This is a genomic window from Nocardia sp. AB354 (assembly GCF_049538315.1).
Taxonomy (GTDB): Bacteria; Actinomycetota; Actinomycetes; order Mycobacteriales; family Mycobacteriaceae; genus Nocardia; species Nocardia nova.
This window is the reverse complement of the sequence record NZ_JBMVFU010000017.1, coordinates 55,762-112,324: the sequence shown is the minus strand read 5'-3', so window position 1 is coordinate 112,324 and position 56,563 is coordinate 55,762. Positions and strand designations below refer to the sequence as shown.

The 56,563-nt window shown below is 68.2% G+C and carries 55 protein-coding genes and 1 riboswitch (2 of these 56 running past the window's edge); of the genes, 24 read left to right on the top strand and 31 right to left on the bottom strand.

Going from position 1 to position 56,563, the window contains the following annotated elements:
- Positions 1-743 carry the 3' portion of a hypothetical protein gene (locus ACPCUW_RS23735; protein ID WP_423427172.1) on the top strand. 700 nt of this gene lie to the left of the window's left edge, so 743 of the gene's 1,443 nt are visible here — the last part of the coding sequence; its start codon lies off the left edge, out of view; the stop codon is at positions 741-743.
- Here the strand turns inward: ACPCUW_RS23735 and ACPCUW_RS23730 are convergent.
- Positions 683-1,765 (bottom strand): substrate-binding domain-containing protein, encoded by a 1,083-nt coding sequence (locus ACPCUW_RS23730; RefSeq protein WP_423427170.1) that lies wholly within the window; start codon positions 1,763-1,765, stop codon positions 683-685. The two genes, ACPCUW_RS23735 and ACPCUW_RS23730, sit on opposite strands and share 61 nt — an antisense overlap.
- Positions 1,766-1,951: 186 nt before the next feature.
- Between ACPCUW_RS23730 and ACPCUW_RS23725 the strand changes: the two genes are divergently transcribed.
- Positions 1,952-4,285 carry a heavy metal translocating P-type ATPase gene (locus tag ACPCUW_RS23725; protein WP_423427169.1) on the top strand — a complete coding sequence of 778 codons (2,334 nt, stop codon included), beginning with the start codon at positions 1,952-1,954 and terminating at the stop codon, positions 4,283-4,285.
- Positions 4,286-4,329: 44 nt separating this feature from the next.
- On the opposite strand, the gene ACPCUW_RS23720 is transcribed toward ACPCUW_RS23725, so the two are convergent.
- Both ACPCUW_RS23720 and ACPCUW_RS23715 read right to left on the bottom strand, forming a co-directional pair.
- Positions 4,330-5,568 (bottom strand): serine hydrolase, encoded by a 1,239-nt coding sequence (locus tag ACPCUW_RS23720; RefSeq protein ID WP_423427167.1) that lies wholly within the window; start codon positions 5,566-5,568, stop codon positions 4,330-4,332.
- 41 nt (positions 5,569-5,609) lie between these two features.
- Entirely contained in the window at positions 5,610-6,320 is a 711-nt protein-coding gene (locus tag ACPCUW_RS23715) for an MgtC/SapB family protein (protein ID WP_062963286.1), read from the bottom strand.
- Between the two features lie 282 nt (positions 6,321-6,602).
- A riboswitch (M-box (ykoK) riboswitch) is annotated at positions 6,603-6,774 on the top strand.
- A 258-nt stretch (positions 6,775-7,032) separates the two neighbouring features.
- Here ACPCUW_RS23715 and ACPCUW_RS23710 point away from each other — a divergent pair.
- The 5 genes from ACPCUW_RS23710 (at position 7,033) to ACPCUW_RS23690 (ending at position 12,901) form a co-directional block, all read left to right on the top strand.
- Entirely contained in the window at positions 7,033-7,179 is a 147-nt protein-coding gene (locus ACPCUW_RS23710) for a hypothetical protein (protein ID WP_423427165.1), read from the top strand.
- Between the two features lie 54 nt (positions 7,180-7,233).
- The gene (locus tag ACPCUW_RS23705) at positions 7,234-8,940 is read left to right on the top strand and encodes an NRAMP family divalent metal transporter (protein ID WP_423427207.1); all 1,707 of its coding nucleotides are present in this window, start codon (positions 7,234-7,236) and stop codon (positions 8,938-8,940) included.
- A gap of 114 nt (positions 8,941-9,054) precedes the next feature.
- Positions 9,055-9,378 (top strand): hypothetical protein, encoded by a 324-nt coding sequence (locus ACPCUW_RS23700; RefSeq protein ID WP_227462835.1) that lies wholly within the window; start codon positions 9,055-9,057, stop codon positions 9,376-9,378.
- A 73-nt stretch (positions 9,379-9,451) separates the two neighbouring features.
- Entirely contained in the window at positions 9,452-10,981 is a 1,530-nt protein-coding gene (locus tag ACPCUW_RS23695; RefSeq protein WP_423427163.1) for a catalase, read from the top strand.
- Positions 10,982-11,083: 102 nt separating this feature from the next.
- Positions 11,084-12,901, top strand: coding sequence for a glycoside hydrolase family 15 protein (locus tag ACPCUW_RS23690; RefSeq protein WP_423427162.1), 1,818 nt, complete (start codon positions 11,084-11,086; stop codon positions 12,899-12,901).
- On the opposite strand, the gene ACPCUW_RS23685 is transcribed toward ACPCUW_RS23690, so the two are convergent.
- Together ACPCUW_RS23685 and ACPCUW_RS23680 are read right to left on the bottom strand one after the other, a co-directional pair.
- Positions 12,894-14,594 (bottom strand): FAD-dependent oxidoreductase, encoded by a 1,701-nt coding sequence (locus ACPCUW_RS23685; RefSeq protein WP_104363758.1) that lies wholly within the window; start codon positions 14,592-14,594, stop codon positions 12,894-12,896. The genes ACPCUW_RS23690 and ACPCUW_RS23685 overlap by 8 nt on opposite strands.
- 85 nt (positions 14,595-14,679) lie before the next feature.
- Complete coding sequence (locus ACPCUW_RS23680) at positions 14,680-15,735, bottom strand: AraC family transcriptional regulator (RefSeq protein ID WP_423427160.1); 1,056 nt, start codon at positions 15,733-15,735, stop codon at positions 14,680-14,682.
- Positions 15,736-15,797: 62 nt separating this feature from the next.
- Between ACPCUW_RS23680 and ACPCUW_RS23675 the strand changes: the two genes are divergently transcribed.
- Both ACPCUW_RS23675 and ACPCUW_RS23670 read left to right on the top strand, forming a co-directional pair.
- Entirely contained in the window at positions 15,798-16,322 is a 525-nt protein-coding gene (locus ACPCUW_RS23675; protein ID WP_423427158.1) for a DUF6328 family protein, read from the top strand.
- 105 nt (positions 16,323-16,427) lie between these two features.
- Positions 16,428-16,682, top strand: a complete 255-nt coding sequence (locus ACPCUW_RS23670) for a hypothetical protein (RefSeq protein WP_030515620.1) — start codon at positions 16,428-16,430, stop codon at positions 16,680-16,682.
- Between the two features lie 126 nt (positions 16,683-16,808).
- Here the strand turns inward: ACPCUW_RS23670 and ACPCUW_RS23665 are convergent, their stop codons facing one another.
- The 5 genes from ACPCUW_RS23665 to ACPCUW_RS23645 form a co-directional block, all read right to left on the bottom strand.
- Entirely contained in the window at positions 16,809-17,132 is a 324-nt protein-coding gene (locus ACPCUW_RS23665; protein ID WP_063019676.1) for a hypothetical protein, read from the bottom strand.
- Between the two features lie 39 nt (positions 17,133-17,171).
- Complete coding sequence (locus tag ACPCUW_RS23660; RefSeq protein WP_305779969.1) at positions 17,172-17,984, bottom strand: RNA polymerase sigma factor SigF; 813 nt, start codon at positions 17,982-17,984, stop codon at positions 17,172-17,174.
- 166 nt (positions 17,985-18,150) lie between these two features.
- On the bottom strand, positions 18,151-18,984 hold the full coding sequence (locus ACPCUW_RS23655; RefSeq protein ID WP_423427157.1) for an SDR family oxidoreductase: 834 nt from the start codon (positions 18,982-18,984) through the stop codon (positions 18,151-18,153).
- Positions 18,981-20,336 carry a cytochrome P450 gene (locus tag ACPCUW_RS23650; RefSeq protein ID WP_064905072.1) on the bottom strand — a complete coding sequence of 452 codons (1,356 nt, stop codon included), beginning with the start codon at positions 20,334-20,336 and terminating at the stop codon, positions 18,981-18,983. Before ACPCUW_RS23650 ends, ACPCUW_RS23655 begins: the two co-directional genes overlap by 4 nt.
- A gap of 141 nt (positions 20,337-20,477) precedes the next feature.
- A complete protein-coding gene (locus ACPCUW_RS23645) occupies positions 20,478-21,140 on the bottom strand; it encodes a TetR/AcrR family transcriptional regulator (RefSeq protein WP_063023158.1) in 663 nt (220 codons plus the stop codon).
- Positions 21,141-21,259: 119 nt separating this feature from the next.
- Here ACPCUW_RS23645 and ACPCUW_RS23640 point away from each other — a divergent pair, with 119 nt between their 5' ends.
- From ACPCUW_RS23640 to ACPCUW_RS23610, 7 genes are all read left to right on the top strand, one after another.
- Entirely contained in the window at positions 21,260-22,135 is an 876-nt protein-coding gene (locus ACPCUW_RS23640; RefSeq protein ID WP_030515626.1) for a metal-dependent hydrolase, read from the top strand.
- Entirely contained in the window at positions 22,132-23,223 is a 1,092-nt protein-coding gene (locus ACPCUW_RS23635) for a PDR/VanB family oxidoreductase (protein ID WP_308248215.1), read from the top strand. The genes ACPCUW_RS23640 and ACPCUW_RS23635 overlap by 4 nt, the downstream gene beginning before the upstream one ends.
- Before the next feature lie 53 nt (positions 23,224-23,276).
- Positions 23,277-24,794 (top strand): flavin-containing monooxygenase, encoded by a 1,518-nt coding sequence (locus tag ACPCUW_RS23630; protein ID WP_423427154.1) that lies wholly within the window; start codon positions 23,277-23,279, stop codon positions 24,792-24,794.
- Positions 24,791-25,702 (top strand): short-chain dehydrogenase/reductase, encoded by a 912-nt coding sequence (locus ACPCUW_RS23625; protein ID WP_423427153.1) that lies wholly within the window; start codon positions 24,791-24,793, stop codon positions 25,700-25,702. Before ACPCUW_RS23630 ends, ACPCUW_RS23625 begins: the two co-directional genes overlap by 4 nt.
- Positions 25,703-25,806: 104 nt before the next feature.
- Positions 25,807-26,157 carry a hypothetical protein gene (locus ACPCUW_RS23620; protein ID WP_423427152.1) on the top strand — a complete coding sequence of 117 codons (351 nt, stop codon included), beginning with the start codon at positions 25,807-25,809 and terminating at the stop codon, positions 26,155-26,157.
- A gap of 632 nt (positions 26,158-26,789) precedes the next feature.
- Entirely contained in the window at positions 26,790-27,992 is a 1,203-nt protein-coding gene (locus ACPCUW_RS23615) for a hypothetical protein (protein ID WP_423427150.1), read from the top strand.
- A gap of 212 nt (positions 27,993-28,204) precedes the next feature.
- Positions 28,205-29,248 carry an MCE family protein gene (locus ACPCUW_RS23610; RefSeq protein WP_423427149.1) on the top strand — a complete coding sequence of 348 codons (1,044 nt, stop codon included), beginning with the start codon at positions 28,205-28,207 and terminating at the stop codon, positions 29,246-29,248.
- Between the two features lie 56 nt (positions 29,249-29,304).
- Here ACPCUW_RS23610 and ACPCUW_RS23605 read toward each other — a convergent pair whose 3' ends face one another.
- Both ACPCUW_RS23605 and ACPCUW_RS23600 read right to left on the bottom strand, forming a co-directional pair.
- On the bottom strand, positions 29,305-29,568 hold the full coding sequence (locus ACPCUW_RS23605; protein ID WP_036505761.1) for a GlsB/YeaQ/YmgE family stress response membrane protein: 264 nt from the start codon (positions 29,566-29,568) through the stop codon (positions 29,305-29,307).
- Positions 29,569-29,776: 208 nt separating this feature from the next.
- Positions 29,777-30,367 carry an HdeD family acid-resistance protein gene (locus tag ACPCUW_RS23600; RefSeq protein WP_030515634.1) on the bottom strand — a complete coding sequence of 197 codons (591 nt, stop codon included), beginning with the start codon at positions 30,365-30,367 and terminating at the stop codon, positions 29,777-29,779.
- A 208-nt stretch (positions 30,368-30,575) separates the two neighbouring features.
- Here ACPCUW_RS23600 and ACPCUW_RS23595 point away from each other — a divergent pair, with 208 nt between their 5' ends.
- Positions 30,576-31,439, top strand: a complete 864-nt coding sequence (locus ACPCUW_RS23595; protein ID WP_423427148.1) for an LLM class F420-dependent oxidoreductase — start codon at positions 30,576-30,578, stop codon at positions 31,437-31,439.
- On the opposite strand, the gene ACPCUW_RS23590 is transcribed toward ACPCUW_RS23595, so the two are convergent.
- Positions 31,431-32,093 (bottom strand): TetR/AcrR family transcriptional regulator, encoded by a 663-nt coding sequence (locus tag ACPCUW_RS23590; protein ID WP_423427147.1) that lies wholly within the window; start codon positions 32,091-32,093, stop codon positions 31,431-31,433. The genes ACPCUW_RS23595 and ACPCUW_RS23590 overlap by 9 nt on opposite strands.
- A 177-nt stretch (positions 32,094-32,270) precedes the next feature.
- On the opposite strand from ACPCUW_RS23590, the gene ACPCUW_RS23585 reads away from it, so the two are divergent.
- Positions 32,271-33,203 (top strand): quinone oxidoreductase family protein, encoded by a 933-nt coding sequence (locus ACPCUW_RS23585; protein WP_423427145.1) that lies wholly within the window; start codon positions 32,271-32,273, stop codon positions 33,201-33,203.
- A 12-nt stretch (positions 33,204-33,215) separates the two neighbouring features.
- Here the strand turns inward: ACPCUW_RS23585 and ACPCUW_RS23580 are convergent, their stop codons facing one another.
- From ACPCUW_RS23580 to ACPCUW_RS23525, 12 genes are all read right to left on the bottom strand, one after another.
- Positions 33,216-33,617 carry a PaaI family thioesterase gene (locus tag ACPCUW_RS23580; RefSeq protein WP_030515638.1) on the bottom strand — a complete coding sequence of 134 codons (402 nt, stop codon included), beginning with the start codon at positions 33,615-33,617 and terminating at the stop codon, positions 33,216-33,218.
- Positions 33,614-35,758: an MMPL family transporter gene (locus ACPCUW_RS23575; RefSeq protein WP_423427143.1), complete on the bottom strand. Its 2,145-nt coding sequence runs from the start codon at positions 35,756-35,758 to the stop codon at positions 33,614-33,616. Before ACPCUW_RS23575 ends, ACPCUW_RS23580 begins: the two co-directional genes overlap by 4 nt.
- Positions 35,755-36,948, bottom strand: a complete 1,194-nt coding sequence (locus ACPCUW_RS23570) for a peptide synthetase (RefSeq protein WP_423427141.1) — start codon at positions 36,946-36,948, stop codon at positions 35,755-35,757. The genes ACPCUW_RS23575 and ACPCUW_RS23570 overlap by 4 nt, the downstream gene beginning before the upstream one ends.
- Before the next feature lie 20 nt (positions 36,949-36,968).
- The gene (locus ACPCUW_RS23565) at positions 36,969-38,009 is read right to left on the bottom strand and encodes an NAD-dependent epimerase/dehydratase family protein (protein ID WP_423427140.1); all 1,041 of its coding nucleotides are present in this window, start codon (positions 38,007-38,009) and stop codon (positions 36,969-36,971) included.
- A complete protein-coding gene (locus ACPCUW_RS23560) occupies positions 38,006-38,299 on the bottom strand; it encodes a hypothetical protein (RefSeq protein ID WP_423427138.1) in 294 nt (97 codons plus the stop codon). Before ACPCUW_RS23560 ends, ACPCUW_RS23565 begins: the two co-directional genes overlap by 4 nt.
- On the bottom strand, positions 38,296-39,966 hold the full coding sequence (locus tag ACPCUW_RS23555) for a fatty acid CoA ligase family protein (protein ID WP_423427137.1): 1,671 nt from the start codon (positions 39,964-39,966) through the stop codon (positions 38,296-38,298). Before ACPCUW_RS23555 ends, ACPCUW_RS23560 begins: the two co-directional genes overlap by 4 nt.
- The gene (locus tag ACPCUW_RS23550) at positions 39,963-40,868 is read right to left on the bottom strand and encodes a hypothetical protein (protein WP_423427135.1); all 906 of its coding nucleotides are present in this window, start codon (positions 40,866-40,868) and stop codon (positions 39,963-39,965) included. Before ACPCUW_RS23550 ends, ACPCUW_RS23555 begins: the two co-directional genes overlap by 4 nt.
- Positions 40,869-40,878: 10 nt before the next feature.
- Positions 40,879-41,928: a 3-oxoacyl-ACP synthase III family protein gene (locus ACPCUW_RS23545; RefSeq protein ID WP_423427133.1), complete on the bottom strand. Its 1,050-nt coding sequence runs from the start codon at positions 41,926-41,928 to the stop codon at positions 40,879-40,881.
- Between the two features lie 328 nt (positions 41,929-42,256).
- Entirely contained in the window at positions 42,257-43,006 is a 750-nt protein-coding gene (locus ACPCUW_RS23540; protein WP_305779958.1) for an SDR family oxidoreductase, read from the bottom strand.
- A gap of 33 nt (positions 43,007-43,039) precedes the next feature.
- The gene (gene galK, locus ACPCUW_RS23535) at positions 43,040-44,146 is read right to left on the bottom strand and encodes a galactokinase (protein WP_423427131.1); all 1,107 of its coding nucleotides are present in this window, start codon (positions 44,144-44,146) and stop codon (positions 43,040-43,042) included.
- Positions 44,143-45,204 (bottom strand): galactose-1-phosphate uridylyltransferase, encoded by a 1,062-nt coding sequence (galT, locus tag ACPCUW_RS23530; protein ID WP_423427205.1) that lies wholly within the window; start codon positions 45,202-45,204, stop codon positions 44,143-44,145. Before galT ends, galK begins: the two co-directional genes overlap by 4 nt.
- A gap of 149 nt (positions 45,205-45,353) precedes the next feature.
- Positions 45,354-45,758: a hypothetical protein gene (locus tag ACPCUW_RS23525; protein WP_063015672.1), complete on the bottom strand. Its 405-nt coding sequence runs from the start codon at positions 45,756-45,758 to the stop codon at positions 45,354-45,356.
- Between the two features lie 726 nt (positions 45,759-46,484).
- Between ACPCUW_RS23525 and ACPCUW_RS23520 the strand changes: the two genes are divergently transcribed.
- Both ACPCUW_RS23520 and ACPCUW_RS23515 read left to right on the top strand, forming a co-directional pair.
- Positions 46,485-47,927: an N-acetylmuramoyl-L-alanine amidase gene (locus ACPCUW_RS23520; RefSeq protein ID WP_423427129.1), complete on the top strand. Its 1,443-nt coding sequence runs from the start codon at positions 46,485-46,487 to the stop codon at positions 47,925-47,927.
- Between the two features lie 76 nt (positions 47,928-48,003).
- Positions 48,004-49,053: a CobW family GTP-binding protein gene (locus tag ACPCUW_RS23515; protein ID WP_423427128.1), complete on the top strand. Its 1,050-nt coding sequence runs from the start codon at positions 48,004-48,006 to the stop codon at positions 49,051-49,053.
- Here ACPCUW_RS23515 and ACPCUW_RS23510 read toward each other — a convergent pair.
- A complete protein-coding gene (locus ACPCUW_RS23510; RefSeq protein WP_423427127.1) occupies positions 49,041-50,036 on the bottom strand; it encodes an LLM class F420-dependent oxidoreductase in 996 nt (331 codons plus the stop codon). The genes ACPCUW_RS23515 and ACPCUW_RS23510 overlap by 13 nt on opposite strands.
- Positions 50,037-50,039: 3 nt before the next feature.
- Here ACPCUW_RS23510 and ACPCUW_RS23505 point away from each other — a divergent pair, with 3 nt between their 5' ends.
- Entirely contained in the window at positions 50,040-50,501 is a 462-nt protein-coding gene (locus tag ACPCUW_RS23505; RefSeq protein ID WP_064905596.1) for a MarR family winged helix-turn-helix transcriptional regulator, read from the top strand.
- Positions 50,502-50,510: 9 nt separating this feature from the next.
- Here ACPCUW_RS23505 and ACPCUW_RS23500 read toward each other — a convergent pair whose 3' ends face one another.
- The 3 genes from ACPCUW_RS23500 to glp all read right to left on the bottom strand — a co-directional run bounded on the left by ACPCUW_RS23500 (position 50,511) and on the right by glp (position 53,252).
- On the bottom strand, positions 50,511-50,936 hold the full coding sequence (locus ACPCUW_RS23500; protein WP_063015668.1) for a molybdenum cofactor biosynthesis protein MoaE: 426 nt from the start codon (positions 50,934-50,936) through the stop codon (positions 50,511-50,513).
- Positions 50,929-51,945, bottom strand: coding sequence for a bifunctional molybdenum cofactor biosynthesis protein MoaC/MoaB (gene moaCB / locus ACPCUW_RS23495; RefSeq protein ID WP_423427203.1), 1,017 nt, complete (start codon positions 51,943-51,945; stop codon positions 50,929-50,931). Before moaCB ends, ACPCUW_RS23500 begins: the two co-directional genes overlap by 8 nt.
- Before the next feature lie 104 nt (positions 51,946-52,049).
- Entirely contained in the window at positions 52,050-53,252 is a 1,203-nt protein-coding gene (glp, locus tag ACPCUW_RS23490) for a gephyrin-like molybdotransferase Glp (RefSeq protein WP_104391584.1), read from the bottom strand.
- Positions 53,253-53,510: 258 nt separating this feature from the next.
- Between glp and moaA the strand changes: the two genes are divergently transcribed.
- Positions 53,511-54,569, top strand: a complete 1,059-nt coding sequence (moaA, locus tag ACPCUW_RS23485; protein WP_423427125.1) for a GTP 3',8-cyclase MoaA — start codon at positions 53,511-53,513, stop codon at positions 54,567-54,569.
- Positions 54,562-54,804: a MoaD/ThiS family protein gene (locus tag ACPCUW_RS23480; protein WP_063015665.1), complete on the top strand. Its 243-nt coding sequence runs from the start codon at positions 54,562-54,564 to the stop codon at positions 54,802-54,804. The genes moaA and ACPCUW_RS23480 overlap by 8 nt, the downstream gene beginning before the upstream one ends.
- A gap of 35 nt (positions 54,805-54,839) precedes the next feature.
- Here ACPCUW_RS23480 and nadE read toward each other — a convergent pair whose 3' ends face one another.
- Positions 54,840-55,682 carry an ammonia-dependent NAD(+) synthetase gene (nadE, locus tag ACPCUW_RS23475; protein ID WP_423427123.1) on the bottom strand — a complete coding sequence of 281 codons (843 nt, stop codon included), beginning with the start codon at positions 55,680-55,682 and terminating at the stop codon, positions 54,840-54,842.
- Between the two features lie 10 nt (positions 55,683-55,692).
- Positions 55,693-56,310, bottom strand: coding sequence for a TetR/AcrR family transcriptional regulator (locus tag ACPCUW_RS23470; RefSeq protein WP_227462829.1), 618 nt, complete (start codon positions 56,308-56,310; stop codon positions 55,693-55,695).
- A gap of 218 nt (positions 56,311-56,528) precedes the next feature.
- Between ACPCUW_RS23470 and ACPCUW_RS23465 the strand changes: the two genes are divergently transcribed.
- A protein-coding gene (locus ACPCUW_RS23465) for an NAD(P)H-dependent oxidoreductase (protein WP_195075168.1) crosses the window boundary here: on the top strand, positions 56,529-56,563 show its start. 529 nt of this gene lie beyond the right edge of the window; 35 of the gene's 564 nt are visible here — the first part of the coding sequence; it begins with the start codon at positions 56,529-56,531; the stop codon falls past the right edge of the window.

Genomic DNA, 56,563 nt, shown 5'->3' with positions numbered 1-56,563 from the left:
TTGTCTCGGCGACGCTGGGGACCTCCGTCTGGATGGCCCGCGGCGGCGCGCTGGTATCGATTCTGGTGGGCGGGGCGCTTCTGCTGCTTGCGACCGCGGTGGCGGCGCTGCTGCTTCCCGGACGCGACGGAATGCTGGTGGTGGTGATGGTGGCCTTCGCCTCGGCGGGGTCGGCCCTGCTCACCGTTCCGCGGCCGGCCTGGTCGACCGTGCTGGTGGTCGCGGCCGCGGGCGCCGGCCTCTACGCCGGATGGCGCATTCGCCTGCCGTTGCAGGCTGTCGCCGGATCCGTCGCGCTGTCCATCGCCGCTGCGGTGAGCTCGTCGCTGGTGGACGTCCCGACCGCGGCGGTAACAGTGCCGAGCTGTATCGCACTGGCTGTGGTCGCCGGATATGCGCTGGGATGTGCCATCGGCCCGCGAGCGACCAGTGCGGTCGTCGGCATCGTCATCCTGTTCGTGCCGTCCGCGGGGGTGGCTCTGCAGGGTCGCGACCTCGGCCGGATCGAATATTCGCATACCTGGTTCCGCAGTGCGGAGGCCGCGGTCACCGCGGTGCCGGGACTCGTCGCGGCCGGAATCGGCATCGGGTGCGCCGCCATCGCGCTGCTCATCGGGCGGCTGCGGCCGGGTGATCCCTTCGGCCGGCACGCCGCCGACAGCGAGGAGAAGCCGAATCCGGCTCAGGCGCGACGCAATTCGCTCACCACCGCGAAGTCGACGCCGTCGGCATCGGCGAGGTAGACCGGCTGGGTGGTGTGCGCGCCGCGCACCTTCACCTCACCGCGCGGGCCGCCGTAGCGAACCCGGGCGGCATGGCGTTCGATGGCGCGCACGTCGAGGCTGCGCGCCGCCTCCGCCAGCGAGGCGAACAGCAGCAAGCCCTCGTAACAGGATTCGCCGATATTGTTCAGCGCGGGTGCGAAGGTGCCGTACCGAGCCGTGTAGCGGCTGCCGAAATCCATCGACTCGGGCGAGACCACACTCTCGAAATAGCCTGAGGCGGTGAATAATCCGCGGGTGCTGTCCGGGCCAGCCGCGAACAGGACGTCCTCGCCGATCATCATGCTCAGCCGTAACCGGTGCTCGTCGAGACCCGCGCGGGCGAAGGCCCGATTGAACGCCGCGCAGTCGGCGCCGACCAGCAACAGCAGCACCCCCTGCGCCGAGGAGTGGCGAATCAGGTCGAGGGCCGGACCGAAGGCGCGGCTGCCGAGCGGGACGAATGCCTCGCCGACGATGTCGATGTCGCCGAATGCCGCCGCCTCGCGGGTGACCCGGGCGGTTTCGCGCGGCCACACGTAATCGTTGCCGACGATGCACCAGCGGCGGATGCCCTGCTCCGCGCGCAGCCAGCGCAGCGCGGGAAAGAGCTGATGATCGGGCGTCTCGCCCACCATGTACACGCCGTCGGAATTCTCGCCGCCCTCGTAGAACGTGGTGTAGACGTACGGGACCCGCCCCGCCGTGCGGGGCGTCAGCACCCGGCGGGCATTGGACAGGTGCCAGCCCACCACGCCGTCGACGGCGCCGGTGCCAATCATGCGATCGATACGTTCGGCCAGCAGTGGCAGCGGTGCGCCCGAATCGACCGTGTGCAATCGCACCGGCCGCTCGAGAATTCCGCCCGCGCGGTTGATGTCCTCCACCGCCAGCGCGGCGCACGCCTCACAGGAGGGGCCGAACAGGCCCGCCGGTCCGCTACCGGGCACCACCAGCGCGATATCGACGGTGTCGCGCCCGCCGCGGGAGTTCGAAATCCTCACCGGAACCTCCGCCGCCCGAAACATCCATCGCCGAATAGTCGCCCCCGAGCCGACCATGTTAACGACGGCCCGTGTGGGTGGCGAGCGGCGACCTTCCAGGGCTGGTGAAGGGGCCTCGTTTGGCATATACCCCCTGTGGGTATATGGTCGTGGTAATCGCTCGGCCTGTCGAGAGGAGTCGTGCACATGGACGGCAACGGCCATGAAACCGTGGTACTGGATCTGAACGGCCTGCACTGGGCGAGCCGGCGGCAGGTCGCCACCCGGGTCCTGCAACGGCGCCCCGGCGTGCTCGAGGCCACGGTCAATCCCGCCGCCCAGACCGCGACGGTCAGCTTCGACCCGGGCCGGACCTCGGTCCACGACATGCGGGAGTGGTTGCGCGACTGCGGGATCCACTGCTCCGGCCGATCGGTTCCCCGGCACGTCTGCGATCCGCTGGCCGAGCCGTCCGGTCCGTCTCGTCCCGACGGCGGGCACCGGCACGAACCCGCGGAGCCCAGGCACGATCACCACGGCACCCACGACCACCACGACATGTCGATGGCCGCGATGGCCGCCGACATGCGCAACCGATTCCTGGTCGCGCTGGTGTTCTCGGTGCTGGTCATGGTGTGGTCACCGATGGCGACGGACATGTTCGGCATCGACCTGCCGGTGCCGTTCGGGCTACGCCAGGATGTGTGGGCGCTGATCCTGAGTCTGCCGGTGATCGGCTATTCGTCGACGATCTTCTTCACCGGTGCGTGGCAGGCGCTGCGGGCGCGGACCCTCGACATGATGGTGCTGGTCGCGGTCGCCATCGGGGCGGGATGGCTGTATTCGCTCGCGATCACGCTGACCGGCGGCGGCGAGGTCTTCTACGAGGCCTCGACCATGCTCGCCACCTTCGTGCTGCTCGGGCACTGGTTCGAGATGCGCGCCCGGGGCGGCGCCACCGACGCCATCCGCACGCTGCTCGACCTCGCGCCACCGCGCGCGGTGGTGGTGCGTGACGGCGAGGAGGTGGAGATTCCCACCGCCGAGGTCGCCGTCGGTGATCTGCTGCTGGTGCGGCCGGGCGCCAAGATCCCGGTCGACGGCGTCGTGGAAGACGGCGACAGCGACGTCGACGAGTCGATGGTGACCGGGGAGAGTCTGCCGGTGCACAAGCAACCGGGTGCTCCGGTGATCGGCGCGAGCATCAACGTCGACGGCACCCTGCGCGTGCGTGCGGACAAGGTCGGTTCCGACACCGCGCTGGCGCAGATCGTGAATCTGGTTCAGCAGGCGCAGAATTCGAAGGCGCCGGGCCAGAAACTGGCCGACCGCGCGGCGTTCTGGCTGGTACTGGTCGCACTGATCGGCGGTGCGGTCACGCTGGCGGGATGGTTGCTCGCCGGAGCCACCTTCGCCACGGCCATGTTGTTCGCCATCACCGTCGTGGTGATCACCTGCCCCGACGCCCTGGGCCTGGCCACGCCGACGGCCGTCATGGTCGGCACCGGCTTGGGTGCTCGCCGGGGCGTGCTGTTCAAGAACGCGCTGGCCCTGGAGACGGCGGCACGCGTCGACGTGGTGGTGCTGGACAAGACCGGCACGCTGACGAAGGGCGAACCGGCCGTCACCGAATTCGTGACCGCGGCGGCGGAGCCCTCGCCCCGGCTGCTCGCGGCGCTGGCCGCGGTCGAACGGGAATCGGAACACCCACTGGCACAGGCGATCGTCCGCTTCGCGCAGGAGCGCGGCGCGGCGCCGGCGCGGGCCGAGAAGTTCGAGAACGTGCCGGGACACGGCGCCGTCGCCACGGTCGACGGGCAGCGTGTCGTGGTCGGCAACCGGCGACTGCTGGATCGGGAGGGGATCGAACTCGGCGAATTGGCCGACGCTCGGGCCCGGATCGCGGACGGCGGGCAGACCGCCGTGCTGGTGGCGGTCGACGACAAGGCGGTCGCGGTGGTCGGGATCGCCGACGAACCCCGTGAGACCGCCGCCGCGGCGGTGCGCGAAATGCACGATCTGGGTGTGGAAGTCGTGATGCTGACCGGCGACAATCGCGCCACGGCCGATCGCATCGCGGCCGAATTGGGCATCGATACCGTCATCGCGGAGGTGCTGCCGGGCGACAAGGCCGACACCATCGCGCAATTACAGTCGGGCGGAAGGAAAGTCGCGATGGTGGGCGACGGCGTGAACGACGCGCCCGCGCTGGCACGGGCCGACCTCGGCATCGCCATCGGGGCCGGCACGGACGTGGCCATCGACACCGCGGATGTCGTGCTGATGCGATCGGACCCGCTCGATGTGCCCACCGCCTTACGGATCGGCCGCGGCACGCTGCGCAAGATGCATCAGAACCTGGCGTGGGCGGTGGGATACAACGCGGTCGCACTCCCGATCGCGGCCGGCGTGCTCGAACCGGCCTTCGGATTCACCCTCCGCCCGGAGATCGCCGCACTGACCATGTCGGGCTCCAGTATCATCGTCGCGCTGAACGCGGTGTCGCTCAAACGACTGCGGCTTCCCGAGCCGCAGGGCTGAGTCCCGGAGCGGCCGGACGGCTGGGAGCCGCGAGGATGCCGCCGCTACGGCCGGGCGACGGGCGAGCGGGGAACGACCGCCGAGATCTGTGCGCACAACTGCCAGGGCCGCTCGGTGTCCACGGTCGACTTGCCGCTGGTCAGAATCGCGCCGGACAGTCCGCGGTCGAGGTCGGCCCAGCCGTACTGGGTGGTCAATCCGCTACGGCCGAAATGCTTTTCGGTGTGGGCGCCGAATTTCGACCGCCGCCCGCCCAGCTCGAAGCCGGCTCGACTGACCCGGCCGGCGATGCCGGGGATCCGGGGAGCGGGTGCGATCGCGCTGTGCAGAGTGTCGGGAGACAGGATCCGCACGCCGTCGAGTTCCCCACCGCGACAAAGGATTTCGTAGAAGCGCGAGAGTTCCGCGGCTGTGGTCACGAGATTGCCGGAGGGAAGCTCCGCGGTGAGGAACGCGCGCACCGAATCCGCCGAGGTCGAGGCGCTCATTCCACCGCCGAGTGCCTTGCCGGCCACCACCGACCAGGCCCGGGAGGGTCGCGGTCCGGTGCGCACACTCGGCACCACCCGGTCGACGTCCTCCGGGCTCACCCCGAAGGTCGTCCACCGGAAACCGAGCGGATTCAGCACCTGCTCGGCGAGATGGTCGCGCATCCGTTTGCCGGTCGCGCGCTGGACCAGTAGACGCAGGATCAATCCACTGGTCAATGCGTGATAGACGCGAAACCGCCGGGGCGGCCAACTCGGCCGCAACTCGGTCAGCGCCCGCACCGCGACCTCCTCGTCGACGACGGCGTCGAAGCCGCGGTAGCCCGTCGGCATGAACGGCACCCCGGCGGCGTGGGAGAGCACATCGGCGATGGTGATGCGGCCCTTGCCGTGCGCGGCGAATTCCGGAATGTAGTCGCACACCTGGTCTTCCGGCGCGAAGGCGCCCTGTTCGATCAGCATCGCCGTCACCGTCGCGGCGACGCCTTTGGCGGTGGAGAAACCGCAGAACGGAGAGTCGACGGTGATCGGTATGCGTTCGACGTCGGGTCCGTCGCCGGGGGCGTTACCCCAGCCGTGGCCGATAGCCCGGTTCAGCACGATCGCGCCGTGGCGGCGCAGGCAGATCTGGATCGCCGGAGTCGTTCCCATCCGGTACCACGCGCGGACCGACTCCCACACCGCCTCGACGTCGCCGCGGCGCAGGCCCACCACGGTGGGGTCGTCCTCGGGGCCCACCGCGGTCACGGTGTCCGGGTCGGCGGGTACGGGAACCATCGGGGCGACACTGCTCACGGCGTCAGCATAGTGATCGAAGGCATCGGTGCAGGTCAGAGCTACAGCCCGGGCGCGACCGGTTCGACCGTGCGCCATCCGACGCTGGTCACCGACGGTTCCAGGCTCAGCCGGCTGACCGCCGATTCCATCTGCCGGTCGTCGCGCTGATCGCCGACCAGATCCGCGCGCACCTCCACCCGGCCGGCATCCTCGGCGTTGGCGCTGGCGACCGACACGAGCCGGAAGTCCGTGCGCGTCAACGCCTGGACCAGCAGCGCGCGCACATGCGCTTCGTGCGCGTCGTCGGTGACGGCGGTGAACGCGTAGTGCGCTGGCTGCTCGTTACCCGATTCCGGCTGGCGGTCGACCGCTCGCCCGGCCGCCCGCAACGCGATATTGACGATGACCACCGCGACCGTTCCCGCCGCCGCGGTGCCGTACATCCCGGCGCCGGAGAGCGCGCCCACCGCCGCCGCGCACCAGAGTGTCGCGGCGGTGTTGAGCCCCCGCACGTTCAATCCGTCGCGGATGATCACACCCGCGCCGAGAAAGCCGATACCGGAAACGATTTGGGCCGCGACCCGGGTCGGATCGGCGGCGCCGCCGTGAAAGCCGTGCGCGGACAGCAGCACGAACAACGCCGCGCCCGCGGAGACCAGGGCGTTGGTCCGCAATCCGGCCATCCGGGCCCGGTACTGCCGTTCGAAACCGATCACCGCACCGAGACCGACACCGGTGGCCAGGCGCAGCAGCATCTCCCAAGTCGACATGAGACAACCCTTCGATGGAGGGCGAGAACTCGCGCGCGCAGGCTACCGCGACATCGGCACGGTCGCGTCGACACGAGAATGGTCGCCGAGTGAATTCTTGGCAAAACGACGTATATGACTGTCGTCGGGCACAGCGACCACCTCCTTCCGGGACACGACCCGCGTAGAACGGCGCCGGTCGGCGGCGCCGGGAGGGAAGTAAACACCGCCGATCGGATCCTGGCAACCCCGCCGGTGGCCGCCGATTTGACAATCGCGAATTCCGGGTTCACTCTTTTGCAGTCAGCACCTCGCTAGGCGAGGCTCCTGTACGAACACAGGCCACTGATCCGACGACGTCGAGAGACGCCCAGGGTTAGGACAGATCTTCCCGGATTAAGGGATGATCCGAAGTGGCTTCTCCCGCAAGGGGATACGTCGTACAGTGCCGAAGCTCTGACGAGAGGGGTGCGTATCCGTCGTTCGGGCGGGTCTCCCTCTCGCGTGGTGCCGATCACCAGAACAACGACGTGCGCGTGCGTCCCGGCAGCGAGGAGGTGAGGGGCGATGCCATCCGGAGATAGTCCGTATCCGAGTTCGCGAACCGTATCGTCCCCGGCTCGCTGCCTGTCCGCCTGAACTCACCCCCGATCCACCGCATCGGCGTCGCCGGTGCGGGGTTCCGGGGTGCCGCGGGCTGCCCGCAGCCGGGTTTCACCTCTGAGGAGAACCCATGTACCGCACTGTCTTCCGTCGACTCACCGGCCGCCGCATGACCGAATTCGAGCGCCACAACCTGCGTTCCTGCCGTCCCTCGGCGCCCGTGCACACCGCCGCGCTCGGCGCTCACCTCGAACGCCGCCCGGGCGCACTCCACTAGCCCGGAACTCGAAAACAACTGGTGAGCACACAGTTTCAGGAAGCGAGCGCGGCGATGACCACCTACTCCGACGACACCCGAACCCCGGCCACACCGCCCGGTGCTGTCGCCGATCACGCCCACGTCGGCGATATCGTCGGCGCGCTGGGCGTGATCCGGCAGCACGACGACCTCGCCGGCCGCAGCCGGATGCAGCGATTGCGCATGCTGGCGGCGGTGATCGGGCCCGGCCTGATCGTCATGGTCGGCGACAACGACGCCGGCGGCGTGGCCACCTACGCCCAGGCCGGTCAGAACTACGGCATGGCTCTGCTCTGGACGCTCGTGCTGCTGATTCCGGTGCTGTACGTCAACCAGGAAATGGTGGTGCGGCTCGGTGCGGTGGCCGGGGTCGGCCATGCCCGGCTCATCTTCGCGCGATTCGGGAAGTTCTGGGGCGCGTTCAGCGTCGGCGATCTCTTCGTCGTCAACGCGCTGACCATCGTCACCGAATTCATCGGCGTGGCAATGGCTCTGAGCTATTTCGGATTGCCGAAGGCGGTATCGGTGCCGCTGGCGGCGGTCGCGCTGTTCGCCGTGGTCGCGGGCGGGTCGTTCCGGCGCTGGGAGAGCCTGATGATGACGCTCATCGCGGTGAACATCGTGCTGTTCCCGATGGCATTGCTGGTCCATCCGAGCGTGTCGGGCACCGGGCACGGGCTGATCCCGTCGCTGCCGGGCGGGCTCTCGTCGACCCTGTTGCTGATCATCGTGGCGATCGTCGGCACCACCGTCGCACCGTGGCAGCTGTTCTTCCAGCAGTCCAACATCGTCGACAAGCGCATCACCCCGCGCTGGATCCGCTACGAGCGTATCGACCTGTGGCTGGGAATCGTGGTGGTGATGGCCGGCGCGATCGCGATCATGGCCGCGACCGCCTACGGACTGTCGGGAACCGGTCCGGTCGGCGGCTTCACCGACGCCGGTGCGGTCGCGGCGGGCCTGCGCGCCCACGCGGGCCCGGTGGTCGGCGCGCTGTTCGCGATCGTCCTGCTCGACGCCTCGCTGATCGGCGCCAACGCGGTCGGTCTGGCCACGACCTACACCCTCGGCGATACGCTCGGGCGGCGGCATTCACTGCATTGGAAGGTGTCCGAGGCACCCGGTTTCTACGCCGGTTACGCGGCCCTGCTGGCCGTCGCCGCCGCGATCTCGTTCAGCCCCGACCACGTGCTGGGCCTGATCACGCAGGGTGTGCAGGCGCTGGCCGGGGTGCTGCTGCCCTCGGCGACGGTATTCCTGGTGCTGCTGTGCAACGACCGCGACGTACTCGGCCCGTGGGTGAATACGCTGCGGCAGAACATCTGCGCCGCGATCATCGTCTGGGCGCTGGTGCTGCTCTCGGCCGCGCTCACCGCCGCCACGTTCTTCCCGGGCCTGAGCACCCGGACCCTCGAGTTCGGGTTGGGTGCGGGCGTGGTCGCCGGTCTGGCCGGGGGCGCGGTCGCCCTGCTCGCCCACGGGCGAACGCGGCGCCGCTCCGCCGCGGCGACCGCGGCCCGGTTCGGCGACCTCGACCCCGGTCAGGTGCGGGAACTGGACCGCGGCTCCGAACGCGCCGAACTCGCCGGGGGCCGCGACATCTTCCGCACTCCGGCGCTGCACACCCTCGAGCGTCCGTCGTTCACCCCGCTGCGCACCGCGGGCATGCTCGCCCTGCGTGGATATCTGCTGGTGGCCGTCGTGCTGGTCGTGGTCAAGATCGTCGAATCCATCGGATGAAGGGCCCCCGGTCCGGTGGGATTCGCCTGATTCGAACCGCCCAACCCGGGTAGTACGCCTGCAAGCAGGGAGAAGTGTGCCCTGTGCGGCCGCAACCGGGAAACGGAGGTGCCCATGATGACGGACCCGCGGATGGCGCGTGGAAGCACATCGCAGGAGCAGGCGCAGCGGCGACGGATGCTGCGAGCACCGCGCAAGCATGCCGGTGAGGGAATCGAGGACACTTACAACATTCCGGGCATCATCCTGTGTGCGTTGAGCTTCGTCGCGCTGGCGCTCGCGCTGACCGCTGCCGGATACGGCTTCGGCGGGTGGGCGATCGTGGCCGGCGTGGTGTGCGCGGTGTGCCTCATCGGCGGCGTGACGTGGATCGCGCTGGAGAGCAAGCGCACGCAGGCGCGCGACCAGTGGGAGCCGCACCAGCGACAGGGGCACTGATCAGCGTGTGAACGCGGCGGGCCCGCCGTGGAGGCGAGACCGCCGCACCGATCCGATTCGGGAGAGGAGAGAGATGGTCGAGAAGACTCGCGCCGGCGGTTTCACCACCGACGACGCCGGAATTCCGGTGGCCAGCGACGAAGACTCGCTGACGATAGGCCCCGATGGCCCGATCCTGCTCAACGACGCGTATCTGATCGAGAAGATGGCCGCGTTCAACCGCGAACGCGTACCCGAGCGCCAGCCGCACGCCAAGGGCGGCGGCGCGTTCGGCGTCTTCGAGGTCACGCAGGATATGAGCGCCTACACCTGCGCGAAGGTGTTCCAGCCCGGGGCGAGGACCGAGATGCTGGCCCGGTTCTCCACGGTGGCCGGTGAGCGGGGCAGCCCGGACACCTGGCGTGATCCGCGTGGGTTCGCGTTGAAGTTCTATACCGAGGACGGCAATTTCGACCTGGTCGGCAACAACACCCCGATCTTCTTCGTCCGCGATCCGATGAAGTTCCAGGACTTCATCCGATCGCAGAAACGCCGGGCGGACAACAACTTACGCGACCACGATATGCAGTGGGACTTCTGGACGCTGTCTCCGGAGTCGGCGCACCAGGTCACCTGGCTGATGGGCGATCGCGGTATCCCGCGCACCTGGCGCCACATGAACGGGTACTCCAGCCACACCTACATGTGGGTCAACGCCGAGGGTGAGAAGCACTGGGTCAAGTACCACTTCATCACCGACCAGGGTGTGGAGTTCTTCACCCAGGACGAGGGCGATCAGATGGCCTCGATGGATACCGACTATCACATCCGGGACCTGTGGGAGGCGATCGAGCGCGGGGACCACCCGAGTTGGACGCTGAAGATGCAGATCATGCCGTTCGAGGCGGCCAAAACCTACCGGTTCAACCCGTTCGATCTGACCAAGGTGTGGCCGCACGGCGATTATCCGCTCTACGAGGTCGGCCGGATGACGTTGAACCGCAACCCGTCCGACTATCACACCGAGATCGAACAGGCCGCCTTCGAGCCGAGCAACGCGGTGCCGGGAACGGGACCGAGCCCGGACAAGATGCTGTTGGGCCGGTGGTTCTCGTATCCGGACGCCCACCGTTACCGGATCGGCGCGAACTACAAGGAATTGCCGGTCAACGCGCCGAAGTCGCCGTCGCACTCCTACACCAAGGACGGCCACATGCGGCACCACAATCCGGGCGACCCGGTCTACGTGCCGAATTCCAAGGGTGGACCGCACGCCGAACCCGGCCGGGCCGGTCCGACCGCCGGCTGGTACACCGACGGCGAAATGGTGCGCGAGGCCTACACGCTGCGCCGCGACGACGACGATTGGGGTCAGGCGGGCACACTGGTCCGCCAGGTGCTCGACGACGCGGCACGAGAACGGTTGGTGGACAACATCGTCGGCCATCTCCTCAACGGTGTGTCCGAGCCGGTCCTGGCGCGCGCCTTCGAATACTGGCGCAATGTGGACAAGGATCTGGGCGACCGGGTGGAATCCGGCGTCCGGGCGAAACAGGACGAGAAGGATCCGAAAGCGGCCGGTCAGGGCAATCTCGCCCGGTCCTCCGCGCAGCGGAAGGCCTGACCGGACCGTCCGTACGAACACGAGCCCCCTCGGCCGGGAGCCGCCCGGGCCGAGGGGAGCGAGCGGGCGGTTAACCGTCCGCGATCGTGGTATTTCCCGACCATGATCGCGAACTCCGCTGCCGCCCCCCACGTCCTGCGGGAGTACTCGTTCATCGCCGACGGTCAGCGCGGCGCCCTGGTCGGGCCGCGCGGTGACATCTCGTGGATGTGCCTGCCCGGCTGGGACGGCGACGCGGTCTTCGCGTCCCTGCTCGGAGGTTCCGGAATGTATGCCGTCACCCCCGCGAGCCGGTTCGTGTGGGGCGGCTACTACGAGCAGGGCACGCTTATCTGGCGCTCGCGCTGGCTGTCCGGGTCGGCGGTGATCGAGTGCCGGGAGGCGCTGGCCTTTCCCGGCGACCGGCATCGCGCGATCCTGATGCGGCGGATCGTGGCGGTCCAGGAGGACGCCGAGGTCGACGTGGTGTTGCGGCCGATGGCGCGATTCGGCGCGGAATCGGTCCGTCGGCCGCACTGCGAGGACGGGGTGTGGACCGCCCATGCGGGCGCGCTGCGGATGCGGTGGACCGGCGCGCCGAAGGCGGAACTCGATCCGAGAGGACCCGACCGCGGGTGGACCGATCACCTCCAGATTCCGGCCGGGCGCTGTCACGATCTGATTCTGGAACTGTCCGACCAGGGCCTGCCCGGCGAGCTGCCCGACCCCGATACCTGTTGGGAGGCAACGGAAAACGCGTGGCGGCGCGACCGCCCGGATTTCGGTGCGAGCGCCGCGCCCCGCGACAGCGCCCACGCGTTCGCGGTGCTGCGCGGGATGACCGCCGATACCGGCGGAATGGTCGCGGCCGCCACCACCAGCCTGCCCGAACGCGCCGACCAGGGCGAGAACTACGACTACCGCTACGTCTGGATCCGCGATCAATGCCTGGCCGGGCAGGCGATCGCCGTCGCCGGTCCGCATCCGCTGCTCGACGACGCGGTCGGGTTCACCGCCGCCCGGCTGCTCGACGACGGTCCCGCACTGGCCCCGGCCTATACCGTCGACGGGAAGAGCGTGCCGGCGGTGCGCGATATCGATCTCCCCGGATATCCGGGCGCCCGGCCGGTGATCGGCAACCGGGTGCGCGGGCAGTTCCAGCTCGACACCTTCGGTGAGACGCTGTTGCTGTTCGCCGCGGCCGCGCGCCACGGCCGGCTCGGCGGCGATCATCGCCGCGCGGTCGATATCGCGGTTTCCGCGATCGCGGCCAATTACCACCGCCCCGACGCCGGTATCTGGGAGATCGAGGATCGGCTGTGGACTCATTCCCGGTTGATCTGCGCGGCCGGATTGCGCGCGGTCGCGGCCTGCCCGGACACCGGCGCCGATACCGCCTACTGCAGTGCGCTTGCCGATACGCTGGTGGCCGAGGCGGCCCGCACCGGTGTGCATCCGACCGGCCGCTGGCAGCGCGCCCCCGATCAGCCCGGTGTGGACGCCGCGCTGATGCTGCCGTTGATCCGCGGCGCGATCCCGGTCTCCGATCCGCGCTACGCCGCCACCTTCTTCGCGGTGCAGCGGGATCTGACCACCGATTACTGCGTCTACCGCTACCGCCACGACGATCGCCCGCTCGAGGTGAGCGAAGGCGCGTTCCTGCTGTGCGGTTTCACGATGGCGATGGCGGCCGCCCAGCTCGACCGCCCGGTGACCGCGATGCGCTTCTTCGAACGCAACCGCTCCTCGTGCGGCACCCCGGCGCTGTTCGCCGAGGAATTCGATGTCACCCAGCGGCAGTTGCGCGGCAATCTGCCCCAGGCGTTCGTGCACGCGATGCTGCTGGAATCCTCGCTGCGACTGGGACCACTCGCGCCCGAACTGCCGTCGGAGGCGGTAGTGGCGAGTACGGATCGGCCGGATCAGCCGCGGACTAGGTGATGTCGACGATCGGCAGCCGCAGCGCACCCGGGGCGTCGGCGGGAACCACGGGCGCTTTGGGGGTGACCGGGGCCAGCCGCCGATAGGGCGAACCCAGCGCCGGCCGCTGATCCGGCTCACCCTTGTTGGGCCACAGCGCCAGCGCTCGTTCGGCCTGTGCGGTGATGGTCAGCGACGGATTGACGCCGAGATTCGCCGAAATCGCCGAGCCGTCGACGATGTGCAGGCCCGGATGGCCGTACATGCGCTGATAGGCATCCACGACACCGGTCTCCGGGGAATCGCCGATCACGCAGCCGCCGATGAAATGTCCGGTCATCGGAATGCCGAACAGGCTGGTGATGCCGGCGGTCGCGATGCCGTCGATCTTGTCGGCCACGCGGCGGGCGACCTCGTGCCCGGCCGGGATCGACGTCGGATTCGGTTGTCCCTCACCCTGTTTGGTGGTCATCCGGCGGCCGAACAGGCCGCGCTCGGTGTAGGTGGTGAGCGAATTGTCCACCGACTGCATCACCAGCAGGCCGATCATCCGCTCCGACCAGTGGCGCGGGTTGTGCACCTTCGCCAGATCGCGGCGGCGCCGCCAGTTCTCGCGCAACCACAGCCGGGCGGGCGAGGTGCGGCCGTCCTCGTCGTACATCACCGTCGTCATCAGCGACAGCACGTTGCTGCCCTTGCCGTAGCGCACCGGTTCGATATGGGTGTCGGCGTCGGGATGGATCGAGGAGGTGATGGCCACTCCCTTGGTGAAATCGGTGTCGGATCGCCGGCTCCGGATCGACAGCAGCTCTTCGGAATTCGTGCGCGACAGATAGCCGAGCCGCGCGGAGATGTGCGGCAGCGAGCCGCGGTCGCGCAGCCGGTGCAGCAACCGCTGCGTACCGAGCGCGGCCGCGGCGAAGATGACCTGTTCGGCGGTGAAGCTGCGGCGCGCCTTGCGAACCCAGCGTCCGGTGCGGACGGTGTCGACGCGGTACCCGCCCGACGGCAGCGGCACCACATCGACCACGGTGGTGTGCGGATGCACGGTGGCCCCGGCCTTCTCGGCGAGATACAGGTAGTTCTTCACCAGCGTGTTCTTGGCGTTGTGGCGGCATCCGGTCATGCATTCGCCGCAGTGGGTGCAGGTGCGCCGGGACGGGCCGACACCGCCGAAGTAAGGATCGGGCACCTCCTGTCCGGCGCGAGTGCCGTTGCCGCCGAACAGGACTCCCACCGGAGTGTGCCGGAAGGACGCGCCGACGCCCAGTTCCTCGGCCACCTCGCGCAGCACCCGGTCCGAGGCCGTGGTCGCCGGATTCGTGGTGACGCCCAGCATGCGCTTGGCCTGGTCGTAGTGCGGTGCCAGTTCGGCGCCCCAGTCGGTGATATGGGCCCACTGCGAGTCGGCGAAGAATTTCGCGGGCGGTTCGTAGAGGGTGTTCGCGTACACCAGCGAGCCGCCGCCGACACCGGCGCCGCTCATGATGAAGGTGTCCTTCAACAGGGTCAGGCGCTGGATGCCGAAACATCCCAGCCGCGGCGCCCACAGAAATTGCCGCGCCCGCCAGGAGTTCTTCGCGAATTCGTCGTCGGCGAAGCGGCGGCCGGCCTCGAGGACGCCGACCCGGTAGCCCTTCTCGGTCAGGCGCAGCGCGCTCACGCTGCCGCCGAATCCCGACCCGATGACTACCACGTCGTAGTCGAACCCCATCGCCGCGCCCTTTCCTGGTCCCGATCGTCCCCTCGTACCGTATGGGCAGATCAGGGGGTGGGCGCAGAGATCGACGGCCAGAAAATCAATACTTCCGGTCACGCCGGTAGGCGGCCGGAGTCGTTCCGGTCCAGCGCTTGAAGGCGTGGATGAACGGCGTCGCCTCCGCGTAACCGAGCCGGATGGCGATGTCGTCGATGGTCAGCGGAGTCCCCGAGAGCATTTCCTGCGCGAGCGCGCGGCGCACCTCGTCGAGCAGCGCCCGGTAACTGGTCCCGGCCTCGGTGAGGCGGCGGCGCAGCGTCCGCACACTCATGTTGAGCTCCCGGGCCACCGCCTCGATCGGCGGCGGCGTGGTGATACCGGTCGCGCCGCTGCCGGGCAGCAGTCGTTCCCGGACCTCGGCCGCGATACCCGTGCGCGCGCTGCGGCGCTGCACCAGATCCCGGCACTGAGCGATACAGACCGCCCACGTCTGCTGATTCGCCTGGGGTAGCGGCTGGGCGAGAATCTCCGGTGCGACGGTGAACATGGTGTGCGCGCGCCCGAAGCGCGGCCGCGCGCCGAGCACGGCTTCGAGCCGGTCGGCGTAGGGCGGTTCGTCGTAGCCGAATTCCATGCGGGCGAAGGAGAAGTCGTGGCCGAGCAGATCGGCCATCACCCGATGCATGGCGACGATGTCGCGCTCCACCAGGAAGGTCTGCACATCCGGCGGGATGAGCTCGTGATGGATCCAGGCGATCACATCGTCGCGCCGATACTCGACGATCGGTGTGCAGAAGGCGAATCCGAGCCGGTAGTACCGCATGGCCAGCGAAATCGCCTCGCGCAGCGTGGGACTGGTGACGCAGGCGAAGCCGAAGATGCCGAAGGTGCTCAGCCGGTACCGCCGCCCGACCTCGACGCCGAGCGCGGGGATGTCGCCGAGTTCGGCGACCAGATTGCGCACCACCGCCAGTTCGGCCTCGGCCGGAATCTGTGCCCCGGGGTCGGTGAGCGTGGCCGGCGCGATACCGGATCCGGCGAGCAGCCGTGCGCTGTCGACCCCGTGTTCGGCGGCGAATTCGATCATCACCGCGACGCTGGCGATCCCGCGGGGGAAATTCCAGGTGCGGACCTCGGGCGCCTCGACGGTGTGCATGGCACCATTATGGCCGAAACTATTGATCTCTCGGGACGATCCGCCCGGGATAGGGTTGTCGGATGGAGCAGGCGCAGTCCGCCGGCGGCCGGGAAGACCGCGATCGGGAATGGGACCGCGAGGTCCGTGGTGAGACGGAAACCGAACAGCTGGACCGCAATCTGACCAGTTTGATTCAGGAATTGCGGGTGGTGCAGACGGGCGTGCAGCTGCTGACGGGCTTCCTGCTGACGCTGCCGTTCCAGGCCAGGTTCACCACGGTGTCCACCCCGATGCGCGGGCTGTACCTGGCGGTCGTGACCGCCTCGATCGCGGCGACGGTCTTCCTGATCGCGCCGGTCGCCGCCCACCGCATCCTGTTCCGGCAGCATCGTCTGGGCAGCGTGGTGCGCACCGCCCACACCTTCGCGCTGGTCGGGCTGGCGCTGCTCGGCATCGCGCTCACCGGGGTCGCGGTGCTGATCTTCGACACGGTGGCCGGTGCGGTCGCCGCCTCCGTCATCGGTGTGTGCTTCGCGGTGCTGTTTCTCCTGACCTGGTTCGCCCATCCGTGGCGGGAGCGGCGGCGCGGTGCCCAGACGCGGTGAGGGCGCCCACAGCGGACCGAAATAGCGGTCGGCGGGCGTTTCGTGCCGGGGTCGCCGGGTATCGCGCCCGATGTCAGTGATTTCGACGTGTTGGAGGTGAATCCCTTGTCGGAGCACGAGAAGGGCGGAGGCCGCGAAGGTCTCGAAGGCGTCGTGGAAGGCGCGAAGGGTAAGGCCAAGGAGGCCGCCGGTCAGGTATTCGGAAAGGACGAGCTGCGCGAGGAGGGCAAGGCTCAGCAGAGCCGCGCCGAATCGCAGCGCGAGGCCGCCCAGAAGGAAGCCGAAGCCGAGAAGCACCGTGCGGAAGCCGGTGTGGAGGAAAAACGGCAACAGGCCTTCCAGGACAAGGGCGGCTCCTGACGGTCGATGTAAGTAGTGGAACCGACCGAAAGGGTGCCCGGCCTATGTGACCGGGCACCCTTTCTTCGTTCGATATGATGTTGCGTGAGAATCGGATTCGCAACGGGAGATGTGTCGCGCCGGGGATTATCTGCCCAGCGCGCTGGCGAGCTGTTTCTTGGTCATCTTCGACCGGCCCTTGATATTGCGTTGGCGTGCTTCGTTGTACAGCTGATCGCGGGTCGGTCCCTGTGACCCCTTTCCGGACCGCTGGCCACCGCGGCGCTGCGGCGACATATCGTTGGTGGAACTGCGGCTCGCGGTACGGGTTTTGCCCGCCTGCGCACGATTCTTGTTGACCGTACGTGCGCCGATTTCCTCTGCGCGATCTTTACTCGCACCCCGTTTCCGGGCCGAGGACTTCACATGTTCGTACTGGCGTTCTTCTTTGGCAGACCATTCCTTGGGCATGACTACACCTTTCGGTCGTGCGGACGGTGGGATGGATCACTACGTCGGCTGTGGCTCGCAGAGCGCCTGCTGCCGAAGACTTTTCAGCGTGCGGGACAGAATGCGGGAGACGTGCATCTGGGAGATCTGCAGTTTCTCGGCGATCTGATTCTGCGTCTTGGATTCGAAGAAGCGCATGATCAGAATTCTGCGTTCCCGGGTGGGCAACGCATCGATGAGCGGGCGTACCGCCATCGCGTCCTCGGTCAGTTGGTAGCACTGTTCCTCGGCGCCGAGCTTGTCCATGATCGCGCCGTCGTCGGTGTCGACGACGGCGTCGATGGAGTTCGGCTGATAGGCGTTGCCGGCGATCATGGCCTGCACCACCTGCGGGCCGTCGACGTCGAGAGCTTCGGACAGCTCGCGGGCCGTGGGCATGCGCCCGAGTTCGTGAGCCAGATGTTCGGTCGTCGGACCGATGCGCAGCCACAATTCCTTGACGGCGCGCGGTACCCGGGTCGACCAGGTGTAATCGCGGAAGTGACGGCGGACCTCGCCCATCACGGTAGGCACGGCGAAGGAGAGAAAAGAATTTCCCCGTACCGGATCGAATCGATCGACGGCCAGGACGAGACCGAGCCTCGCCACTTGGTGCAGATCGTCGAACGTCTCGCCGCGGCCGGAGAATTTCCGAGCGATATGCTCGGCCAGCGGCAGGCAGAGTTCGATGATTTCCGCTCGGACCGACTCCCGATGCGGATCGGCATGATCCAGAGCGGCCAGTTTCTCGAACCAGGGTTCGATGTTGTCATAACTGTTGGCACCGTGGCGTGCGGCGGTTTCGGCACGACGGGCGATCGGTTCATGTGTCATTCGAGATACCTCGCTTCCAACTGAATCCGACCCAGATTGGGTACCCGTTGGTGCGGCTCTCAAAAGACGTCGAAGGGCGCACGCCGCAATGTTCGCCGATTTCCGCGCGATGACCAGGGCGTACGCCGTTCCTGATAATATCCGGCAGCGGCCGGAATGTGTGTTTTCAGCCCTCCGGCGTGTTGCCGACCCGCCGGTCGTAGTCCGCGCGCGCGGCGCGATCGACCTCGTCGGTGAATATGCGGTGCACGCCCATGCGGCGGGCGGTGAATTCGCCGAACGCGCGCGGGGTGAGCTTGTTGAACGCCATCGCCACCCCGGCAAGCCTCGTCACGGTGACCCGGCGCCGCGGACGCGCGATCAGCCGGGTCACCGCCCGTGCGACATCCTCGGGTTCGGCCAGCAGACCCATCGGCGCCTTGGTTCCCGCGATCAGTTCGGTGCGGGTGAAGGTCGGCAACACCGCCGAGAAGTGCACTCCGCTGCCGCGGCATTCCAGCCGCATGGCCTCGGTGAAGCCGAGCACGGCCTGTTTACTCGCACAATAGGTCGCCATACCGGGTGTGGGGTTCTCCCCGGCCAGCGACGCGATATTGACGATATGGCCGCGACCGCGCGAAAGCATCTGCGGCAGTGCGGCTTTGGTGCCGTTCATGACGCCGAGCACGTTGACCTCGAGGATGCGGCGGGTGATGGCGTCGGATTCGTCGGTGAAGCGGCCGACGGGCATGATGCCGGCATTGTTGATCAACACGTCGACGGGGCCGGCCCCGGTCTCGACCGCCGCGAGAAAGCCCGCGAACGAGGCCGGATCGGTCACGTCGAGCGTCAGCGCCGCCGCGGCGCCGAGCCGCGATCCGGCCGCGGCGACGGCGGCCGCGTCGATATCGCCGAGTGCCACCCGCGCACCGGCGTCGCGCAGGTGCTCGGCGATCGAATAGCCGATACCCCGCGCGCCGCCGGTGACGGCGACCACCGTGCCCGGCAGCCGGGGGCTCACCCGCGCCGCCGGCGCCGGTACCGGACCGTGCACGGCTGCTGTAGCTGCACCACCATCTTGGAATGGTCGTTGCGGTAGCTGTCGGAGGGTTGCGCCATCTCGAATTCCCAGTCCCGCAACAGGATCGAGAAGATCGCCTTCAACTGCATGAGCGCGAACGCCTGGCCGACGCAGCGGTGCCGCCCGGCGCCGAACGGGATCCACGTCCAGCGGTTCACCAGATCCGCCTGATTGGGATCGACGTAGCGGCCCGGATCGAAGCGGTCGGGGTCGGGGAAATCCTCCGCGATCCGATTGGAGACCGCCGGTGTGGTCGCGACCAGATCGCCCGGCGCGATGCTGTGCCCGCACACCTCGAATTCGCCGCGCGCCACCCGCATCAGGATGATCAGCGGCGGATGCAGCCGCAGCGTCTCCTTCAACGTGGCCTCGAGCTGCGGAATCTGGCGCAGCGCGTGGAAACTCACGTCCTGGCCGTCGGCGTAGAGCTCGTCGAGTTCCCCGACGACCCGGGCCAGCACCTCGGGATTGCGCAGCAACTCGATGGTGGTCCACGCCGCGGTACCGGAGGTGGTGTGGTGGCCGGCGAACATCATCGAGATGAAGATGCCGGTGATCTCGCTGGCGGAGAACCGCAGTTCGCCCTGTTCGTCGCGGATCGAGACCAGCACATCGAGCATGTCGCGATCCTCTTTGCCCTGCGGCGGGTTCGCGATGCGGCCGTTCATGATTTCCTGGACCAGTTCGACCAGTTTCGCCCGCGCCTCGTCGCGGCGGCGGAAGCTCTCGATGGGGGCGTAAGGGTCGACGTAACACAGCGCGTCGGTGCCGCGCTCGAGTTCGTGATACAGGTGTGCGAACCGCTCGTCGAGTTCCTCCCGGAACTTCTTGCCGATCAGGCACGCCGAGGAGGTGTAGATCGTCAGCTCGGCGAAGAACTCGAGCAGGTCGATTTCGCCCTCGTCGCCCCAGCCTTCGAGGATCCGGTGCACCTCGTGCGCGATGGTCTCGGCGTGCCCGCGCATGAAGTCACCGCGCAGGGCCTGGTTGTGCAGCATTTCCTTGCGGCGTTCGGGGCTGGCGTCGAAGACCACACCGTCGCCGAAGATCGGCTTCATGAACGGGTAGGCGGCGCCCTGGTCGAGATCCTCGTCGGCCGCGCGGAAGAAGAATTCGTTCGCCTCGGCGCCGGAGAGCAGGATGACGTCCTTGTCGGCCAGCCGGAACGAACCCACATCGCCGCACTCCGCGCGCACCCGCTGCATCAGCGCGATCGGATCGGTGCGGAACTCTTCGAGGTGGCCGTGCTCGTGTTCGCCCCCGGAGACCTGCCGCGGCTTGACCAACGTCATGAGAAATCCTTCCGCATTCCGGATCCATCGTTGATGGACACGTGTCTGGACGCTACTACGGAAGGGTGGACGAGGCAAGGTCCGGCACCGGTTCCGGCGGCGCCGCAGCGGCGTGCGGGAGGGGAAGTCGGAAAGGGGCGCTCAGCGCAGGACCGGCGCCGAGCGCACGGTGCTGAGCTGCCGGATGATCGCGGCGGCGTGGTTGTCGAAGCGGTCGCGGTCGATGGTGATATCGCCGATCAGATACGGACGGTAGCAGTAGGCGAGCGCGCCGAAGATGGCCATCGCGTTGAGCGTCGCGTCGGTCTCGTCGGGAGCCGGTGTGTCGGTGTCGTCGGCGGCGATCACCGCCGCGATCGGCCCGGTGATCACCGCGACCAGCTCGCTGCCGCGCCGGGTCAGCGCCGGGGTGGCGATCGATTCGACGAACAGGATGCGCCCGCGCCGGGGGTCCTCGGTGAGGAAATCGGTGAACGCGCGCACCACGTGACCGAACAGCAGGTCTCGCTCCTCGGGTGCTTCTGCCAGTGCGGCGAGCAGTCGATCCCGGCACTGTTCGACGGTGTTCTCGAGGACGGTGGTCATCAGATCGTCGAGATTGGCGAAACTCTCGTAGAAATAACGTTCGGTGAGCCCGGCCTGTCGGCATACTCCGCGCATCGAGGTCTCGGCCGCGCCGACGCCGGCCATGAGCTCGTAACCGGCCTGCAGCAGCCGTTCGCGACGTGCGGCGATGCGGTCCGCCGGTTCGCGTCCACGCCAGGGGCGGCTGCCCGTTTTCGGAGTGTGCGGCGAATCGGCCATGGCGGTGATGCTACCGGGGGCCGACGACAAGGCGTTTTGTTGACATCGGCTGCTGTTGACATCTAGTGATGTCAACATTACCGTCGGAGCATCGCTTCGACCACCCGCAAGGACGCGACATGAACACCTCGGTCTATGACGACCAAGCCCATGCGATCAGGGCTCGCGATGTGCGATTCGATTTCGACTCCGTCCCCATGCACTACATTCCGGGCGAAGTCATGGCCACTCACATCATCAACGTGATGCACCTGGTTCTCCCGGAGGGGGAACGCGCGATGGCCGCGGCCCTGGCCGAAGCGCTGCCTCATATCGACGACGAGCGGCTGCGCGAAGAGGTGCAGGGCTTCATCGGGCAGGAGAATCAGCACGCCAGCTCGCACGCGCAGGCGCGTCGCCACCTGGAAGCGCTCGGGCTCGACGTGGCCCCGATGGTGGAGACGGTGGCCTGGCTGGTCGATCGCCTACTCGGTGATCACGGCTTGACCGGCCGCGCCAAACACGAGTGGCTGTGCGAGCGGCTGGGCCTGTTCGCCGGGATGGAGCACTACACCGCGGTCATCGGCGAGTGGCTGCTGACCAACGACGTGCTCGAAGCCAAGAACATGCATCCGGCGATGCTGGACCTGATTCGCTGGCACGGCGCGGAGGAGGTCGAACACCGCAGCGTGGTCTACGACGCGTATATGCACGTCGACGGCGGATATCTGCGCAAGGCCCGCACGGCGGTGCTGGCCAGCTCGTCGCTGATGGTGCTGTTCGTGATCGCGGGCGGCTATCTGTTCGGCAAGGATCCCGATCCGCGCAAGGGGCGGTTCTGGCCGCTGCAATTCCTCAGCGCCTCCGCCCGCGGCGTGGTGCCGCGGATGTCGACCTTCCTGACCGAGATTCCGCGGTACCTGCGGCCCGGATTCCACCCCTCCCAGCTCGGGAGCATGGACAACGCGCTGCGCTATCTCGCGCAGTCGCCGGCGGCGCGCGAGGGCCGGCGGTGACGGCAGTGGCGTACCCGGTGGCCGCCGAGCGGCCGGGGTATCGGCCGCCGCTGCCGCTGCGGGCGGTCGGCGCGATCTTCGACCTGTACAAGCGCGGCGTCACCACGGAACCGCGAATCGAGGTGTTGTCGCGACCGAACCCGGTGCGCCGCAGCGGTTTCGAACGCGAGCTGATCGTGGCCCGGCGCGAGATGCGGGCCGCGGACGTGGTCGTGCTGACGCTGGTCGCTCCCTACGGCGAACGGTTGCCGAGCTGGGTTCCGGGCGCGCACATCGATGTGCTCCTGCCCTCCGGGCGGCAGCGGCAGTATTCGCTCAACGGGGACCCGGCCGACCGCGGAACCTATCGCATCGCCGTGCGCCACCTGCCCGACGGCGGCGGCGGATCCGACGAGATCCATCGCGACGTGGCGGTGGGGGACCGGTTGCGAGTGCGCGGGCCGCGCAACGCCTTCGGATATATCGCTGCCCCGCACTATGTCTTCGTGGCCGGCGGTATCGGAATCACGCCGCTGCTGCCGATGGTGGCCGACGCCGAACGGCGCGGAATCGATTGGCGGCTGGTCTATCTCGGCCGCAGCCGGGCCACGATGCCGTTCCTCGACGAGCTGTCGGCCCACCGCGGCGGACGGCTCGAGATCCGTCCCGACGACGAATTCGGTGTCGCCGATCTCGATCTGATCCTGGCCGACGTGCCGCGCGGCACCGCGATCTACGTCTGCGGTCCGCCGCCGCTGATGGCCGCCGCGCTGAACACCGACGCCGCCCACGAGCCGACCGTTTCGGTCCACACCGAACGGTTCTCGCCGCTGCCGGTCCAGCACGGCCGCCCGTTCCGAATCCGGCTGCGGCGCAGCGGTCACACCGTGGACGTGGCCGCCGACGAATCGGCACTCGCGGCCATCGGCCGGGTCCTGCCCGACGTCGCCTACTCGTGCCGCCAGGGTTTCTGCGGCACCTGCGCGGTGGCCGTGCACGCGGGCGCTGTCGACCATCGCGATCGGCGGCTGAGTCCCGCCGAACGCGAGACGACGATGCTCACCTGCGTCTCCCGCGCGGCGGGTGACTCCCTCGAACTCGACCTGTGAGTACCAGACCGGTCGTTTCGGGCAACGAGGCTCGCACCGAAAGGAATTCGACGATGGCAGTATCCGAGAGCGCCCCCGCCGAACACACGCCGATCGCGGTGATCGGCGCCGGAGTCGCCGGAATCGGCCTCGCGGTGTCGTTGCGCGCGGCCGGATTCGAAGACTTCCTGATTCTCGAACGCGCCGACGATCTGGGCGGCACCTGGCAGGCCAACACCTATCCCGGGTGCGCCTGCGATGTGCCCTCGCACCTCTACTCCTATTCTTTCGCGCCGAATCCCGACTGGTCGCGCACATACGGACGCCAGCCCGAGATCCTCGGCTATCTGCGCGACGTCGCCGAACGCCACGATGTGGTGCGGCATATGCGCTTCGGCACCGACGTGGAGCGCGCGCAGTGGGACGAAGGGCGGCGGCGGTGGCTCGTGCGCACCGACCGGGGAGTGCTCAGCGCCGATGTGCTGATCTCGGCGGTCGGCCCGTTCAGCGAGCCGAAGATTCCGAATATGCCGGGACGCGAGACCTTCCGCGGCGCCCAGTTCCACTCGCTGCACTGGGACCACGAGCACGACCTGACCGGCGAGCGGGTCGCCGTGATCGGCACGGGCGCCTCCGCGGTGCAGTTCATTCCGGAGATCGCGCCGAAGGTGCGGCGGCTCTCGGTGTTCCAGCGCTCGGCCCCGTGGATCGTCTCCCGCCTGGATCGGTCCACCCTCGGCGTGGAACGCGCACTGCTGCGTCGATTACCGCTGCTGGGCACCGCGCTCCGGGGCGCCTACTACGCGGGTATCGAGAGTTTCGGCCTGGTCGGATTCGTCGACCGCCGCTTCCGCCATCCGTTCCAGGCGCTCTCGCGGATGCAGCTGCGCCGCCAGGTCCACGATCCTGCCCTGCGGCGGAAACTGACTCCCGACTACATGATCGGCTGCAAGCGCGCGATCTTCTCCGATGCGTACTATCCGGCCCTCACCCGCGACAATGTGGAGGTGGTGACCGAGTCGATCGCCGAGATCCGCCCCGGATCGATCGTCACCACCGACGGTGCGGAGTATCCGGTCGACACCATCGTCTGGGGCACCGGGTTCGGTGCGATACCGAAGCTCTACGAGCGGATCGAGGGCGTCGGCGGGCTGACCGTGGCCGACCACTACCGCCGCCGGCCCAGCAGTTATCTGGGCGCGGCGATCGCGGGTTTCCCCAATATGTTCCTGACCCTCGGCCCGTTCGGCGCCGCGGGGAACCAGTCCGCGATCTTCATGATCGAATCGCAGATCGCCTACATCGTCGACGCGCTGAAAACCCTGCGCGACAACGCTGTCGATCGTGTCGAGGTCCGTGCCTCGGCGCAGGACCGGTTCCTCGACGAGATGCGGCAGCGCAGTCGCGATACGGTGTGGCTGGGCGGCGGCTGCGACAGCTACTACACCACCGACAAGGGCGAGAACGCCGGGCTGTATCCGAACTGGAGTTTCGAATACCGCCGTCGCGTAGCGAGTTTCGACGCGGACTCCTACCTGCTGTCGCGCCACGTACCGGATCCGACCACCGCAGAGATGAGCAGTATCCGATGATCACAGGACCGTTCGATATGGTGCGCACGCTGCTTGCCCCGGTGCTCGGCGGGGGTGAGCGACTCGACGTGCGCGACAAGGTCGTGATCATCACCGGCGGCGCCGACGGCATCGGCTACGAGCTGGCCCGGCTGCTCTACGACCGCGGCGCCTACGTCGCGCTGTTCGATATCGACGCCGAAGCCGTGCGCGCGAGCGCGGCCGCACTGGGCATCCGCGCGGTCGCGATCACCGTCGACGTGGCCGACCGGGAGGGGGTGCGGCTGGCCGTCGGACAGGTGCGGGAGAACTTCGGGCGCATCGATGTCGTGGTGGCCAACGCCGGCGTGGTCCCGCGCCCGGCCACCGTGCGGCTGCTCGATCCCGAGGAATTCGACCGGGTGCTGGCGATCAACCTCACCGGCGCCTTCAACACCATCCAGCCCGCGCTCGACGACGTCATCGCGGCGCACGGCCACGTCGTCGTGGTCTCCTCGTGCGCCGCGTTCGCCCCCGGAATGGGCGGTTCGCCGTACATGGTGAGCAAGGCCGGGGTGGAACAGCTGGGCCGTGCGCTGCGGGTGGAACTCGGCGGAACGGGGGCCTCGGCCGGTATCGCCTATTTCGGTGTGGTGGAGACGGCGATGACCCACGACACTCTGGACGAGGACGAACTGGGCGCCGAATTCGGCGCGCTGCTGCCCTGGCCGCTGGATCAGCGCATCACCGCCCGGCGGGCCGCCGAGGTGATCGCCGGTGCCATCGAACGCCGGTCCGCGCGCACCGTGGCGCCCGCGGGATGGGAGCCGTACGCCCTGCTGCGGGGCGTGGTGAACGTGGCCCTCGACCACAGGCTGACCGCCGACGAGCGGGTGCGGTCGTTGACACAGCGGCTGGAACAGCGCATCCTCGCAGATCGCGGCAGGTAACCGGACTCGCAAATCTGAGAGATTTCAAAGGATCGGCACAGATTCCGATCAGGACCGCTCGGCACCATGGATCCCGAGGACCACTCGGCGAGATGAGGTGTGCGATGGTCGATATCGAGATCACGGGTACGACGGTCACGGTCCATGTCCGTGGCACCCACCGGCTGCTCTCGCTGTGCGAACGCGTGCGCTTCGATCTGTCCCACATCGCCGCCGTCGCGCCCGCCGAGGTGGATCTGCGGCCGCCGTGGATGCGCGCCCCGGGCACCTTCTTCCCGGGCGTGATCGCGGCCGGTGTCTTCCGCGGCAAGGGCCGCAAGGAGTTCTGGGATACCCGCTTCGACGGGCGTGGCGTGCGCATCGAGCTGGCCGGCACCGAATTCAGCCGGATCGTCGTCGACGTGGAGGATCCGGACGAGGTGCGCCGGATGCTCGCCCGCGCCGCCGCGGCCTGAGCCCGCCGACCGGTGCGGCGTGAGCCTGCTGACCGGTGCGGCGTGAGCCTGCTGCTGCCGCTTGGCGCCTGAATCTGCCGTTGACGCTGTGGCGTGAGCCTGCCGCCGGGCTGGAGCCTGAGCCGGTCGCTGCGGCTGGAGGTGCGCCTGTCGCTTGGGCCTCGGCGAGAGCTTGGTGCTGCGTGTGCGGCGTGCGCCTGCCGCTGCTGTCACGCCTCGGTCCTGCCGCTCGGCTGGAGCTGAGTCCGACGCTGGGCGGCCTGGGTCTGTTGCGGGTCTGTGGCTAGGGTCTGCAGCTGCGTTTGTGACTCGAGTCTGCTTGCGGCGTCTGTGCCCGAGTGTCCCGCGGCGTCTTCGCCCCGAGTCTCCCGCTACGGCTGCTGCCCGAGTCCGACGCTGCTGCCGCGAGCCGACCGCTCCGTCTGAACAGCCGGAACCGGGCGAAACTTCGTGCCTCGCAGACCCATTGCGACACGCCGAATCGGCGTGCCGCGCGCGACACGCCGAATAAGTCTGGCATTGGGGCTAATCCGCAGTTTCGCAGATGGCGGTTCATCGACTATGAATGGCATGTGCCGTTCCCACTTCGTGAACACTTGCCGGCCACCGTATCTCACCGGGCGGTGGTCTAGTTGACCGTCGAACACCCGGGAGAAGATGAGGTCAGGCAGCTCGCGCGACGGGTCGAGAAGGCCCGCGGGCGGCTTGCGTACCAGTTCGATCCCGCGCTGACCGAGGCCCTCTCCGAGAACGAGCTGCAGGCCGAACGTGAACTCGCGGAGAAGATCCGCGAGCAGGAACGCGAACAGCGCTGGAAAAATGTCCAGGCGGCGGCATCGACGTCCGACCGCGCCCGGCAGACCTCCGAAGCGATCGCGAAGGCCGATATGCGAGATCTGTTGATGGCCCGCAAGGCAATTGCGGCGCAGAGACGAGAATCCAGCCCGCACGCGAAGGTCGCGTCGCTGTATCGGCATCGCGCCTGGTCGATGCGCGCTCTCGCGGGCGTGGTCATCGCCGGCATGTTGTGGTCGGCGGTCAACGTGCAGCACAACATCGCTCCCGGCGGCCCCACCGATCCGCTGTACTGGTTCAGCTACCTGCTCGAAGGCATGATCAGCGTCTGCCTGGTCATCATCATGATCGGCACCAACAAGGTCGCCGAATGGGGAATCCTGGAGAGCCGCCGCCAGGTCGCGCTCGCCGAACTGGCCCTGCTGGCGCTGACCGTCGGCCTCAACACCTACCCGTACCTGCGCGGCGGCGACTGGTACAACGTCGGCGTGCACGCCGTGGCGCCGGTGATGATCGGTGTGGCGCTGCTGGTGCACGACGCGGCCAGCCAGCGCTACGGCCAGGCCATCACCCAGGCCACCGATCAGATCCGCGATCTGCCCGACCCGGCCGAACAGATTCGCCGCAGCATGCCGACCTTCGTCAGCTTCATCCGGCAGGCCGCGCCCGACACCCGCCCGGCCCCGATGGCCGCGCTGCCGGGCGCCGGCGACACCACATCCGAGGCGCCGGCCCCCGAATCCGCGCGCACGGTGGAGACGGTCGATCCGATCGTCGAACCGGACATCTGGACCCCGAAGAAGTCCTCGAGTCGCCGGTCCGACACCGATGCGGCGGATTCGGTCGCCGACAGCAAGCCGAGCAAGCCGGCGAAATCCGATGCCTCCGACGACGACTCGGATCCGCTGAGCGCCTACGACACCGGCCAGTTCCGCATCGCGGACAGCCTCGAACAGGAACTCGAACAGATCCGTGCCGAGCGGAAGGCGGCCCGCGCCGCGAAGCAGCGCGCGGCCTCCAACGGCTCGATCGTGGACTGATCCATACTCCGGTACGTCCCCTCGTACCGTCCGCACAACAGCCCGGCGCGCTGAGCGCCGGGCTGTTGTCGTCTCCGACCGGCGTGGCGTAGGTCACAACCGGGCGCCTCCGACTACAGTGCCTGCGGTCAGCGCAATCATTGCCGGCGTTTCGGGTTTCGTGTGGAAGTTCGAGGAGGCGTGGTTTTGCTCGTCCGTGGTTCCGGATGCCGATGAGTATCCGCAAGCAGGCACTCGGGTTCGGCGCATTCGCCATCGTCTCGATTCTGGTCACGGTGGTCATCTGGAATACCCTGGCGCGCACCGTGAACGGCCCGACCGACCGTTATTCGGCGATCTTCAGCGATGTGCTCGGATTGCGGCCCAACGACGATGTCCGCATCGCCGGTGTACGGGTCGGCAAGGTCACCGAGATCGGCTTCGACGTCAATCCTCAGACCAACAAGCACCTGGCGAAGGTAACCTTCGAGGTGCAGCGCGATCAGCACCTCTACACCGACACCAAGGCGCTGGTCCGCTATCAGAACCTCATCGGCCAGCGGTATCTCGCGCTGGCGCCCGGTACCGCACCGGATTCGCGCCTGCTCGCGGCCGGTGGCCGGATTCCACTCGAACGCACCGAACCGTCCTTCGATATCTCGGCGTTCCTCAACGGCTTTCAGCCGCTGTTCGAAAATCTGCTTCCGGAACAGGTGAACGACCTGTCGACGACGTTGATCCAGGCGCTGCAGGGCGACGGCGTATCACTGTCCACCTTCATCACCCAGGCCGCCGCACTGGCCTCGGACTTCGAGCGTCGCGACGCGATCCTGAAAGACATCATCACCAACCTGTCGGGAGTGATGTCGGGTCTGGCCCGGCGCAGCGACGAACTGGAAACCCTGATCACCCAGACCCGGGCGTTGATCAGCGGACTCTACGACCAGGGGCAGTCGCTGCTGGCCTCGACGACTCAGATCGCCACCGCCAGTGAGAGTTTGGTGGCGATGGTCCAGCAGGTACAGCCGAAACTGGTTCCCGCGCAGAACTCGACCCGCGACGCGCTGACGCTGCTGATCGACAACGGCGCGAAATTGGATCAGGCCGCGATCGATCTGCCCGGAATCCTGTCCGACGTCGGCAAGTTCTCCGGCGACGGCACCTACGCCACCGCGTATCTGTGCTCCCTCGATGTCTCGCTGTACGGAATCCTGTTCCCGCGCGGACTGTTTTCGCAGATCGGCGGTCATGCGCAGTCGGCGGTCTGCCGACCCTGACCCGCGACGGCAACGGGCCCGGCTCCGCGAGGAAGCCGGGCCCGTTGTTCGTGCGCTCAGGCGCGACTGCGAATCGCTTTGTAGATGACCAGAATGATCACGGCACCGACGATCGCGCCGAGGAAAGTGTGCTGGACGGGCGGGTGGACGCTGAACTTGTGCGGGGCGAAGACCAGACTGCCCAGGGTCCCGCCGACGTAACCGCCGACGATGCCTAGCACGATGGTCAGAATCCAGCCGAAGTTCTCCTTACCGGGAACCAGGAGGCGAGCGATCGCACCGGCGATGAGGCCGATGATGATCATCGTGATGATACCCATGGTGAATCTCCTTGCGGGCAACCTGTAGGGGACCCGACCGTAGCAGGGGAAAGGCCCTGTCCGCAGGCGCATGTGCCTATAGTCACCGGACCGGCGCAAGAGAGTGTGACCGGCCGTTATGCGGGTATTCCGGTACGAATCCACGCCCCCGGACACGACATCGCCCCAGGCGGATTCGCGCCCGGGGCGAAGGGGTCGTGCCGGCCGATCACAGCTCGGCGGGAGTCTTCTTGGCCACGCTGCGGACCTCGATGGCGTAGATCATCTCCATCACGCCCATGAAGATCAGCCACCACCCGACGACCAGTGCCAGCACGGTGATCGAGTGGATGGGCCAGACCACCAGTGCGATACCGCCGATCAACAGCAGGATGCCGAAGAAGATCGCCCAGCCGCGGCCCGGGACCCCTTGCGGCGCTTCGGCTCCCGCGACCATGGCGGCGATGCCGCGGAACAGCCAGCTGATGCCGATCCACAGAGCCAGCAACACCAGGGAGTTGCCGATGCTGCGGAAGGCGAAGAAGGCGAGGATGAACGACAGGATGCCGCTGATGAGGGTCAGCACCCGGTAGCCGGTGCTGACGTGCGGGCCGAAGGCGGCGATCAACTGCAGAATTCCCGAGATCAGCAGGTAGACGCCGAACAGGATGCCGGCCACGGCGAGCGTCGGACCGGGCCAGACGAGCACGATAATCCCGACGATCACCGACAGCAGGCCGATGACCAGCAATGATTGCCATGCGCCACGGGCCAATTGGTGCAATGGCCCCACGTAAACTCCCTCTTTGCTGGTTGTCATGTGGGCAGGATAAATCCAGTGGATGCGATAGCGGGCAATTAACCAGTATCGAACGAGTTACGGTGTGCGAGCGAGCGCCGTATCCGGGTGTTTCCGCCGTCGTGCGGGCCCGATCTCGCCCGGCCGGACCGCATTGTCGCGACCGCGTGCTGGATAGGCTGTGTCCGGGTATCGACACCTGTCCACCGCTGCGCAGAATCGAGGCGTCATGGAACTGAGTCTGCACTACTGGAACTTCTCGACTCCCGCCGATCCGGCGCGTACCGCGGGTGCCATCGCGGAGACCGCGCGGATCGCCGAGGAGGCCGGTTTCACCGAATTCACGGTGATGGATCACTACTTCCAGATGGAACACACCGGGGTGGCCGAGGAGCCGATGCTCGAGGCCTACACGACCCTGGGGTACGTGGCCGCGCTGACCGAGCGGATGCGCCTGGCCGTGCTGGTGACCGGTGTGATGTACCGGTATCCCGGTCTGCTCGCCAAGATCGTCACCACCCTCGATGTGCTGTCCGGCGGGCGGGCGCAGCTCGGCATCGGCGCCTCCTGGTACGAGCGGGAGCAACGCGGGCTGGGTGTGCCGCTGGTGCCGATGGGGGAGCGCTTCGAACGGCTCGAGGAGACGCTGCAGATCTGCCTGCAGATGTGGAGCGACGACAACGGCCCGTACCGGGGCGCGCATTATCAGCTCGACGAAACGCTGTGCGTACCCGCGCCGTTGAGCCGTCCGCGGCCGCCGATCCTGATCGGTGGTGGTGGTGAGAAGAAGACGCTGCTGCTGGTCGCCCGCTACGCCGACGCCTGCAATCTGTTCGCCTCCTCGCCCGAGGACGTCACGCGCAAACTCGATGTGCTGCGCGCCCACTGCAAGGCCGAGGGGCGCGATTACGGCGCGATCCGCAAGACCGCCACCTACATCGGCCCGGTCGTGGACGATCCGGACGCCTTCGTCGCCGACGCCGAACGCTATGCGGCGCTGGGCATTACGCAATTCGACATCATGCCTGACCGGAATCCGGTCGAATACGCCGAACGCGCCGCGGAGCTGGTGCCGCGCCTGCGCTCACTCTGAGGCATTCACTCGGAGTAATCCCTCGTAGTCATCCCTCGGAGCACGCCCGTACTCGCCGAAGGCCGGTTCGAGCAGATCGAAGATGCGCTCGGCCTCGGCGGTGACGGTGTCCGCGACCCGGCGCCGCGGCGCGCCGGACAGCTGCAGCTGTTGAATGCGCTGGAACAGCAGCCGGCAGGCCGCCGCCAATTGGGCGGCCGCCGTCCGGCGCAGCAGGTCGTCTCCGGGTAGCACGTCGGCCAGGGCCTGTTCGCGCAACTCGTGCAGTTCGCGCACCCGCGCGGTGAGTGTCGGGCTGTCTGCGAGCATGCGGCTGAACTCCGGTCCCGAGAATCCGACGTCGGCCGCGTAATCCTGTGCCGCGCAACGGAACAGGCGGCGTAGCGCGTCGAGCGCCGATTCGTCGGCGGCACGGGCGGCTACCGCGGCGGCGAGGGCGCCGACGAACTGCTCGTGATGGTCCAGTGCCAGATCCTCCTTGCGCGGGAAGTAGTTGGTGACGGTCTTCTTCGCCACCCGCGCGGCCTCCGCGATCTCCGCGATGGTGGTCGCCTCGAATCCGCGCTCGATGAACAGCCTGGTCGCGGTGTCGGAAATCTCCTGGCGGGTCTGCTGCTTCTTGGTTTCCCGCAGTCCGGGCGTCGCACTGGCCATGGCCGGAAATATTACCACCGATATAAAAATAGCCTTGACCTACCGCAGCGTGGTGTCATAATCTTACGTCGGTAGTAAGAATTCGAGGAGGTAGGGATGTTGCCCCGTAACAGCTGTTGAGTCACTTCGAGCATGAGCCCGCGGCCATCTGCCGCTCCAGGACGAAAGGCACTGTCGGTGCGCGCAATTCAGTTCTCTCCCGCGGCGGATCGCCTCGCCCGCTCCCGGCTCGTGGAGGTCGAACGCCCCGAGCCCGGACCGGGGCACGTGCTGGTCCGCACCGAATTGACCGGTGTAGGTGTCGGCCTGGTGCGGATGCTGCGGGCCGATGCCGCAGCGAATCCGGGCGGTGAGATGGTCGGGACGGTGGTCGCGGTGGGCCCCGGCGTCGCGGAATCCTGGATCGGAACCCGGGTGGGCGGGGTGGTGTTCGCCTCGTTGTACGCCGAATACGTCTGTGCCGCAACGGCGATGGTGACCGAGATACCGGCCGATGTGCCCGCGGCCGACGCCCTGGCCGTGGTGCGTGGCGGCCTGGTCGCCATGGGTGTGGTGCACGCGGCGAAAACCGTTGCGGGCGCCTCGGTTCTGATCACCGCCGCCGCGTCCGGAGCCGGACATCTGGCGCTCCAGCTCGCACGAGCCGCGGGAGCGTCCCGGGTGGTCGCCGCCGTCGGATCGACCGGAAAATTCGATTTTGTCCGGCAGTGCGGCGCCGATGACGTGCTGACCTACGACGATCCGTGGCCCCGTGCCGTCGACATCGTGCTCGACGGCGTCGGCGGTGACCTGGTGCAGCGCGGCGTGGACAGCCTGGGCCCGCACGGCACGCTGGTCGCCTACAGCGCCGGTGGTGGCGCGGTCGACACCTCCACGCTGCTGGGCGACCTCAAAACGGTCACCGGCTTCTCGATGGGACTGCTGTCGCGGACCGAACCCGAACTGATCGCGCAGCATCGGGCGCGGTTGTGGAAGCTGTTGGAGGAGAAGGTGATACGTCCCCGCGTGGAGGTGCGCGACTGGGCCGAGCTGGATGCCGTCGTCGATCGGATCGCCACCCGCCGCAACGTGGGGCGGATGGCGATCAGCGCCGGACCCGGCCCTGGATGAGCGCGCTCGGGCTCACAACACCGCCTGGGTCTGGGTGACCTTGCCGACGAGTTTGCCGGCGTCGTCGTGGATTTCGGTTTCCACCACGATGAAGCTGCGCCCCGCGTGCAGCGGCGTCGACGAGGCCACCGCATAGCCGGACCGGATCGCCCGCAGGAAATTCGTCTTCGACTCCACGGTCGTGGTGCCCTGCTTGCCCTCCGGCAGATTCAGGTACGCGCACACCGCACCGGTGGCGTCGGCCAGCGACATCAGCACTCCGCCGTGCAGGACGCCGCCGAGGGTGCACAGGCTCTCGTCCCAGGCGAGCCGGCTGCGCACCAGCTTCGGCCCGTGCTCGAGCACCTCGACGCCGAGTTTCTCGGTGAACGGCATGGTGCTGTGGAACAGCCGGGTTCCTTCGGTATCGATCATGATGTCGAGCTTGCCCGGACGCGCGCGCGAGGTCCATTACCTTCGGGGTAACGGTCCCGGGCGGGCCGCATCGGCCACCAGTTCAGCGGGCCCATCAACTGCACCAGCGCCGGCACCAGCAGCATCCGCACCAGCGTGGCGTCGATGACCAGCGCCAGGATCATGCCCAGGCCGAGGAATCGCATCGGCGTCAGCGGGGACAGCGTGAAGGCGCCGGTGATGAACACCAGAAGCGTTGCGGCGGCGGTGATCACGCGGGCGGTGCGGACCGTGCCGGTGCGGACCGCGGTCACGGTGTCGCAACCGTCGTGACGGGCCTCGACCATGCGCGAGAGCAGGAAGACCTCGTAGTCGGTCGAGAGCCCGAAGACGACGGCGATGATCAGCACCATCATCCCCGCCGAGAGCGGTCCCACACTCACGTGCAGCAGATCGGCGAGATGGCCCCGGCAGAAGATCCAGGTCAGGATGCCGAAGGTGGCGGCCAGGCTGAGGAATGCCAGCAGTACCGCCTTCACCGGCAGCACCGCCGAGCGGAACGCCGCGCCGAGCAGGATCAGCGTGGCGAGCACCATCACCGCGATCATCAGCGGCATCCGGGAGGTGATGGCCGCGACGCTGTCCACGGTGGCCGCGGTATCGCCGCCGACCTGGATCTCGACGCCGTCCGGCGGCTCGAGATTCCTTATGCGCGTGACGGTTTCGATGGCCGCGGGGGAGCGGTCCGGGTCGTTCAAGGCCGCGTGCAGCACCACCGCGTCGTCCACCGTGGCGAGTCGCTGCACGTCGTGCACACCCGGGACCACGTCGAGCGCCCGGATCGCGGCGGCGGTGGGGCGGGAGTCGGGTGGGGCGCCGTCACCGCGCAGCAGGACGGTCGCGCCGCTACCGGCCTCCGGAAAACGCGTGGCGAGTTCGTCGACACCGGCGCGCACGGCATTGCCCGCCGGGAGGGCCGTATGGTCGACATCGCCCAACCGCACGCCCAAAAGCGGCGTGGCGAGCACGAGCAGCAGTCCGCCGACGGTGACGGCCACGACGCCGGGCCGGCGCACCACCGCGTCCACCACGCGGCCCCACCATCGCTCGGCGCGGCGCCGGCCGCGGTCGAAGGCGTCGCGGCGCCAGCTCCAGGCGCCGACGCGGTGACCGAGCAGGGCGAGCGCGGCGGGCAGGACGGTCAGCGACAGTCCCGCGGCCAGCAGGACCGCCGCGATGGCCCCGAAACCCAGCGATCGCAGTACCGCCTGCGGAAAGACGAACGTTCCGGCGAAGGCACAGGCCAGCAGCAGTGCCGAGAATCCCACGGTCCGACCGGCGGTGGCCAGGGTGCGCGTCACCGCCTCGGAAACCGCGGCACCCGCGGCGAGTTCCTCGCGGAATCGGGTGACTACGAACAGCCCGTAGTCGATGGCCAGGCCGAGTCCCAGCAGCGAGGCGACGTTCACGGCGAAGACACTCACCTCGGTGACGTGCGCGATCACCGCGACCGCGCCCAGTGAGCCCACGACGGCCAGCACACCCACCAGCAGCGGCAGGCCGGCGGCGACCACTCCGCCGAACACCACCACCAGAATCACCGCTGTGACCGGCAGCGAGACGGATTCGGCGAGCACCAGATCGTGGCGGGACTGCCGGTCGATCTCGTCGGCCAGGGCGCTGTAGCCGGTGAATCGCACCGAGACGCCGGGAACGGTCAGCGCAGCGGCGATGTCGTGGTAGGCGGCGATGCGCTGATTGTCGTCGCCGGCGGCGAACACCACGGCCAGCCCTTGCCGTCCGTCCGCCGACCGCAGGAAATTCTGGCGCGGTGGGGCATTGTTCCAATAGGTCTGCACCGGCTGAGCCAGCAGCGCCGGATCGATGTGGTCGACCGCCTGCTGGACGCGCGGGCCCAGTGCGGCGAGGTCCTGTCCGTCGGGCGCGGTGACGATCGCGATCACATCGGGGTTCTGCCGGCCCAGATGCGCCGTGACCACCCGGTCGACGAGCGCGGATTCGCTTCCGGGATCGGCGAATCCGGCCGCGCTCACCCGCTGCTGGACGTCGGCGCCGAACAGTCCGCACGCGATCGCGAAACCGATCGCCGTGAGCAGCACCAGTTTCGGGCGGGTGCCGACCAGCCGCGCCCAGCGCGTCATGCGAGGACCGAATCCGGTTGCGGCAGTTCGCTTTCCAACGTAGAGGCGATGCGGTCCAGCAGCGCTTCGAGCCGATCCTCGATGTCGCGGCCGTTGCGCGCGGAGACCGTCAGCTCGGTACGGCCGCCCGCCTCCACCATCGCGAACAGCAGCGGCATCGCGACGCTGTGCTGGGGCAGCACCCGCACCGACGTGGGCGACCAGCCGGGCACCGCCAGTTCGCCGAGATCGAAGCGGCCCATGTGCGAGACCGTCGCCGAGGCGAGGTTGCGCCCGAAGCGGGCGCCGAGCGCGTTGGTCGTACGCAGAATGGTGCGGCCGACGGCGTGCGGTGCGTTGGCGATCGCGCCGGCGGCAAACTGGTTGAGTTCGGTGCGGTCTCGCAGACCTGCACGCATGTCTTCGCGCACCTGTCGCCAATCCTGGCCGGGCCGGATGTCGAGGAACAGCGGCAACGCCAGATTCGCCGTCGACCGCAGCTGTGCGTCGTGGCGGCGCAGATCGACCGGCACCATGATCCGCTGCGTGCTGCCCGCGGCGTCGGCCAGCAGCGCCGACACTCGCGCCACCGCACCGGGACCGGTGGCCCCGATACTGCGGTGCCGCAGCAGATGCCGGGGGCTGCCCACCTCCTGACGGCCGTGGCCGACCGCCGAACGGAATCGGGGAATCATGGCGGTGGGACGTCCCGGCGCGCCGAGGCGCCGCACCAGTTCCCGGTCGGCGACCGGGTCGCGAAGTTCTTCCGGCTGTTCACCGCGCAGCGCGGCGAGGACGTTGCGGGTCCACAGCACCATGCCCATCCCGTCCATGACGCCGTGGAACACCCGGAAGATCACGGTGACCGGGTCGCCGGTCAGCAGCAGCACCTCACAGGTGGTTTCCGGGGTGGGGCCGATCGCCGACGCGAGGATCGGGTCGGCCTCGAGCCGGTCGTAGTTCACGACATGTCCGGGAATCTCGCGCACGGCCGGGGGCACGCCGGTGTCCACCCAGTACTTGCCCTCGCGTCGCAGCCGGGCGCCCGGACAGGCGGCGGCCGCGACCGCGACCGCCCGGCGCAGCGCCTCCGCGTCCAGGGTCCCGGTTCCCGGGATCGCCAGTTGCATCAGAAACGGCGGGGCCATATCGCGCATCGGGAAGTACATGCGCTCGGTCGGGGAGATCCGCCGCCGGAAGACGGTACTCATGATCGGCTCCTGACTCTGCGTTACCGCAGCTCGCGGGTGAGTTGCTCGATGCCGCCCTCGGATTCGAGCCAGGACAGGAACCGGGCCAGGCCCTGTTCGCGGTCGATGATCGGCGCGTATCCGAAATCGCGTGCCGCCGCGCCGGTGTCGTAGGTCGCGGTGCGGGTCAGCAACGCCACCACGTAGCGCGACAGCGGTGGCGACCAGCGCCGTGCGATCGCCGGTATGCGCCAGACCGTTTCGATCACCGACACGGCGGCCGCCAGCACACGCGGATCCGGCCGGCGGCTGGGAGCCGGGTAGCCGAGCCCGCCCGCCACCTCGGCCAGGAAGGCCCAGACGTCGGTCCGCTCCGCATCGGCGACGAAATAGGCCTTGCCGCCGACCCGGTCGGAGCCGGCGGCGCCCAGACAGGCGTGCACGATGTTGTCCACATGGCACAGCGACGCCTGGACCGAGCGGCCGGACGACAGATCGGGCAGGCGCCCCTGTGCGGTCCGGCCGAGCAGGCGCACGATCGGGCCGGAGCGGTCGCCGGCTCCCCAGATCGCGCGCGGCCGTAGCGCGCAGGTGGTGAAACCCGGGGTGTCGGCGGCGAGGACGGTGCGCTCGGCTGCGGCCTTGGTCTCGGAATACAGGTTCAGGTAGTGGCGCGGATACGGCACCGATTCGTCGATGTCGATCTGATCGCCGCCGTCGCGATCCATCAGAGCGCTGGGGCTCGAGATGAACACGAAACGCGTGGCTCCGGCGGCGCGGGCGGTGCGCAGCAGAACTTCGGTGGCGCGGACGTTCTCGGTGTGGAACTGGGCGCGGGTGCCGCGTTCGTCGACGCGGGCGGCACTGTGGAACACCACATCGACTCCGGCGCACGCGCGTTCGAGGGATTCGTCGTCGGTGAGATCGCCGTAGGCGATCCGCACACCCTCGAGTTCGGGCAGGTCGCCGAGGTTGCTGGTACGCCGCGCGAGGACGGTCACCTCGTGGCCGCCCTCGCGGACCAGGCGGCGGACCAGCGCGCCGCCGAGAAATCCGGATGCGCCCGTGACGAGTGCCTTCACCGTTCGTTCTCCTCGAAAGATGCCGTGCTGCGGACGATTTCGGTGCGCCACCAGGTAAGCCCGAACAGCTGGGTCATGACGGCGGTGTACAGGCGCGACCGGCCGCTGCCCCGCGCGGCGCGCAGGGCGACCGGAATCTGGGCGGCATGCACGCCGATGCTGAGCACCGCGTCGATCCACCACAGCGCGCGCAGCCAGCGGCGGCCGAAGCTCCGGACCGCCGGACCGGCCAGCAGGAACAACCATCCTGCGATCGGAACAGCCCGCAGCGCAACAACTTTCACGTTCATCGCAACGCCTTCGCGGTCTGCCGAGCCGCCCACACCGCGAGCTGTTCGTGCCCGATCTTGGCGTTGTGCCGGATATCGACCGGAAATCCCGGATGAAACAGGAACTCCGAGATCTTCGTGGTCAGCTCGAATTCCGCGCCACGCGCGCGCAGCGCGGCGGCCACGTCGTCGCGATCGGCGTCCGGGCGCAGTTCCACGCACAGCACGGGGCGCTGTGCTTCCGCCGGCCCCACCCCGACCAGTGCCGTGCGCGCCACACCCGCGACGGCGTTGAAGATCTGCTCGACCTGTACCGTGAACATCGGGCCGTCGGCGGTGCGGACCCGCTGGGATTTGCGTCCGCAGAACCAGATTCGCTCCTGGTCGTCGATCCACGCGAGGTCACCGGTGCGATGCCAGACGGTCTCGCCGTCGACGATCTTGCCCGCCGCGTTGGCCACGGCGGGCCAGTAGTAGCGAGTGCTCACATTCGGCCCCGCCACCACCAGTTCGCCGATGCCGCGGGTGGCCGCCAGTTCATCCTCCCGGGCGCGGGCGTCCGCCCACGTGGGCAGCGGGTGGTCGGTGATCGCCACGATTCGCGCCCGCACCCGGTCGGCCGGACGGCCGATGCAGGTGCCCGCACCGGCGCGGGCGCGTTCGGACGGGCCGTCCAGCAGCTCGCGCGATTCGATCGTCGACATCGGCAGTGCCTCGGTGGACCCGTATCCGGCGTAGACCAGCACATCCTCCTCGAGCACCGCGCGCAGGCCGGCGATACACCAGTCCGGAACCGGCGCGCCACCGGAATAGATGCTGCGCAGTGTCGGCAGCCGGGTGCCGGTCTGTTCGAGGTGGCGCAGCAGCGGAATCAGCACGGCGGGGGAGGCGAACATGGTGCGGACGCCGAACCGGCCGATCGCGTCGGCCACGTGCGCCGGATCGGTCGCACCCACCCGGCTGGGAATCAGCGGCGGCAGCACGCACTGCGAACCGAGCAACAGATCCAGAATGCCGACCAGCGGCAACGTGATCAGCGAGGTCTGCGGCGGCACATGCCCGCGCGCGGCGTGGACCTGCTCGACCATGGCCGACAGATTGCCGTGGGTCATCTCCACGGCCTTGGCCGGTCCGGTGCTTCCGGTGGTGAAGGCGATCATCAGCAGGTCGCCCTCGGGCGCGGGAGCGCGGTCCGGCGCGGTGCCGGACGGGCGGCGACCCCAGCTGTCGAATGTCGCTCCGCCCCAGAACCACCGCCGCCCCACCGTGACCGCGACCCGCACCCCGCGGAAGTAGCGGCGGAACAGCACCCGCGCCGCATGCGCCTGCGGAATGCCGATGAACGCCTCGGCGTCGGCCGCCTGCAGGCAGCGCAGCATCCGGCGCAGCCCCATACCCGGATCGATGACCACCGGCACCGCGCCGATCTTCAACAGTCCCAGCATGATCGCGTAGAGCTCCGGCCCCGGCAGCACCAGCACGATGGTGCGGGTCCCGCTGCCGACGCCCGCGGCGGTGAGCCGCTCACCGACAGTGTCGGACCAGCGATCCAGGTCGGCGTAGCTCAGCCGCCGATAGTGCGGGGTGCCCGCATGGTCGGCATCGGCGAAATACACCGCGGTGCGGTCGGGTGCGGCCGCGGCGACCACGCGGAACCGGTCGACCGCGCGCCAGTATGTACCGCTCACGCCGCCGCACCGGCGGCGACCGGCAGGCGATACACCGCGGCCGCCGCGGACGGTCCCGCGCCCGCCGCGACGAACAGCACGGTGTCGAAGCCGGCGAGCGAATCCTCCTCCACCGCATGGTGATAGGCCAGCGGCAACGCCGCGGTGTGTGGATCGCCGGCGGACAGGTCCGGGGTGCGGACCTCGCCGATACCGAGGGTGTCCGCGAGCAGCCGCGGGAACTTCGGCGTCGGCGTGGAGGCGATGAGAACGGTTGCGGCGGGATCGATTCCGTCGGCGTCGAGGGCGCGGCGGCCGGCGTCGGCGGCGATCTCCAGCAGTCGATCCTCGAATCCGGGTTCGCGTTCCACCGTCATCAGTCCGCGTCCGGCCGTGCCCATAGCGGTGACGTCGACATACGACTGCACCACGGGAGAACCCGAACCCGCGACGGTGTGCACGCGGCCGAAGCCGACCGGCTCGTCGGTGTGCTCGAGCAGCAGCGCGGCACCCGCGGTGGCGTAGGGGAACTCGTCGTCGGCCGCCGACCGGGCCAGCGACGGATGGGTGTCCCCGGAGACGATCAGGACGTGGCCGGATCCGGCGGTCTCGAGAATCGACTGCGCGACCTGAACCGCGTTGAGCACACCGGTGGCGCCGTTCATCAGGTCGAACGAGAACGAGCGCGGGTCGCCGAACCGGTAGTCCAGTCCGATCCCCGCCTCCTTCTGGATCAGCGCCGACACCGCCGGTTCCACGGTGTTGGAGTCGCGGAAGATTCCCGCGTTGATCAGCACCCCGACCTGCTCCGGCGCCACCCCGGCGCGTTCGAGGCTGCGGCGCGCGGCGCGGCCACTGTGCTCGACGATGCTGAACGTGTCGCCCTCGCGACTGATTCCGGTGGATGTGATGGCAACGCCCATGACCAGTACCTCAGACCTTCAGAGACGAAATCGTGGTGGACAGGAAACCGCCGACCACCCCGGAGGCGGCCGGAACCATCAGCAGTTTCGAGCCGGCCGGGATCTCACCGCGGCTCAGATGGTCGTGCAGCACGATGAAATGTGAAGTGCTGGAGGTATTTCCGTATTCGGTCAGCACATTGAGGTCGGGCGGCATCGGTGCGCCGAATTCCCGTTCGGCGATGGCGTTCATATACGGGATCGCCGCCGCGCCGAACTGATGGTGGATGACGAAGTCGAAGTTCTCCTCGGCGAACGTGGTGCCGCGCTTCTCGTAGAACATGCGCTGGGTGTCGGTCCACAACAGGAAACGGGACTCGTTGTGCATCTTGCGGTTGTCGGTGTAGAGCGCCACGCCCGGGGTCTTGTCACTGGGCATGCCCAGGCACAGGTGCGAGAACTCCGAGGCCGTGACCAGCTCGATGTAGTCGATGCGGTCGGCCTCGTCGACGGAACGATCGAGCACCACCGCGGCCGCGGAATCGCCCACGGTGAGCGACGCGAATTGCAGATCGTATTTGTCGGAAATTTCGCGCACTGCGGTATCGGCGATCGGAGTAATCGCCTCACCGCTCACCACGATGCCGTTGCGCACCATTCCGGATCGAATCATCCGATCGAGAATGTAGGTTCCGCTGAGCATTCCCGCGCAGGCGTTGGAAAGGTCGAAGGTAATGGCGTTCCGCGCACCGATGCGTTGTGCCAGAGCCGACGCGAAGGACGGCTCCATATATATCTTGTCGGCGTCCTTGCTGCGGGTTATCGAGGTGGAGATGACCACCTCGATCTCCGACCCGGAGTACTGTGACCTGGACAGACACTCGTCCAGCGCCTTGCCGGCCAGGACGAACGAGTCTTCGTAGGATTCCGGTCGGGTGTCGTGAACGCGGCGTTCGCGCACGCCTGTGATCTTTTCGAGATCGAAGTCCGGCGGTACGGCGAGGCGCGATATCAATTCCTCCGTGGTGACCCTTTTTTCGGGTAGATATGCGCCGATCGCTTCGAAACGAGAATGCGGCACGCCGCCTCCTGAATTGGCATGACGAATGCTTGCGGAATTTGTTCGTGACGTGATGCTACCCGAGAGTAACTAGCGCATTCTTGATCCGCATCTCGACGCTTCGACTGGGTAGCGGTGAATGCGATGTATTTGTGACAGCGCGTCGCAGCAAGTAGTAACTACTCGGCAATCGATGAATATCGCCACTACATCGAGGCTTCTGTCGATTCGCGAAGTGGATCCGGGAGTCCGCTAACTTGCAGAGTGTCGGATTCGTGGTGAAACTTCACATCGATCGGGGCGGTCGATTGTGAGAGACCTCACCGAGCGCAGGGCCGTCCGAGCCGGATCAGCCCAGCCGTGCCATGACCGCCCTCGGCAGCCGTGGCAGCACGAGGTTCAGTGCGCGCCAAGGCCATTGCGGCACGCAGGCGCGCACCGGCTCGGACTCGATCGCGGCGACCATCGCGGCCACACCGCGTTCGAGCGGTGCGACCAGCCGGGCGTCGTCGGCGCGCGCCGACATCTCGGTGGCGATGAAGCCCGGTTGCACCGTGGTCACGGCGATCGGGCTGCGGCGCAGTTCGATCGCCAAACCCTCACCGAGCGCGGACAATCCGGCCTTGCTCGCCGCATACGCGGCCTTCTTACCGGGCAGCCCGCGCACCGCGCTCATCGACGAGATCAGCACCAGATGCCCGGCGTTCTGGTCGCGAAAGATCTCCAGTGCGGCCTCGGCCTGGGCCAGCGCACTCACGAAATTCGTTGTGGCCGTCGCGATATTCGCATCCGCACGCCCAGTGCCCAGCGCCGCGCCCTTGCCCAGGCCGGCGTTGACGATCACGCGATCCAGCCCGCCGAATTCGTCGCGGAATTCTCCGAATACGCGCGGGACCGCCTCGTGGTCGTCCACATCGAGGGTCCGCAGCGAAACCCGGATATCGGGATGGGCCGCCCGCAATTGCTCGCGCAGCGACCGCAGGTTCTCCATGCGGCGCGCGCACAGCGCGAGATCGCGCCCGCGCGCCGCGAACTGCCGAGCCATCTCGGCCCCCAGGCCCGCACTCGCTCCGGTGATGAGAATTCTGCGCCTGGTCATGGCACCCCACCCTAGTGCCGCCCGGCCGTCTGATCAGGAAATCCGGCGGGCTCCGGCGGCGGGCACCGCCACGAAGAATCGCGGTGGGGATAAACCGTCGTCGCGAAACCGCCGCCGGATCGCGGCCGCGATCGAATCGGTCCGCTCGATATCGGTCACCGCGATGACGCTGCCGCCGAATCCGCCGCCCACCATGCGCGCACCGTGGGCCCCGGCGTCGAGCGCGGCCGCCACCGCCGCATCCAGCTCCGGCGTGGAGACCTCGAAATCGTCGCGCAACGAAGCGTGTCCGCTGGTGAGCAGCGGCCCGATCGCGCGCGGATCACACCCGTCGCGCAGCAGTTCCACCACGGTCAGCACCCGCGCGTTCTCGGTGACGACGTGGCGGGCGCGCCGCCGCAGCACCGGGTCCGCCAGCCGCTGCGTTTCCGCCGGATCGGTGACGGCACGCAGCGAATGCACGCCCAGAGCGTGCGCGGCCTGCTCACATTCGCGCCGGCGCCGGCCGTAACCGCCGTCGGCCAGCCGGTGCGGGGTGTCGGTGTCGGCTACCAGCAATTGCAGGCCGGCCGCGGCGAGATCGAAGGGAACCTGCGCGAATTCCCCGGTGGCGAAGTCCAGGAACAGGGCGTGACCCGCCGTGCAGAGCAACGAGGCGGACTGGTCCAGGGTCCCCGTCGCCGCGCCGACATAGGAGTTCTCCGCGGCCCGGCCGATGTCGATCAGCTCGGCGCTGCCGGCGTCGATCTCGAACAGATCGCGAATCGCCAGTGCCACAGCGCATTCCAGCGCCGCAGAGGACGACAGCCCGGCTCCCACCGGTACCGCCCCGTCGATCTCCAGCACCACCCCGGACAGTTCGTGCCCGCGGCGCCGATATTCGTGCACCACGCCCAGCGGATAGCGGGCCCAGCCGGTGACGGCGGATTCGGCGAGCCCGTCGAGCGATTCGCGCACCTGCCCGGCGTGCTGTTTGGAACTCACCCGCACCGTGCCGTCCGTCGTGGCCTCGGCGGTGCAGGTCACGACCTGAGGCAACGCGATCGGCAGCGCGTATCCGTCGTTGTAGTCGGTGTGCTCGCCGATGATGTTGACCCGGCCGGGCGCGACCCATACTCCGCGCCGGGGTGCCGCGCTCACCGCACCTCCCGCAGTTCGGCGGCCACGGTCTCGGGGGTGGTGTCGCTGATGAAGACGTTCATCCCCGATTCCGAGCCGGCCAGATACTTCAACTTGTGCACCGTCCGCCGGATCGAGAACAGCTGCAAGTGCAGCCACCAGTCACCGCCCGGCACACCGGATTTCGGCGCTTGATTCCATGCCGCCACGTACGGCATGGGGGTGTCGAATCGGCGCGCGAAGCGTTGCTGCACATCCAGGTACAGATGCGCGAAACCGTCGCGCTGGGCATTGTCGAGATCGGGGATATCGGCCACCCGGCGGTGCGGATAGAGCTGAACTTCGTAGGGCCAGCGGGCGAACGGTGGTACGAAGGCGGTCCACTCCTCGTTCGCCGCGACCACCCGGACGCCGGCGGCCCGTTCGGCGCCCAGAAGATCACCGAACAGATTGCTGCCGTGGGCTTTTCGATGGCGCGCCGCGTTGGCCACCATCGTCGCGGTGCGCGGGGTGGGGAAGGGGTAGGCGTAGATCTGGCCGTGCGGATGCGACAGCGTGACGCCGATCTCCTCGCCGTGATTCTCGAAGCAGAACACCTGGGCCACGCCGTCGAGCGCCCCGAGTTCGGCGCTGCGCTGGGCCCACGCGTCCACCACCAGGCGCGCCCGGCCCGGATCGAGCCCGGCGAACGAACTGTTGTGGTCGCTGGTGAAGCACACGACCTCGCAGCGGCCGAAACCGTTGCGCAGCAACGTCTCCGGCGACCCCTCGACGTGGTCGGGAAGTTCGGCGCGGCCGGTCGACAGCGACGGGAAGCGGTTCTCGAACACCACCACCTGATAGTCGGCCTCGGGGACCTCGGTGGGATGGCCGGGGCGCGACGGGCACAGCGGGCACAGATCCGCCGGCGGCAGGAAGGTCCGGCTCTGGCGGTGCGAGGCGATCACCACCCACTCGCCGAGCAGCGGATCGAAACGTGCCTGGGAATGCGTACTGGTCCGAGGCAGATCCCGGGTGTCGGCGGCGGTGCGTGGCACCGGCTCGCTGTCGAAGTAGATGATCTCGCGGCCGTCGGCCAGCGACCGACGACTCATCACCGGACTCGGCCGCGCCATCGCATCCCTCCGCTCGATCCACCGGATCTCAGCGGGACACTAACATCGCGGCCGCGACAGGCGGCGGGTGCCGGATCCGGCGCGGCGGATACACCGCGCCGGACCGGCCTCGCTCAGTACTCGCTGCCGAACAACCCGCCCGGCCCGTAGGAGCCGGTCGGCGGCGGCGCCGGCATCATCACCCAGCCGCCGCAGTTGGCCGAGGCGAACGCGACATCGGACGATTTGATCAGCACCCGCACCGGAGTGGTGTGGGTGCGGTCGCTGGCGACGATGGCGGCGTTCGGGTCCGGCGGATCACCGGGTTCGGGAATCTTCCACAGGCGCTCCCAGGAACAGTCGTGCGCCGGGTCCGCCGGCCCCGCGGACTGATAGATGCCGGGCGCGATATCTACCCCGACCCGGTACATCCCGTCTCCGGGAATGTTCGTCGCCGGATCGGCGGCAGCGGTGCCGGATCCGAGCATCGTCACCGTGGACGCGACGGCCCCGGCGATCACAAACGTGCGTCCACGCACGGCGGTCCTCCTCGATCTCGCAGACGGCCGTCGACTATCGGGCGGCCGGAGAAGATCCCCGCATCTTCCGGGGCCTTGGTCTATCAGAAATGCGATAGGCGCGGACCGGATCGGAGAAATATCTGGAGATTCGACAACGCCCGGTGGGCGGTGGGCAGACGGCCGCGAAATGCCGTCGCTGAACGTCCCCGCGGGATCCCCTCGCGCCCACGGGGACGGCACCGGCGTGCGATTCGACCGCCGAGGTGCGAGATGGGAACGTACTGCAGCGCGGGCGACCCGTGCAACACAGCGGTATTTCAGAATTAAATTACTCTGGCGAATCATCCGGGATCAGCATTTCGGCATTTTCGGCCGCGGGCCTGGATATCGGCGGATCGTGCGGATTCGCCCGGCCACAGCGACATTCGGGCAATGATGTGCATTCCCTCGAATTTCGCCTCGATGTGGTCAGCGACACAAACCTGCCGGTTGTTCCGTGCGTTCGGCGAGTGCGGCCACGATGAGATAGCTCTGAGATGTCCGTTTCTCCTGCTGGCTACCGCCGAATCAGCCGCGCGACCGGCGTGTCTGCGAAAATGACGTGCCACTGCGGCTCTAATGGGGGTAACGGTTCGGTAACTGAGCTTGCGTAGTTGATGCTGGCGTTGCAACAGTGAACCACTGGGTTTGATGTTACTAGTGGGAAGGGAGGGGTGTGCCCGTCTCCGGGTGCGCCGTCCGAACATGAACCATCCACACATCATCAAGACCGGAGTCAGGCTCGCCGTCGCCGCGGTCACCACGGCCGGTGTGCTGGCGCCCGCCGCCGCTCTCGCCGCGCCGGCCGCGCCCGCAGATCCCGATATGTCGACCAAATTGGTGGGTAAGACGGTATTTCTGGACCCGGGCCATCAGGGCAGTAACCACAACGAAGACCTCAATCGTCAAGTGAACAACGGCCGTGGTGGCACCAAGGAGTGCCAGACCACGGGGATGACCACCCGCAACGGCGTGCCCGAGCACACCATCAACTGGAATGTGGCACAGCTGGTCCGGCAGTCGCTCGAGGCGCTCGGCGCGCACGTCGTGATGAGCCGCCAGGACGACACCGGCTGGGGCGGATGTGTCGACGAACGCGCCGCGGCGGCCAACAGCTCCGGCGCCGCGGTGGCCGTCAGCATCCACGCCGACGGCGCACCGGAACAGGATCACGGATTCCATCTGATCGTGCCGCAGCTGCCGGTCCCCGATGCCAAGGCGAACGAAGCGCAGTCGGGCCCCGGTCAGGTCGCCACGAATGCCATGCGCGACGCGTACAAAAAGGCCGGGTTCACGCCCGCTGATTACGCGGGCGCGGTCGACGGTCTGCAAACCCGGTCCGATATCGCGGGCCCGGCGCTGACCGAGGTGCCCGACGTCTTCATCGAAATGGGCAACGGCGCGAATGTCGACGACGCGAAAAAGCTCGAATCGCCCGAGGGGCAGCTCGAGCATGCCATCGCGATCACGACCGGGCTGGTGAGTTATCTGATCGGAGTGGCTCCGGGTGGTGCCTCGCCGGCCGCGTCGCCCGCCGATAGTCCGGCGAGCGCGCCGCCGTCGGCGCCGGGGCAGGACAATTCCGCGCCGCAGACCGGTACGTCACAGAGCACCACGTCGCCGAGTGCCACCCCGCAGAGTCCGGCACCGCAGAATGCCGCGCCGGAGAGCGCGTCTCCGCAGGGATCGGCGACACCGAATTCCGGCGCCCAGAATTCGGGGACCCAGAATTCGGGGACGCAGAATCCGGCAGCACCGCAACAGAATTCGGCAACGGACGCATTGCGTGGCGGGCCGAACTCGACGCCCGCCACCACGCAGTCCGCGCCGACGTCCACCGCGCCGTCGGCTCCGGCCACGACGCAACCGGGCTCGAATCCGGCCGGCACCTATCGCACGGCGCCGGGAACCTATTCGAACACCGATCCGGGCACGTCCGGGGTCTCACCGCAGACTTCGACCGCACCCGGAACCAGCGGCACCCAGAAACCGCAATCCGGTTCCGGTGCAGGTAATCTCGCCACCACCGCCATGCAGCTGCTGCTGCCGCTGGCGAAATCGCTCGGCTTGGGCAACGGTGCGCTCGATTCCGAACTGGTGAATCTGGCCTACACCCTGGTCTCCACCCTCCTGGGGCAGAGTAAGTAATCGGCCCCGTTCGTGCCCGCCCCTCCGCACGAAGGGGCGGGCACGTCCTCGTCCGGGCGTGGGTAAGCTCGGCCGAATGGATCGGCGCATACCTGTTCTGGTGGTCGCGGGATTTCTGGGAACCGGTAAGACCACGCTGCTGAACCATCTGCTGCGGCGACGCGAGGCCCGGATCGGCGTCGTGGTCAACGATTTCGGTGCGGTGAATATCGACGCCATGCTGGTCGCGGGCCAGGTGGACGCCATGGTCTCGCTGGGCAACGGCTGTGTGTGCTGTGCGGTGGACGTGACCGAACTCGACGAGATGTTCGCCCGGCTCGCCGAGCCGCGCCACGGCATCGATGTGATCGTGGTGGAGGCCAGCGGCCTCGCCGAACCTCGCAACCTGATCCGCATGGTCATCGGCAGCGACAATCCGCGCATTCGCTACGGCGGATTGATCGAGGTCGTGGACGCCGAGCATTTCGACGACAGCCGCGCCCGCCATCCCGAACTGACCACGCATCTGCGCCTGGCCGACCTGATCGTGCTGAACAAGGCCGACCGGGTGCCGGCCGCGCGGCTGGACGACCTGCGCGCGGAGATCGAGGGAATCGCCGCGGGGGTGCCGGTCTATGCCACCGCGCACGGCCGCATCGATCCGCCGCTGCTGTTCGACGTTCCCGAACGCGGCGAATCGACGGCCGCGCGGCAGTTGTCGTTCGACGAACTGCTCGACGATCACGACCACGACGCGCCCGGACACCGCCATCTGCACGACGGCTACGACAGCGTATCGTTCACCACCGCAACCGATCTCGACCCGCGCCGCCTGGTCGGATTCCTGGAGGATCCGCCGTCGGGCCTGTTCCGCGCCAAGGGCGCCACCGCGTTCAGCGTGCGCGGTGAGAACCGGAAGTTCCTGCTGCACATGGTCGGCCGGCATGTGGTCTTCGAGCCGGCCGCGTGGTCGCGCGGTGAGACCCGCGAAACCCGGCTGGTACTCATCGGATCCGGTCTGGACGCGGACTCCGCGGCGGCCCGGCTGCGCGCCACCGCTCACACCGGACCCGAACCGCTGGACGAGCAGGCATTGCTGCCGGTGTGGCGGTACGTGCCGAGGGACGACTCGGATCAGAGCGCGTGAATCTCCGGTGCCATCTCGATGAGCCGTCGCAAACGCGGCGGCGTCCACGGCCCGTCCGGTCCGAGAATCGCGTGGTCTATTCCCGTGGCGGCCAGGGTCTTCAAGTGGTCCAGCACCGGTCCGGGACCCGAATCGATATCCAGGGCCGTGGTGACGGTCTTCTCGATCGTGGAATAGTCGCGGCCGATCTCGTCGCACTGGCGCCGCAGCACCGCGAGTTTGTGCGCGAGGTTGTCGGCGTAGCCGCTGCCGGGAAGGTCGAACAGATTGCAGGCGTCGGCATACCGGGCCACCAGCGGCAGGGTTTTGCGTTCGCCACTGCCGCCGATCAGGATCGGCGGATGCGGGCGCTGGATCGAATTCGGTGAATTGAGCGGCCGCGCCAACTCGTAATGCTTTCCCCGATAGGGCGTCTCGTCCTCGCTCCACATGCGGTGTGCGATCTGCAGCAATTCCTCCAGTTGTTCGAAGCGCCTGGGCAGTCGCGGGAACGGAATACCCAGGCCCTCGGCCTCGAATGTGGTGCTCGGGCCCATCGGTTCCGGATCGAAGGGCGCGCCGGCGCCGACGCCGAAGATCAGGCGGCCGCCGCTGAGGACGTCGAGGGTGGTCGCGGATTTGATCAGCACGCCGGGATGGCGATACGGCACCGCCGTGACTAGCGTGCCGAGCCGGATACGGTCGGTGATGCCGGCGAGAAATCCCAGCGCGGCGTAGGCCTCGAGCATCGGCGACTCCGGCGGATGTCCGCTGATGCCGATCTGGAAGAAGTGGTCCATCACCCAGAGGCTGTCGATACCCGATGCGTCGGCTGTTTGCGCGAGTTCCGTGACCGCCGAACCGATTTCGCCGTTCGGGACGGGCCAGGAGAAGTCGGTGAGTGCGATGCCGATTTTCACGTAGATCTCCCGTTCTAAGTTGTTAGCCGGACAATGACTATAACGTGAGTCGGCTAACGAATACAATACCTCTACGCTGAACACACCATGACCGACGACGACTTCCAGACCGCGTTCTGGTCCACCAAACACGCCCTCGCGGTGGCGGCGGCGGCCGCCTACGCCCGGCACGGCGTGTACGAGGGCCAGCAGTTCATCTTGCGCCAGCTCTGGCAGGAGGACGGTCTGACGCCCGGTCAGGTGGCCAAACGGCTCGGCCTGGCAACGCCCACCGTCACCCGGGCGACCACCCGGATGGAAGCGGCCGGACTGGTCCGGCGTGAACCGCATCCGACCGACCGCCGACTGGTCCGCCTGCACCTGACCGCACGCGGGCGGGATCTGGAGCACGAGATCGAAGCCGAGAGCGCGCGACTGACCGAACGGGCGCTGACGTCGTTCAGCGCGGCCGAACGCGCCGCACTCTTCCGGGCGCTGCGCCGCATCGAGGCGAATCTCACCGAGTCCACACCGGCGGCCGAGGCGAATCCCGGCACCGAACCACGCTGACGTCGTGGCCTAGCCGCAGGCGTTGACCCACTCGGACATGCCGTCGGCGAACAGCTGGCGCTTCCAGATCGGGACCTCGTGCTTGATGCGGTCCACCAATTCCGCGCAGGTCTGGAAGGCCTCGCGGCGGTGCGGAGCGGCGACGGCCACCGTGATCGCCAGATCGCCGACCGTCAGCTCGCCCACCCGGTGAACCGCGGCGACCGGTAGGCCGGCGGATTTCCCGACCTCGGCGCACACCCGGGTCAAGAACTTCTCCGCCTCGGGGTGAGCCGAATACTCCAGGGCCGAAACCGCCTGTCCGCCATCGTGATTGCGAACTTTACCGGTGAAGACGACGACCGCGCCGTATTCGGGGCCGGTGACCGCGCGCTCGACCTCCTCGGGCTGCAACGGCTGATCGCTGATGCGGGTGAGCGGCGTGTACTCACTCATGGCGGCCTCCTCCGGCGACCTGGGCCAGCAGATGATCCAGCAACGGTTGCAGGACCGCGATTCCGTCGCGGACCCCGCCCGGCGAACCGGGCAGATTCACGACCACCGTAGTGCCGGACAGGCCCGCGACGCCACGGCTCAGGGCCGCCAACGGAAACGCGGCTGTACCGCGCTGGCGGATCGACTCGGCGACGCCCGGCAATTCACGATCCAGCACCGCCAGCGTCGCTTCCGGAGTGGCATCGGAGGGCGAGGCGCCGGTGCCGCCGGTGGTGATCACCAGTCCCGGCGTGCCGTCGAGCGCGTCGCGCAGACCGGCCGCGATATCGGCATCGGCGTAGACCAGCGGTCCGCGCACCGAAAAGCCCAGTCCCGCAAGCCAGTCCGCCAGCACGGGACCGGTCTTGTCGACCCGGGTACCGGCCGCGACGCCGGTCGAGGCCACGACCACGACCGCGGTCCGGGAGCCCTCGCCGGCGTGCGTCGCGTGGTGTACCGCATCGCTGTGGCGCCGGCCGGCGGGAGAGTGTCCGGTCGCGGGCGCCTCGGCCGACAGCGCGACATCGTCGGACGATGCGATATCGGGCCGCTCCCAATGGCCGCGCTTACCACCGTCTTTCGTCAACAGGCGCACACCGTCGAGGACGGCCGCCGGATCCACCGCCTTCACCATGTCGTGCAGCGTGAGGCCGGCGATCGCGACCGCGGTGAGCGCCTCCATCTCGACGCCGGTGGGGCCCTTCGTCTTCGCTCGCGCCTCGATGGTGATGGCGGCCTCGTCGAAGCCGAAGCGCACATCCACCGAGGACAGCGCCAGCTGATGGCACAGCGGAATCAGCTCCGAGGTCTTCTTCGCCCCCGAGATACCGGCGATGCGAGCCGTCGACAGCACATCGGCCTTCGGCAGGTCGTCCGCGCGCACCAGGGCGACCACCTCGGGCGTCGTCCGCAGCAGGCCGGCCGCCACCGCCACCCGTGTCGTCTCGGCCTTGGCGCTCACATCGACCATGCGCGCCCGGCCTTCGGCATCGACGTGCGACAAGGTGCCGGCGTCGTCTTTCGGTACCGCGTCGTCTTTCGGTACGGGGCCGTATTCGGCATGGGACAGTTCGTTCACAGTTCGCGCACCCTCACCAGCGAACCGGCCGCCACCGTCGTGACATCGGCCGGAATTTCGATCAGAACATCTGCCTGCGCCATCGCCGCGACGAGATGCGACCCGGGTCCCGACACCGAACGGACCCCCGCACCTTCGCGCCGGCCCCGCAGGAACTGCCGCCGGCCCGCCGGGGAGCGCACCGGATCCAGCAGCGCCACCTCGTAATTCGGCACCGGAGCCAACCCGCTCAGCTGCCGCAGGATCGGCCGGGCGAACACCTCGAACGACACCATCGTGCTCACCGGATTACCCGGGAAGCTCAAAACCGGAACCCCGTCGACCACACTGATGCCCTGCGGGCCACCGGGCTGCACGGCCACCGAACCGAACTCGCCGCCGACCTCGGCCAGCACCTCCTTGACCACTTCGAAATCGCCCTGCGACACCCCGCCCGAAGTGAACACCACATCCGCGGCCGCCGTCGCGATCGACAACTTGCGGCGGAACTCGCCCGGATCGTCGCGGCTGTGCGAGACATCCACCACATCGATCCCGTTGGCGCCCAACGCAGCAGCCAGCGCGATCCCGTTCGAGTTGTAGATCTGCCCCGGGCGCAACGCGACACCGGCCGACACCAGCTCGTCGCCCGTCGTCAGAACCGCCGCCCGGATCCGCCGCGCCACCGCCACCGAGCTGATGCCCACCGCCGCCAGGGCCGCGATCCGATGCGGCGACAACAACGACCCGGCCGCCACCAGCAGCTCACCGCGCCGGATATCGGTTCCCGCCTCGCGCACGAAATCGCCTGCGTTGCGGCCGCGTTCGATCGACACGCCGCCGTCGACGGCGCGGGTGTCCTCCACCGGCACCACACAATCGGCGCCCGGCGGAATCGGCGCGCCCGTCATCACCTTGACCGCCGCCCCGTCCGGCAACCGCTCCGGGCCACCCTGACCGGCGGCCACCACACCGGCCACCGGCAGCGTCACGGGCGTCACCGCGACCGACTCCGCCCGTACCGCGTATCCGTCCATCCCCGAATTGCGGAACACCGGCAGATCCAGCGGCGACCGCACATCCTCGGCCAGCATCCGGCCCCGCACCCCGTGCAAGGCCAACTGCTCCACCTGCCGCACTGCCAGCGGTCGCAGCAGCTGTTCGATCCGCTCCCGATGATCCTCGACGGACCGAGCCACAGTCTTGGCAGGCTGACTCATAGACGTCAGCCTAGCTGTGTCTTTGGCCTTCGCTTCGCTGCGGCGGGTCTCGGCCCCCTGGGCCTCGATTTTTCACTCCTCCGCTCAGTCGCTGCGCTCCCTCGCTCCGTCGCTGCAAAATCGAGGCGGGCCGAGACCTTTGGAGTTCACCGTCGCGGGTGGTACAGACCGGATGTTCACTTGCTGCGGCGGTGCTCGGTTACCTCACAGGTGTGGACTTGCGGGACGTGAGGTGGGGGCGGCCCCCATAATGGAGGAGTGACCGTCGTTCTCATGGGGATTCCCGCCGTCCGGGGCGGGCGGCCCTCGCTGGACGGACGGCCCGATACGGAGCTGCTCGTCGACAAATTCGGGCGCACGGCCCGGGATCTGCGAGTGTCGATCACCGAGAAGTGCTCGTTGCGGTGCACCTATTGCATGCCGGAGGAGGGGTTGCCGGCCATCCCCGCGGACGAATTGCTCTCGGCCGCGGAGATCGTGCGGTTGGTGGAACTCGCGGTGCGGCGCCTGGGCATCCGCGAGGTGCGGTTCACCGGCGGCGAGCCGCTGATGCGGCGCGATCTCGAGGAGATCGTCGCCGGATGCCATGCCGCCGTTCCTGACACGCCGCTGGCGATGACCAGCAACGGCATCGGGCTCGAACATCGCGCGCGCGGGCTGGCGGCCGCGGGACTCGGCCGGGTGAACGTCTCCCTCGATACGGTCGACCCCGCCGGATTCGCCCGGCTCACCCGCCGGGACCGGCTCGGCTCGGTGCTGACCGGCATCCGCGCCGCCCATGCCGCCGGTCTCTACCCGGTCAAGGTGAACGCCGTGCTGATGCGCGAAACCCTTTCCGGTGCGGTCGATCTGCTGCGATGGTGCCTGAACGAGGGATGCGAACTGCGGTTCATCGAGGAGATGCCGCTCGACGCCGACCACGAGTGGGCACGCACCAATATGGTCACCGCGGCCGAACTTCTCGACGTTCTCGGCGCGGCCTTCACCCTCACCGAGACCGGGCGTGCCGACCCCTCCGCCCCGGCGGAGACCTGGCTGGTGAACGGCGGTCCCGCCACGGTCGGCATCATCGCCTCGGTCACCCGTCAATTCTGCGGCGACTGCGACCGCACCCGCCTGACCGCCGACGGCATGGTCCGGTCCTGCCTGTTCAGCGACCAGGAATACGATCTGCGCTCCCTGCTGCGCGCCGGCGCGAGCGACGACGAAGTGGCACAGCTGTGGCGCGGCGCGATGTGGAACAAATGGGCCGGGCACGGCATCGCCGCCGCCGATTTCGTCCCCCCGGAACGCACGATGGGAGCCATCGGTGGTTGAGGTCAGATATTTCGCCGCGATCGCCGACGCGGTCGGCAAATCCAGCGAACATCTGGACCTGCCCGATACGGCAACGGTCGGTGACCTGCGTACGGCATTGCGCGCGGCCTACGGAGCCGATCTCGATCCGATGCTGAAGGTCTGTGCCTATCTGGTGGGCGAGGAACTCACCCGCGACGACAGCACCCCCCTCACCGCCCGCGTCGACGTACTACCGCCGTTCGCGGGCGGCTGATCAGCGCCCGTTTCTCGAGCGGTGGGCTCGGCCCCTCAGTTCTTCCACCAGGAGTCGAGCGGCGACACCGGCACCGTCCGCTTGTGCCGGGTGTTGCAGTAGATCGTCTCGACGCGCTCGGCCACCCCCGGCGCCACGTCCTTGCCCTCGAGATAATCGTCGATCTGGGCATATTTCAGGCCGAGCGCCTCCTCGTCCGGCAGCGCCGGGCGATCGTCTTCGAGGTCGGCGGTGGGCACCTTCTCCCACAGGCTCGGCGGAGCGCCCAATTCCTGCAGCAATGCCGCACCCTGGCGCTTGGTCAAACCGGTCAGCGGAGTGATGTCGACGCCGCCGTCGCCGTGCTTGGTGAAGAACCCGGTGACCGCCTCCGCCGCGTGGTCGGTGCCGACGACCACGAGATTCAACTGCCCCGCGATCGCGTACTGGATGATCATCCGTTCGCGCGCTTTGATGTTGCCGCGAACGAAATCACGCAGCTCGGTCTCGTGTCCGAGCAGTTCGCGCACGCCCTCGGCGGTCGCGGCCGCCACCGCGTCGGCGCCGGGCTTCACATTGACCTCGACCACATGGTCCGGGCCGATGAAATCCAGCGCCCGCTGCGCGTCGTCGGCATCGGCCTGCGCGCCGTAGGGAAGCCGGACCGCGACGAATGTCGCCTCCTGTCCCCGGGCGCGCAACTCGTCCACGGCCAACTGGCACAGTTTGCCGGTGAGCGAACTGTCCTGACCACCGCTGATGCCGAGAACGAAACCCGTTGCCGGCGTGGAACTCAGATAGTCGGCCAGGAATTCGACGCGGCGCCGCACCTCGACCTTCGGTTCGATCTCGGCCGCGACACCCAATTCGGCGATGATCTGTTCGCGCAGGTTCCCCATGCGGGCCACTCTACTGGGCGGGTGCCACCAGTGCGCGCACCACGTTTTCCCAGTGGTCGGCGATCTGTTCGGGCCGATAACCGAGGACCCGTAGCTGATGCAGCACCAGGCCGGCGTCGAGAATCGCCAGCAGCGTATCCGCCGTCAGCGCGATATCGCCGTTCATGTCGAGCTGCCGAAGCAACAGAGACACATGGGTTTTCGAGATGTTGTACGGCGCGCTGGCGTAGCGGCCGGATTCGTCGGCGGCGCGGCGCATTTCGCCCTCCACCTCGATCCCGGCCAAACGGGCGCGACCGTAGGCGATCAGCCGCTGCAGCGGCGGGGCGCCCGGGCCCAGCGGCGGCGGCCCGAACATGAACGCCGCCTGCAGTTTCTGCTCGGACTGGTCGAGCAGCGCCAGCATGAGACCGGCCCGGTTGCCGAACCGGCGGAACACGGTGCCCTTGCCGACGCCCGCGCGCTTGGCGACCGCGTCCATCGTGACGCCGTCGGCGCCGAATTCGCGGACCAATTCCTCGGCGGCGTCGAGCAGCAGCTGCCGATTGCGTACGGCATCGCTGCGCTCGGAGTGTTCGGCTACCGGCAGCGCGGTGGTGAGCGCGGTCGGCGGGAGGTCGACGGCCACGGCCTCGAGTGGCAGCACGCCCGGACGCGGCGCGGCGGCGAAGGCCGGATCCGTGGCGCGCGGATCGGACGAATGGGACGAATTCGACGGCGTCGAATCGGGAGTGTCGCAGTTCACAGTTCGTTTACCCCATGACCCGGGAATGAAAGCGGACCGTAGTCCGGTTATCGTGTCGTGACAGCGGAAGCCACCGCCGCCCCACCGCACAAGGAGTGATCATGTCACAGACTCGCATCCTGGCTCTCGTCGGCAG

Excerpts from the sequence above, each read along its gene's own strand:
- ACPCUW_RS23725 (WP_423427169.1), top strand. The coding sequence starts at position 1,952 with ATGGACGGCAACGGCCATGAAACCGTGGTACTGGATCTGAACGGCCTG.
- ACPCUW_RS23715 (WP_062963286.1), bottom strand. The coding sequence starts at position 6,320 with ATGTCGACTTGGGAGATGCTGCTGCGCCTGGCCACCGGTGTCGGTCTC.
- ACPCUW_RS23710 (WP_423427165.1), top strand. The coding sequence starts at position 7,033 with ATGTACCGCACTGTCTTCCGTCGACTCACCGGCCGCCGCATGACCGAA.
- ACPCUW_RS23705 (WP_423427207.1), top strand. The coding sequence starts at position 7,234 with ATGACCACCTACTCCGACGACACCCGAACCCCGGCCACACCGCCCGGT.
- ACPCUW_RS23700 (WP_227462835.1), top strand. The coding sequence starts at position 9,055 with ATGATGACGGACCCGCGGATGGCGCGTGGAAGCACATCGCAGGAGCAG.
- ACPCUW_RS23695 (WP_423427163.1), top strand. The coding sequence starts at position 9,452 with ATGGTCGAGAAGACTCGCGCCGGCGGTTTCACCACCGACGACGCCGGA.
- ACPCUW_RS23690 (WP_423427162.1), top strand. The coding sequence starts at position 11,084 with ATGATCGCGAACTCCGCTGCCGCCCCCCACGTCCTGCGGGAGTACTCG.
- ACPCUW_RS23685 (WP_104363758.1), bottom strand. The coding sequence starts at position 14,594 with ATGGGGTTCGACTACGACGTGGTAGTCATCGGGTCGGGATTCGGCGGC.
- ACPCUW_RS23680 (WP_423427160.1), bottom strand. The coding sequence starts at position 15,735 with ATGCACACCGTCGAGGCGCCCGAGGTCCGCACCTGGAATTTCCCCCGC.
- ACPCUW_RS23675 (WP_423427158.1), top strand. The coding sequence starts at position 15,798 with ATGGAGCAGGCGCAGTCCGCCGGCGGCCGGGAAGACCGCGATCGGGAA.
- ACPCUW_RS23665 (WP_063019676.1), bottom strand. The coding sequence starts at position 17,132 with ATGCCCAAGGAATGGTCTGCCAAAGAAGAACGCCAGTACGAACATGTG.
- ACPCUW_RS23660 (WP_305779969.1), bottom strand. The coding sequence starts at position 17,984 with ATGACACATGAACCGATCGCCCGTCGTGCCGAAACCGCCGCACGCCAC.
- ACPCUW_RS23650 (WP_064905072.1), bottom strand. The coding sequence starts at position 20,336 with ATGACGTTGGTCAAGCCGCGGCAGGTCTCCGGGGGCGAACACGAGCAC.
- ACPCUW_RS23645 (WP_063023158.1), bottom strand. The coding sequence starts at position 21,140 with ATGGCCGATTCGCCGCACACTCCGAAAACGGGCAGCCGCCCCTGGCGT.
- ACPCUW_RS23640 (WP_030515626.1), top strand. The coding sequence starts at position 21,260 with ATGAACACCTCGGTCTATGACGACCAAGCCCATGCGATCAGGGCTCGC.
- ACPCUW_RS23630 (WP_423427154.1), top strand. The coding sequence starts at position 23,277 with ATGGCAGTATCCGAGAGCGCCCCCGCCGAACACACGCCGATCGCGGTG.
- ACPCUW_RS23625 (WP_423427153.1), top strand. The coding sequence starts at position 24,791 with ATGATCACAGGACCGTTCGATATGGTGCGCACGCTGCTTGCCCCGGTG.
- ACPCUW_RS23620 (WP_423427152.1), top strand. The coding sequence starts at position 25,807 with ATGGTCGATATCGAGATCACGGGTACGACGGTCACGGTCCATGTCCGT.
- ACPCUW_RS23610 (WP_423427149.1), top strand. The coding sequence starts at position 28,205 with ATGAGTATCCGCAAGCAGGCACTCGGGTTCGGCGCATTCGCCATCGTC.
- ACPCUW_RS23605 (WP_036505761.1), bottom strand. The coding sequence starts at position 29,568 with ATGGGTATCATCACGATGATCATCATCGGCCTCATCGCCGGTGCGATC.
- ACPCUW_RS23600 (WP_030515634.1), bottom strand. The coding sequence starts at position 30,367 with ATGACAACCAGCAAAGAGGGAGTTTACGTGGGGCCATTGCACCAATTG.
- ACPCUW_RS23595 (WP_423427148.1), top strand. The coding sequence starts at position 30,576 with ATGGAACTGAGTCTGCACTACTGGAACTTCTCGACTCCCGCCGATCCG.
- ACPCUW_RS23590 (WP_423427147.1), bottom strand. The coding sequence starts at position 32,093 with ATGGCCAGTGCGACGCCCGGACTGCGGGAAACCAAGAAGCAGCAGACC.
- ACPCUW_RS23580 (WP_030515638.1), bottom strand. The coding sequence starts at position 33,617 with ATGATCGATACCGAAGGAACCCGGCTGTTCCACAGCACCATGCCGTTC.
- ACPCUW_RS23575 (WP_423427143.1), bottom strand. The coding sequence starts at position 35,758 with ATGACGCGCTGGGCGCGGCTGGTCGGCACCCGCCCGAAACTGGTGCTG.
- ACPCUW_RS23570 (WP_423427141.1), bottom strand. The coding sequence starts at position 36,948 with ATGAGTACCGTCTTCCGGCGGCGGATCTCCCCGACCGAGCGCATGTAC.
- ACPCUW_RS23560 (WP_423427138.1), bottom strand. The coding sequence starts at position 38,299 with ATGAACGTGAAAGTTGTTGCGCTGCGGGCTGTTCCGATCGCAGGATGG.
- ACPCUW_RS23550 (WP_423427135.1), bottom strand. The coding sequence starts at position 40,868 with ATGGGCGTTGCCATCACATCCACCGGAATCAGTCGCGAGGGCGACACG.
- ACPCUW_RS23540 (WP_305779958.1), bottom strand. The coding sequence starts at position 43,006 with ATGACCAGGCGCAGAATTCTCATCACCGGAGCGAGTGCGGGCCTGGGG.
- ACPCUW_RS23520 (WP_423427129.1), top strand. The coding sequence starts at position 46,485 with ATGAACCATCCACACATCATCAAGACCGGAGTCAGGCTCGCCGTCGCC.
- ACPCUW_RS23515 (WP_423427128.1), top strand. The coding sequence starts at position 48,004 with ATGGATCGGCGCATACCTGTTCTGGTGGTCGCGGGATTTCTGGGAACC.
- ACPCUW_RS23505 (WP_064905596.1), top strand. The coding sequence starts at position 50,040 with ATGACCGACGACGACTTCCAGACCGCGTTCTGGTCCACCAAACACGCC.
- ACPCUW_RS23500 (WP_063015668.1), bottom strand. The coding sequence starts at position 50,936 with ATGAGTGAGTACACGCCGCTCACCCGCATCAGCGATCAGCCGTTGCAG.
- moaCB (WP_423427203.1), bottom strand. The coding sequence starts at position 51,945 with ATGGTCGATGTGAGCGCCAAGGCCGAGACGACACGGGTGGCGGTGGCG.
- glp (WP_104391584.1), bottom strand. The coding sequence starts at position 53,252 with ATGAGTCAGCCTGCCAAGACTGTGGCTCGGTCCGTCGAGGATCATCGG.
- nadE (WP_423427123.1), bottom strand. The coding sequence starts at position 55,682 with ATGGGGAACCTGCGCGAACAGATCATCGCCGAATTGGGTGTCGCGGCC.